The organism is Segetibacter koreensis DSM 18137 (genome assembly GCF_000374045.1).
Lineage (GTDB): Bacteria > Bacteroidota > Bacteroidia > Chitinophagales > Chitinophagaceae > Segetibacter > Segetibacter koreensis.
This window is the reverse complement of record NZ_KB893317.1, coordinates 1-57,671: the sequence shown is the minus strand read 5'-3', so window position 1 is coordinate 57,671 and position 57,671 is coordinate 1. Positions and strand designations below refer to the sequence as shown.

The window sequence follows — 57,671 nt, the reverse complement described above, 5'->3', positions numbered from 1 at the left end:
AATTCCTGTTTAAAAAAAGTGACTTCACCAAGTACAGCATTAATGTTATTAAAGAGGGTATTATATCCTTTGCTGAATTGAATTGGTTTCTCTAAAAAATTATTTCTGATATAGCGAATAGCAACAAAAGTTCTGTTCCGGCTTTTATTATCTTCTAAAAGCTTTTTCAATCCTATATTATAACCAGCCCAAACATCAAAAGATTCATTTTTGTAATTCCGAAACAGGCTGTCGCTTTCGCGATATAAATTTTCTGATTTATTTAATCGCAATTCCAATCCGCCTGCAAACCTTGAATAAGGTGAAAACAGTGGACGACTTAGCAGCAAATAAGCTGTCCTAACATTATCACGTCCCGTCCGCGCACTATTTATGCGGCTCTGACCTAAGGTTGCGGTTATAAAACTATGGAGGACGCTATTTTTTGAATACAGAAAATCATAACCGAATGTTGGTTGCCTTCTGGTGTCACGCAAAGTGGTCACCTGTATTTTCTGACCGGCTCCCGCAAGATTACTTTCCGCTGCTGTCAACTTTTGTCGGTCAGCCCCGCTAATATCTAATGAACCGGTTATGCTAAATAAATCTTTTGTTATTACAACAATATCAACAGAATCAGGATTTCCGCTTATCGGTTTTACTACAATGCGTGCGTCCTGTATAAACTCTAATGACCGAATATATCTTTCATTGTCAGAAAGTACATAAGGATTTAAAATCGTTCCTTTTTTTATGAAGAGATTGTCGCGAATAACCCAGTCATAGGTATCGGTATGTAAGGCGTTTAATATACGCGTACCATAATAATTTATTGGTTTAGAGGTATCGGTAAAAACTTTTTCAAATCCCAGTTCCTGTGTGGTTATGTTACGTATTACTTTACCCTCGTATTCACTAAAAGGAATTACACTTTTTGTATTTAAAATTGTAGCCTTTATTGTACTGTCTGGCTGGGAAACGGTAATGGAGCTTTTTATTTTTTTAAATATATTATTAAAAAAATGGTTTTTCTTTTTGAGATGACCTTCCTGTCCATGTACCTGCTGAAGAAATATTAAGAAGCAAAAACAAGAAAAGATTATATGGAAAAACTTTTTTTTCATCAATAATCAACCAATTTCTTTTAAACGAAATATAACAAATAATAATAGTGGTAAAATTCTTCTGCCTCTTTTTAATAAGATCATAAATCGCAAAAAGTATAATTACCTGAAGTTACAGCTATAACTGATATAATATTATGACGGGCAGGTTTAAGAATGGTTGGTTTGTAATTATCTTTTAAGCACTTTTTTTTGTTATCAGCATTATTTGTACAGTCTAATCAAAAAGCCTCAGGCAACTTTATCCCCGGTCCTCCATTTCCTTTTTAGTACCTCTCATTACACATATTCGCGTTGCTCCTAAAAATTCAAACGAGCAAAAAGTTTAATAACAATTTTTTGGAAAAAAAGTATCTGAAACAAAAAGCAGTTGCTTCAATTATCAGGACTATTGTAAAAAGTTATTTTTTGTTAGCCAGTTTTTCAATCTTTCTATCCATTCATCTGTCGTTGTTTTATTATGCAATCCAAAACCATGACCTCCGTTTTGATAAAGGTGCAGTTCGGCAGGTACTTTATTTCTAACGAGTGCTTCAACAAAAGAGATGCTATTTGCAACCGGAACAACATCATCATCAGCAGCATGTACTAAAAATGAAGGAGGGGTTTGAGATGTGACCTGTTCTTCGTTAGAAAAACGATGCATCAAAGCAGGTGAAGGATTTTTACCGATAAGATTATCTTTTGAACCTTTGTGAGTAATGCTGTCTTTAAAACTTATAACCGGGTAAAGCAGCACAGCAAAATCAGGACGAAGAGATGTATGATTAGGATTGCTAAGTACATCTTCGTTAAAATGAGTTGCTAACGAGGAAGCTAAATGCCCGCCGGCAGAAAAGCCGATAACACCTATTTTTGATGTATCAATTTTCCATTTAGCAGCATTTTCTCTTACTATTTTTAAGGCCTGTTGCGCATCCATCAATGGTACATTTTCTTTATTTACCATACAAGACGAATCGGGAATCCTATACTTTAGTACAAATGCTGCAATACCCATGGCATTAAATGTTTTCGCTATTTCAATTCCTTCATGATCTATAGCGAGGACAGAATAACCACCACCGGGACAAATAATAATACTGCTTGCAGCTTTATTTGGAACCTGGGGTAAAAATACTTGTAATGTAGGTCGTGTAACATGATCGACCCGACCGATACCAGAACCTTTTGTGTATGTTTCCTTTTCTGTACAAGGCTTCGAATTGGGAATATGAGTATATAAATCCATAATCATTTGGGCGTGAAGCCGGGAAGACATAATCAGCAATGACACCAGTAGAATAAAGTATAATTTCATGGTCTAAATGTACGGAAGTTTGCATGATGCATTAAAGCAAAAGAAGCTTATAGAGAATTGATTTTTTATGATCCACGATGGCCAGGCGTAATAATTATATATATAAATGAAATTCTAAACATTTAACAGTCGTTAGCTGTTCTTTTTCCATAATTATTTTGACTTTTGACCGCACAACCTTTACCAATGGATTTAGAAAAAGCTTATCTCCTTATTCAATCAAAATTATTATTCTGGCTACGTGAGTTTATAAGATTGCTACCTAACATTGTTATAGCCTCGCTGGTTTTGGTGCTTGGGATTTATGTTGCAAAGCTTGTTAGAAAACTATCTGCAAGATTGTTTCATCGATTTACCCAGCATGATACCCTGACCAACCTGTTTTCTTCTTTTGTTTACCTGGTAGCAATAGGCATTACTTTATTCGTAGCGCTAAGTGTTCTGCATCTTGGCAAAGCGGTCACTTCCTTACTGGCAGGAGCCGGTATAGCTGGTATAGCCCTGGCTTTTGCCTTCCAGGATATTGCAGCCAATTTTATGGCGGGTATATTATTATCTATCCGCAGGCCATTAAGCATAGGTGACCTGGTAAAGTCTCAGGAAATAATGGGTAAGGTAATAACTATAAACATGAGAGATACCATAATTCAGACTTTTTCAGGGCAAATGGTGATTGTTCCTAATAAAGATATTTTTCAAAACAGTCTTGAGAATTATACCCGTTCCGGCGTAAGACGATTTGAACTTTCAGTTGGTGTTTCATATGGGGATGACCTGGAAAAGGTAAAACAAGTTGCCATGCAGGCAGTAAAAAAAATAAGTGTTCTGGACCCCAATGAACCACCACGTTTGTTTTACGAATCTTTTGCCGACAGTTCCATCAACTTTATCCTGCAAATCTGGATTAACTCAACCGAACAACCTGTTTTCTTACAGGCCCGCAGCGAAACTATTATGCTTATAAAAAAAGCATTTGACGAAAATGATATCAGCATACCATATCCAATTCGTACACTTGATTTTGGTATCAAGGGAGGAGAAAACCTTGCGGAAGTACTGAAAAATAAAGAACTTGATTTAAAGGGAAATAGTTATTCTTAGAAAAATTTAAAACTTTTATTGCGGTAGCTTTTCAGTAGCTAACATTATTAATGTAAAGATTCCTCAATGATTTTATCATACATATTCCGCGCCTTATTGTAAGTGGCTTCTGCAGCAGCATGCTCTTCCTGCCTAATGTTGGATTGCTTCATTTTCCAACACTGGTCCACTGCTTGCCGGCACCATTCTGCACTTTTACGAACATGAACAGGCTTATCGTTAACAATAACGAAAACAGGATTGGTATGTGAACTTGGATAAATCCTAAGTGCCATCCAACTTGAATTACTAACCGGGTATGTAAAGCTCACGTCTTTCCAGTTTCCATCTGCGGCAATTTCTGTGGTATCTACCGGTTCACCATTTACAATAAGCTCTACACGAACCTTTCGTGTCGTTCCAATTCTCGCCCTCTCAAGATTCCAGTAAGGCTGTTCAGTCAATGCCCTTTGCGCAATAGCTGCACCAGCCTGGTCTTGTTGCTCCGAAAGATTAGCAGCAACTTTAGCAGTGATCTTTACTGTTTCTTTACCATTTAAAGAGACTCTGCTGTCATTTGTACCTGCTTCTACTCCGTTTACAGAAAAATCAATAATATGCGAACTTCCATCCGAAACATAACACCTGCCTTTTTTGAGGGCGGCTACATAGCCGTCATAATTAAGATTATTGTCAGTCTTAAAATAACTTCGCGCCAGCCCTACACGCTCATCAAAAATGCATGGAAAATCTGTTTCCCCACTTAGCCTTGTCGTAAAACCACAATTAAGGGAATGATACCACATATTCAGTTCCCATGGAGCGGGCGTATCACCAGCACTATAAAAGTCAACAACATTTTGGGTTACAGTAACAACATATTCATTTGCTCCTATGCCATCCATTTTTGGCGGTATATAATTTGGCAGATCTTTGGTTGATTGTGTCGGCTCAAGTCCCCAGCCTGAATGGGCATAACCAACAACAGCATTTTGAGACTTAGCCCAGGTTAAAACAGGCAACGTCCAGCTAGGCCACTCTTCAATTTTTGTAGTTCCAGGATAATCATCTTCCTTAAGCCTTAAAAGCACAATATGTCCTGCATGGGAAGAAGGAAAACCCGAAACTTCAACATCGTTACGCATAATGTTTGTAGAAGTAGAAAGAGGGTCGTCGTGCCCGGTAAAAAAAGTTTTTTGATGATACCAGCTTGGTCCCCATGCCAGCACAGCTGCTACATTTAAGTCTTCGCCCATGGCTTGTCGCCACATATCTTTTGGCTTTACGCCTTCTTCGGGGCTCTCGTAGTGACTGCAACCCGCAGCATGCACATGATGGTCGGCGCTAAACCAACCCAGTTTCGCCATATTCACCCACCTTTTTAATTTAAATGTTACACCAAAAGAATGTACACCCGAAGGGATAGTCATCTGCACCGTCTGTGGAATATATTCGGGTCCCTTGGTAAAAGTAACATTGTATTTGCCCGATGGAAGCTGCACATACTCTCCATCAGATCTGTAGACCTGCGGTTGAAAGAAAAAATCAGGATATTCATCGTAAGCAGCCACACGTCTTGATGGCAGTGGGTAAATGCCTGTCAGTTTAGCGGGAACTTTGTAACCCTTAGTCGAACCGTTAAGCCTGTATTCAAGCTGAGCAGCAGTTAAGCGAAAATCAGCTTTGGCTAAAGTGTTAATACTATCATCGAGGATCCGTTCTATACCATCGGTAATAAGAAATGAAGCCATTGCCGGGGAACCATCCTCATCTTTTACGTGAAAAATTACATTAACCGAAGGAAGTATATTGAACAAAATATTTATCGTATTGCGAAAGCCAATATCCTGTGTGCCTTGCCCGATATTAAAACCTATTTGCGCTTCACGCTGTCCTGCATCTTTGCTGTAGATCTGCAATACCGCATACTCAAGTTTTAAACCTGAAAGATTTGGCAGCAACGGACGGTTACGGTATAGCTGCATTTCTAAAAACTGATTGGCGACCTGCCCCGGTGTAAGAATGTTCTTCTCCTTTACATGAGGTTCAAAAGTGGATACATGCAAAGGCGCAGCTGCATTAGGACTTTCTACCTGAAGTGGTGCAGTAACACCTGCTTCGTTATTCACCTTTACTAAAAAGCTAACCCAACCATTTTGAGCCAATTTTGCTTTTGCAGACCCTCTCAAAACTTTTACCCGGGTTTCAGGATTGATATCTATGATTGCCAGGCAATACGGATCGAGAATGTTTTGAACGGCATTTACGATTTCAGGAGTAAGACGCTCGTGTTGCAACGCTATCAATTTTTTTTGATCCTCAGACGATAAAGAACTTCCTATAAAAGACAAAGCTTCATTTAGTCGAACTGCCTGGGCGAGCAAAGGCTGCGGCTCTACACCGGAAACAATATTATCAGGAGTTGATATATGGGTACCTGTATGCTGGGCAAAAATTATTACAGGAAATAAAAAGGAAAACAGGAAAAAGAGGCAGTGTTTTTTTATCATGCTAACCTTCAATTTGTTTTTATAAACACACAAATCGAAAATTACAAAATATTTCGCTGTACTCCTTCCAATTATTTCAGTTGCTTTCGGACTTATCAAAATAACATACGGACATTAGATGCCTCAAGGTTATTTATCAAACGCTTTACATAAATATTGTTATTTAATTCCTAACAAAAAAACAATTTAAACTTTCTGCCATAAAAAAGCTGTTGATAAATTTATTATCAACAGCTATATCAATAATGACAACTATCTTTTGTCAGCGCCAATTACTTATTCAAGGTTAGCCTCAAGGCTGATCTCTAAATTAAATGCTTTACTAACAGGGCAGTCTGTTTTTGCTTCCTGTGCGGCCTTGTCAAAATCCTCTTTGGTGATACCAGGCACGGTTGCCGTTACCTGTAAATGAGAAGTTGTGATAGCACCATTTTCTAAAGTGATAATACAATTTGTCTCTATTCTGTCTGGGGTGTAACCCGCTGCACCTAAAACAAAACTCAGCTTCATGGTAAAACAGCCTGCATGTGCCGCTGCCATCAACTCTTCAGGATTTGTGCCAATGCCTTCTTCAAAACGCGATTTATACGAGTACTGGCTGTTGTTTAAAACCGTACTTTGTGTGCTTAGTGTTCCGTTTCCTTCTTTTCCGGAACCATTCCAAACTGCAGTTGCCTGACGTTTCATACTTTTTGTTGTTTAATTTTGAAAATAAATATTTTTATGATTTCCTGGGAAGACTTTGAAAAAATAAACATCCAAACAGGAACAATTGTTGAAATTGATGAATTCCCAAAAGCAAGAAAACCTGCTTATAAACTTAAAATTGATTTTGGCGAATCAGGTATCAAGCAATCTTCTGCGCAAATTACAAAACATTATACCAAAGAGCAATTAATAGGTCAACAGGTAATTGCCGTAGTAAATTTTCCGCCAAAACAAATTGCAGGTTTTTTTAGCGAATGCCTTGTACTGGGTATATACGATGAAAATGGTGATGTAATTTTATTGCAGCCTGAAAGAAAAGTGTCTAACGGTCTTACAATAGGCTAACATGAACGAGGTAAATTATACATATTACAAATCTCCCATCGGAACGCTGAAAATTGGTGGAACTCTGCAGTACATAAACCAGGTGTCTTTTATAGATAGCCAGAATGAGTATGTACAACCTTCCGGCAATAACCCTTTGTTAAACGAATGTGTTGAAGAACTGATTGAATACTTTAACGGTAAAAGGCGATCATTTGATATTCCGATTTATCAAAAAGGCACAGATTTTCAAACAAAGGTATGGAGCGAATTACTGAATATTAATTTTGGCAAAACGATTAGTTATATGATGCTTGCCAAACGTTTGGGAGACCCGAATTGCATACGTGCGGCAGCATCGAGCAATGGTAAAAATAACATTTGTATTATTGTTCCATGCCACCGGGTTATAGGTTCTAACGGGCAACTGGTAGGTTATGCGGGAGGATTATGGAGAAAAAAATGGTTGCTCGAACATGAAAATAAAATTGCAAATGGTGTACAAACACTGTTTTAACTGACTAAAATACAAGTGCAAAAGGCGGTAGTGATCATTTACAAAAGTTTTTTGAAAATTTAAAGCAACTTCTTTGATAGAAGAAAAATCGATGGAACATTTACAATTAAGGATAAAAAATATAAGAACGGAAACCAGTAGCAGTAAATCATATTTTATAGAGGAAGTAAACGGTAAGAAGATCGAATACAAAGGGGGTCAATTTTTTACATTACTTGTAAACCTTCATGGCAAAGAAGTTCGTCGTTCATATTCTATAAGTTCAGCGCCCGGTGTTGATACCCAAATATATTTCACTATAAAAAGAATAGAAAATGGTGAACTCAGCCGTTACCTCTTAGACCATTTGCACATTGATGACGTTATTACAAGCCTGCCACCAACCGGAAGGTTTACTATTGATGTTCCCGAAAGTGAATTAGCTGTTTTTGTTTCTGCAGGAAGTGGTATTACACCTGTGTTTTCTTTAATTAAACATCTTTTATATCAATTTTCTGATACCAATGTTTTACTGATATATCAAAATCATAATGAGGAAGAAAGTATTTTTCGGGAGGAATTATTATTGCTTCAAAAGAAGTTTAGTGGCCGTTTTTTAATAAAAGAAATTTTCAGTCATCCAATTGACCACACCAGGCCTTCACAGCGTTTAAATAATAATTTGCTTGAAAGAATATTACTACAAACTGTTCATACGAATTCTGTTCGTTTTTATCTCTGTGGGCCGGAAGCATTTATGCGCATGGCGCTGTTTACATTAAAAGTTATGGGCTATAGCCAGGATACAATCAGAAGAGAAAACTTTTTCGCAACAGCTCCTCCCCCACCTTTCATGACTGATACAAATCCGCATAATGTCACAATTAATTATCATAATAAAAAATACCATATAAAAGTTGCATATCCGCATAACATACTGGAGGTGGCATTGAAACACAATATCCACCTTCCATACAGCTGCCGAGGCGGAAGATGCAGTTCGTGTACCTCTATATGTACAACCGGTAGGGTCAGGATGACTATAAATGATGTGCTTACCCCTAAAGACCTGGAAAACGGTTTAATTCTTACCTGTGTTTCTTATCCTGAAACAGACGTTGAACTCACATTTGATGCAACTGATGTAAACAGGGTTATTGACAATAATGTAAACCTTTAAACCATCAACTCGTATAACACCTTTTTTCTTTGGTTATCTTTTTGTGGCTAAAACAACAGAAAATTTTAGAAAGGAAATTCGATTTGAAAATGATAAGGTTATCTTCCTATGTAATTAAAAATTATTTTTTGTTTTTCTAGCTCCACGTTTGGGGGCTGTATTTCAACTCTCTTTGGGCTCTTTCATAGTCTTCAGGCACCCCTATGTCAATAAAATATTCATCTTGTACCACCCCAAACATCCTTCTTTTTTTATAAAATACTTCCAAATAATCTTTTTCAAATGAAAACTTTTCCGGCAAATTTTCTTCAAGAAATTTATGTCGGTGAATTGCATAAACACCACCGTTTATCAGACCGCTTTCGTAAAATTGCTTTTCTTTAAAACTCTTTATTAAGCTACATTCATCAATCTCAACAACACCATAACGGTCAAAGTTTTTCATCGGTTTCAAACTAAGTGTGCAACAAGCACCGCTTAATGAATGAATACTGGCTAATAACTCTGCATCTATATTGTAAAGAGTGTCGCCATTTGCAATTATAACAGAGTTTTCTTTGGCAAGGGCCAGTGCCTTTTTTACAGCTCCCCCTGTGCCTAAAGGTTCCTCTTCAACTGAGGTTTTAAATAATAATGTTGGAAAATCCTTCTCCAGATAAGCTTCAACCACTTCACTTTTATAACCCAATGCAAAAATGAAATGAGTAATTCCTTCAGTTTTTAAATGATTGATTACATAGGTTAAAAAAGGTTTCTCATTTATCGGTGCCATACACTTTGGCAAGTCAGGCACCGCGGAACGTAGCCTGGTTCCCAGCCCTCCGGCAAGAATGATCGCTTCTTTAATAACCATGTTAGAAAGTTACAAAAAATTATAGTTTTATGGAAAAAGATTTTCTTCTACAAACTGGCAAATAATATGACCAAGCATTATATGACTTTCCTGTATTCTTGGTGTATCAAAAGAAGGAACATTTAATAATATATCACTCGATTCTTTCATGATGCCGCCAGTCGCCCCGGTAAAACCAATTGTTAGCATTCCTTTGCTTTTGGCAGTTTCAAAAGCCTTAACAATATTTGCTGAATTGCCCGAAGTGCTTAGGCCAAAAAGAACATCACCTTTATGGCCCATCCCTTCAATAATTCTTGAGTAAATAACATCGTAACTATAGTCGTTTGCAACAGCAGTCAGGTAAGAAGTATTGCAATGCAAGGCATCAGCAGGCAATGCAGTTCTGTCTTTATAAAACCTTCCTGAAAACTCTGCGGCCAGGTGTTGTGCATCTGCTGCGCTGCCACCGTTTCCGCAAAATAAAACCTTGTTACCATTTTTAAAGGCTTCAGTTACTACCTCTACAGCTTGTTGCACTTTCAAAAGAAAACTTTCATCGGCCAGTATTTGTTCCTTTACTTCTATAGATTTTTTTATTATTTCTTTTATATTGTTCATTATTGCAGGTACTCTTTATGTGTTGATATTTTTTAATGGGTCAGCATTCTATCGTTATTCGTCATCGTTGCGTCGCACTCTTGTACAAAAGTATTTTTATTCAACAAGAAATAAAAAGATGCTTTATCTACCAGATAGGGTATAAGAGGAAAACAAAGAATACTTATTACATTTTTGAAAGCGATTAAATCGTCCATGTATTTAACCCGCTTTTTGTAAATTGGTAGGGCCTGGTTTGTCCGCCAAATTTTTCAAGGGTCTCAATTACTTTATAGCGACAGTTGCCGGGACAGTAAAATATCATAAATCCACCACCACCTGCACCACTTATTTTTCCGCCTGTTGCCCCTGCTTTTTTAGCAGCATAATATATCTCTTCAATGCTGCTGTTGCTTATGTTTGCTGCCATTCTCCTTTTTTGCTCAAAGCCAAAATCAAGTATTTCACCAAATTCGTGTAATCGTCCTTTCAGCAACGCTTCCTTCATCATTTTTGCCTGCTCTTTTAACTGGTGCATCGCCTCAATTGATCTCTCATTTTTCTGGTTTACATTTTTTACCTGCTCTTTTATTATTTCCGCACTTTCACGACTGGTAGATGTAAAATATAACACGAGATTATTTTCAAGTTCGTTTAAATATTGCTGTCTTATACGTAATGGATTTACAATAACCCGGTCACCTTCGTAAAACTCCATAAAATTTACACCGCCAAAAGTTGCCGCATACTGATCCTGCTTACCCCCGGCTAATTGTAAATCACTCCTTTCAATATCATAAGCGTAATGAGCAATATCGTACTCACCCAAAGGCAGGCGAAGCATTTCATAAAAAGCACCAATAACAGCAACGACCAAAGTAGAAGAAGTACCAAGCCCGCTGCCCGCGGGTGCATCTACATAAGTTGATAATCTAAAACCGGTAAGCGGCACACCATAATCGCGCTGAATGCGGTTGTAAACCCCTTTGAGCAAATCAAGTTTTCCATTTATCGGCAACTCATTGTTCCACTCAAATCTTTGTTCTTCATGCCTGTCAAGCGCCTGCACTATGATAGCGTTCTCTTCAATTGGCTCTATGCTTGCATTAGCAAATAAAGAAATGGTTGCATTTAAAATAGCGCCTCCATACAAATCACTGTACGGACTAACATCTGTGCCTCCGCCGGCAAGACCAATTCTTAAAGGTGCTCTGCTGCGATAAATCATTATTTTACAATAGAATTAGGTTAAAGACAACTCCTTTATACAACCTGTCAAATTATGCCAGCTATACTTCTTTTTTTCTTCGCGAAGTTGTGGTAAAAAGTAGGTTTCACCTAATTCGTACAACTTAAGAATGTTAAAAGCGATTGAATCTGGAGTGGGTTCGCATATTAAACCCACTTTCCCCTCAGGAACAAGGTCGGGCAGTCCTCCAACATTAGTGACTAGCATAGGTTTTTCAAAATGATAAGCAAGCGGGGTTACTCCGCTTTGAGTGGCATTGCGATAAGGCTGAATAACAAAATCGGCAGCACTTAAATAATATCGCACAATACTATCAGGAATAAAATCAGTTTTTAGAATAAGTTGTGATAAAATATTGTTTTTAGCAATCAACTCATCGTATGGTTTTCGGTCATCATAAAATTCTCCCGCTATCAATAATTTTATTCCCGATTGTTTAATGGAAGGAGATGCCATTGCCTGCAGCAGCAAATCCAGACCTTTATATTTTCTGATAAAGCCAAAAAAAAGTATGATTTTTTCATTTTCCGGCAAACCCAGTTGTTTCCTTGCTTCCGCCTTGGATACTGGTTCCCCAAAATTGTCGTACAGTGGATGTACGACTTGTTGTGCAGGTTTTGCTGTCATGCTTTTCAAGTCTGTCATCACTTTTTGACTCATAGTTATAAATGCATCAACAGCCCCTATAAAATACCTGGTAAAAGCAGTATCTCCCAATCTTTTTTCATGGGGTTTTATATTATCAGCAATACAAATCACTTTGGTGTGTCGGTTTTGTTTTGCTATCCTTGAAATAGTTCCGAGGCAAGGCCCCATAAAGGGAAGCCAATAACGAACAACGAGTATGTCTGGTCTCAGGCTTTTTAGTTCATTTCCAACTATTAACCAGTTTAAAGGATTTATAGAGTTAATCCGAACTTTTATATCAATGTCTTTTGGTGCAGGCTCTGTTGAATACTGAGTAGTTCCGGGAAATAAAAATGATGGATATTGCAATGAAAAAGTATAAATCATTACTTCATTTCCTTCCTGTTTAAATTGTCTTGCAAGCCTTTCATCAAATGATGCTAAACCTCCGCGAAGCGGATGAGCAGGACCAATAATAACCACTTTACTCATGATGCAAATATGCAAAGTAATTTTTGAACCATAGAGTTAAGAAGTTTTTACGGTGTCTTTTTAAAAAATGAACATACGTTATGATGCTTATTGTAGCTGATTTTTTAAAGAAAAATATGTGAAACAGTTAAGGCGTAACAACGATGACGGATGGAAGAAACCTTCTCAACAATCATACAATTAAATTCTTACTCTCTAATAACAAAAAAACCTGCCAAATATAAAATATGGCAGGTTTGTACAGTTAAAGTCGAGTATCTAATTTACTGCGCCCATTTTTTGCAATAACTTCCTGTTTTCCCTTTTATGAATAAACTGGTGAACCAGTGAATAAATAATCGGAAGTATCAGCAGGGTGAGAATTGTTGAGGTTACCAATCCGCCTATTACTACCACGGCAAGTGGTTTTTGGGTTTCACTTCCTATACCGGTACTTACAGCAGCAGGCATAAGACCAATAGCCGCCATAAGCGCTGTCATGACAACCGGGCGTACTCTTGATACAACGCCATTAAAAATAGCTTTGCGCAACGGCTGGTGCTCTTCAAGATTTTTTCTGAAAACACTGATTAATATTACCCCATTTTGAATACAAACCCCAAATAAGGCAATAAAACCAATACCGGCACTTATACTGAAATTAATACCAGTCAGATGAAGTGCAAGAATGCCACCAATTAGTGCAAAAGGCACATTAAGAATGGTAAGAATAGCATCTTTTACATTGCCGTAGGTGATAAATAAGATCAGAAATATCGCCAACAGGCAAAGCGGTACCACATGAGACAAAGTATTAGTTGCCCTGGTCTGGTTTTCAAATTCTCCATTCCAGGTCGTTGAGTAGCCTTTTGGCAGTTTCACCATTTGCTGCACTTTTTGCTGCGCTTCTGCAATTGTGCTTCCCAGGTCTCTTTCCCGCACAGAAAACTTAACTGCAATGTGGCGCATATTGTTATCACGATAAATAAAGGCGGGGCCTGTCAAAGTTTTAACGGTTGCAATTTCACTTATTGGAATTTTACTTCCATCCTGTGTCGGAACCATCAAGCCTTCAATTTTCTCTCTTGTGTCCCTAAAATCTTTTCTATACCGGATTCTCACATCAAATCTTCTCTCCCCCTGGTATAGTTGAGTCGCAGCCTTGCCACCAACTGCCATTTCAATAACCGCTTGCGCATCTGCTGTGTTTATGCCATACAACGCCATTTTTTGCTGATCAAGCTCTATACGGAATTCCGGTTGTCCAAGGTTGCGCAACACTCCCAGGTCTTCGATACCTCTTACACCTGTCAGTGCTTTTTTTACAGCATCCGCAAGACTATCAAGCGTATTAAAATCAGGCCCAAATATTTTAACCGCCATAGCAGCATTTACGCCGGCTACAGCTTCCTCCACATTATCACGAATAGGTTGAGAGTAATTGTAAGTAACTCCGGGAATTTTTACAAGCTGTGCATTCATACTGTCAATCAACGCTTCTTCCTTAACACCTTTTCTCCATTGGTCTCTTGGTTTCAGATCTACCTGTATCTGCACGTTGAAAAACCCTTTAGGGTCTGTACCATCGTTTGTTCTGCCCATTTGAGACAGCGTTTGCTTTACCTCGGGGAATTTTCGAATAATTGCAATCATTTTATTTGAAATCTCTACTGCCTGGGGCAAACTGGCACTCATTGGCAATTCACTTTCAACCCATAAAGCTCCTTCATCAAGCTCGGGTAAAAACTCCGTGCCCAAAAACTTTGCAGAAAAGAACGTTAATACCATTACCAACACTGCAATCAACAAACTGGTTTTTGGATACTTGTATGTTTTTCTGAACATTTTGGCAATGCCCTTTTCAAAGAAAAGCACTATAGGGTTATGCTTTTCCCTTACGTTCTTTCTCAGTAAGATACTTGATAATGCGGGTACTAAAGTAAGCGTGAAAATTAATGCTCCCAGCAGGGCAAAACCTAATGTATAGGCAAGAGGAGAAAACATCTTTCCTTCCACCTTCTGAAAAGCAAAAATGGGAATAAGACAGGTTAAAATGATGATTTTGGAAAAGAAAATGGCTTTACCCATTTCGCTTCCCACCTGTTTAAACAGACCTAGCTTAGCAAGCTTATTAAACCTTTCCATTCCGACCTCTCTTGCCCTCTCATCTAAGGCAACAAAAAGTCCTTCTACCATTACCACGGCACCATCTATGATAATACCAAAGTCAACTGCCCCCATGCTCAGCAGGTTAGCTGTCATGCCCTTAAGGCGCATACACATAAATGCAAACAGCAGGGATAGGGGAATAATAATACTAACAGTTAAAGTGGTACGCCAGTCCGCCATAAATAAAAACACTATAACCGTCACCAACACTATCCCCTCAATCAAATTGTGTATCACTGTTTCCTGGGCAAAATCCATGAGATTGGTACGGTCATAGAACGTGTCTATTTTTACATCCCGTGGTAAAATGTTTTCATTCAGGTCTTTTACTTTGTCTCTTATCTTTTGAAGCACCTCACTGGGATTTTCACCTTTTCGCATTACAATAATTCCCTCGACAACATCTTCCTGATTATCTCTCGAGACCTTTCCAAGTCGTGGTTTTCCGGTCTCAATGACTTCGCCTACATTTTTTACCAGTATAGGCACCCCATTCACTTTCGTAACAATAATGTCTTTAATATCATCTATGTTATTCAAAAGACCAATTCCTCTTACCACATAAGCCTGTCCATTTTTTTCTATTACATCGCCCCCAACGTTTACGTTACTTTTTGCCACAGCATTGTACACGTCTAGTGATGTAAGCCCATATTTAACCAGGTTCTCAGGATTTGCACTTATTTCAAAGCTTTTTTCTTCACCGCCGAAACTGTTTACATCAGCCACACCCGGCACAGACTTGAACTGCCGGTCGAGCACCCATTGCTGAATGGTGCTTAGTTCACGGATGTCTTTTGATTTGCTTTTTAATGTATACCGGTAAATCTCGCCCGTTGGACCGTATGGTGGCTGCACTTCCGGTTTTATTCCTTCAGGTAGATCAGCACTTCCCAGCCGGCTTAATACCTGTTGCCGGGCAAATGCATCGTCCACATCATCATCGAAAATGATACGGATATAACAAAGTCCAAAAGCAGATGTACTGCGAAGATTAGATTTTTTTTGTACGCTGTTAAGCACTGTTTCAAGTGGTATTGATATAAATTTTTCCACTTCTTCGGCACTTCTTCCGGGCCATTGTGCTATAATAATGATCTGTGTATTCGTTACATCGGGAAAGGTCTCAATAGGTGTATTTTGATAACTTACAAAACCGATAACTGCAAGCACGGCTGTAAGAAAGAAAACGAGGTAGCGGTGCCTTAGTGAAAAATGTATGATGCTTTTAATGAGTTTATTCATATCTGTGTTCGCTAACTTTTGATTGTTTGCGAAGTTTTATTAGTTTAAAAAGAGAATTCCGTTCACAAATGAGTAAAACTGTTTTCAGACAAGCAACGCTTCCGATATTCATCGTAATATCTCTTGCCAAATGTTACACAGTAATTCATAAGTTAATTTTTCAGCCGTTTTAACTGTAAGCAGTTTAATTTTTTCGATACCAGCTTTTGTTCTGCCTGCATCATCATTGCGTCGCATTTCGTTCATCTGCATATCATTCTGCATCTTTTAGCTTTAGGACAAACGCATATTAAAAATTTAAGGCAGCTTCTTATTTAAAAGATCAGGAATTGGTCCGATAAAACTAACTGCTACTCATTGTCAGTAAACTGATCATAAAGCAGCAGTGCATTTCTACCAATAAGTCTCTGACCGGGAGTTACACCTGCATTGATAAATGTTTTATCACCCACTTCTTTCATTACGTCTATTTCCTGCACCTTCAGATCACACGGGCCGTTATAAACAATTACATAAGTTTTTCCGCTTTCTTCTACTACTGCAGATGACGGAATGCATGTTGCTTTATTGCTTTCCTGGTTTGTTACAATTACTCTTGTAAACATTTCGGGCTTTAATAGTAAACCTGCATTTTCAAGTTTAACCCGCACTTTTAAAGCCTTGTTTTCGGGGTCAAGTACTTCACTCACTTTATCTACATGCCCGTTAAAAACTTTATCAGGATAAGCAAGTGTTGTCACTTTTACCGGGTATCCTTCTTTCACTTTAGGAATGTCTGCTTCAAAAACATTAGCAAGCACCCAAACATCTTTAAGGTCACTGATAGTAAAAAGGTTGTCGCCCATATCGGGGCGTATAAAACTTCCGGTATTTACTTTTTTCTCTACAATGTAGCCGCTAATGGGAGAGGTAAGAACATAAGTACCGCCGGCACTTGTTTTACTACCACCATTTATATTTAACATCGATTGAATTTTTGATCTCGCATTCAAAGCTTTCTGATAATTTTCTTTAGCTTCCGTGTATTCCCTCTCACTTGCAATACCGTTTTTAAAAAGGCTTTCTTCATTATCCATTTGCCTTTTTGCAATGGCTATATCAGCCTGGGTAGAGCTTAAGTCACTATAGCTGCCGGCAACATCAGCGCTTCTTATAACTGCAAGCACCTGCCCTTGTTGCACCCTGTCACCAAAAGAAACCTTACATTCTGTAACCTGCCCGCTGCTACGCGGAAAAATTTTAACGACTTTATTTTCATCGAAACTTACTTCGCCGCTCAAGGTGATTTCATTGGTGATATTATTCAGTGTTGCACTGTCTATTGTTATCATTTTTGCCATTGTATCGCTGATACAAAATCTTTTCGGCCCTTCATTAGCAGTTTCTTTCCTTTTACAGGAAGCAATTAAACTGCCCGTGGCGATAACAAATAAAAAAAGATATCTAAGTCTCATTTATTTAAAAATTTATTGAATGTTTAATTATTTTAAAATGTCAGTTCCTGCCTGGAAATTCAATTCTTCTTTCGCCAGTTGCAGGTTTAGTTGCTGTTGACGCAATCTTATGTTTGCTTCTTTATAAGTATCAAAAAAGTCTATAAATTCCAGAAGACTAAGCTGGCGTTGCCTGTAGCTCAGCATCATGTTTGTAAACATTTTCTGATAGCTGTTATAAAAATCGTTTTGTGTACTATTATTCTGCTGTTGAGTAAAGGTTAATTTACTGTATGCATTTATAATGTTGTTGCTCAGCTCCGTTTCAAGTTGCTGTGCTGATACTTGTTGCTGTTGAATTGAAAACTCTGCCGCCTTTATATTTCCCTTGTTTTTATTAAAAACAGGCAAGGGAAGAGATAAGGTGAGACCAACATAGTTAGGTGCGTAGTTACTTGCCTTGTCATACTCAGGGCCAACAGTTATATCAGGAGATTTCAACGCTTTTTGATATTGCAGATTTTGTTGTTGGTATAAAACCAGTTTTTGTTGTAAAAGGTAGGCCGCATTGTTAGACTTTGCTGCCGCTACAAGTGTATCTAGTGACGGTGTTGTAAAGGTGGGAAATGCAAGCGAATCGGCAGGCTTGATAAATGTATTTCCGGTAACCTGTAAAAGCGTCTTTAATTCCGCCTCACTATTACTTAAGTTGCGGTTATTCTCTGTAATATCCTGTTGCAAAGAGATAACGAGCGCCTGCACACGTAAATATTCTCTTTGCGCAATATTTCCGGCTTTCAACTGCGCTTCCATACCTGTTACCAAATGTTTCATTTCCTCCAACTCCTGGTTGTAAATCTGTTGCACGGAAAACAACTGTGAAATTGTATAATAATCTGACCGCAGCTGGTATTTCAGGTTACGTAAAACATCCTGCAACTGCAGTTCGCTCATTTCCGATGTTGTTACAGCAAGGTCTATTTGTCTGGCTCTTTTCCCGGCGGTTCTTATAAGTTGTTGTACCTGTATAAAAATTTGTCCTCTTGATTCGCCAGACAAATCTTTACCATGACTAAAAAAACTTTTTCCGTCGGCGTATATATTCTGATCTGTAATTAAAACCGGGTTATCCCAAACCTTGGCCTGGTCAATTAAAGCCCTATTTGCATTTACATTGTAGTGACCTGCAAGTAAAGTAAGATTCTTTTGTAAAAATTGTTGTTCGGCCTGGGCAAGAGTATATGATAATGTATCCTGAGCAGTTACTTGTGCAGAGATACTACCAAATAAAAAAAATGCACAGCCTATAGCCATAAACCCGCGTAACACAGCAGGCTTACATGTAGTAAGCTTAAACATGAATTTGTTTTAAGTTCTGAGAAAAAGAATAGAAATAAATTAACTAGCGCAAAGCAACACTATCTGAATTAATAGTGTGATTATAGGAAGGCTAAGCTTTGGGTGGTGGTGGATTAATCTCTTTACAAAACTGGTAATAGTAGCTTTCGGTAAGAGGATAATGAATTTTAGAACTAAATTTCAGGTGAGGTACTGCTATAAAAGGTTTTCGAAGCTCAATTAGTTTAACCGTAAAATGTTTGTGAACCTGCAAATCTTTATTAGCCTTGTTATTATTTTCAGGCACAGCATTTACCTTGTTAAGCATGACTTCAGACACATACTCTACAACTGTGTTTATAACATTCTGATCTGATATAGTAGACGAAGAGTTCAGGGTGTCAAAATCCTGTACAAAAAGGCCCATATTTAGTATCTGCAAGGCTACTAAAAAAGTAAAAGAATGGGCGATATATGAATACAGTTTATTCAAAAGTTTTTGCTTCTGCAAAGATGCATCTTACACAAATCTAATTTTGTTAATTCTTAAAAAAACTCATTTTTGTCCGAAACGATTAGTATTTACTTTACCAAAAGAAATACTAACGAGGAAAGAATAATATTGTCAACAAGATGAACCAGAACAAAAAACGGCCGCATGAGTTCATGCGGCCGTTTTAATATATTCCAACAAAACTCTACAATGCTCTCGCTCTTGCAGGTGATGCTGATGTTTTTGCTTCAATTGAATCAGCTTTACCCAACGGTCTGTCTTTTACAAAATCCATGAGAATGGGTGCGGCAACAAAGATAGATGAGTAGGTACCCGTAACAACACCAATCAGCATAGCAAATGCAAATCCACGTGTTACTTCTCCTCCAAATATAAATAAAGACAGAATAGTAAGGAACACCGTCAGAGAAGTCATGATTGTACGGCTTAATGTTTCATTAATCGCCTTATTAATAATGGTTCCTTTATCGGTATTCTTCATCTGGCGGCTGTCTTCACGAATACGGTCAAAAACAATTACCGTATCATTCATTGAGAAACCAATTACCGTTAGAATAGCTGCGATAAAGTGCTGATCTATTTCCAACGGAAAGGGAACAACGCCTTTTAAGAAGCTAAAAACAGCAAGAGTTACAAATACGTCATGTAACAAAGCCACTATCGTTCCCAGGGAGTATCTCCAATCGCGGAAACGAATGAATATATACAAACAAATAGCTAACAAAGAAACAATAGTCGCAGTCTTAGCACCTGTTTTCAAATCATCTGAAATGGTTGGTAAAACCGTTTGAGAACTTTGTTTGAAGCGCGTGTCAAACTCTCTATAACTCAGCCCCTGCGGCAGATAACTTTTTAAACCATTAAATAATTTAAATTCTACCAGTGAATCAATGTTATTACCTGTTTCTTTGATCTTATAAGAAGTAGTAATATTCCATTGACTGTTTGAGCCTATACTTTTTACAACAGGATATTCACCATATTCCTGTTTTAATGAGTTCATAATGTCGTCGTGTTTGACAGGCTTGTCAAATTTAACAGTGTAGCTTCTTCCACCACTAAACTCAACTCCTTCATCAAAACCATGAAAGAATGAACCTATGCCGAGCAACAATACAACTACAGAAATACCATAAGCGATCTTGCGGTATTCAATAAACTTGAAGGCTGCGTGTTTAAATATTTTGCGGCTGATACCGGTGAAATATTCAAAGTGCCGGTTTTTCTTAGTGTACCAGTCAGAAATCAATCTCGATATAAGAATACCACAAAACAACGACAAAAGAATACCAAGAATTTGAGTAGTGGCAAAACCCAAAACCGGGCCCAGACCAAAATAAAAAAGGATAAGTGCGGTAAGCATGGTTGTAACGTGCGCATCTAAGACAGGTGCATAAGAGCGCTTGTAACCATCATTCACCGCTAACTGGTAGTTTTTACCCCTTGACAGTTCTTCTTTTATTCTTTCGAAAATAATTACATTGGTATCTACAGCTAAACCAATTGTCAATACAAGACCGGCAATACCGGCAGCAGTTAATGAAGCTCCGAGTGCGGCTAAAATACCAATGGTAAATAAAAGGTTTAAAATCAATGCAATATTAGCAACCCAACCTGCCGTATTGAAGTAAATAAGCATGAGGGCGAAAATGATAATAAATGCCACAGCAAAAGCCATTGTACCACCATGAACAGCATCCTGGCCTAATGTAGGTCCAACTACCTGCTCCTGTACAATTCTTGCGGGTGCCGGTAATTTACCACTCTTAAGAATATCTGCTAAATCCTGGGCTTCTGTAAGCGAAAAGCTTCCGGTAATCTCTGAACTTCCGTTAGGAATAACGCCGTTTACAAAAGGTGCACTATACACAATATTATCCATAACAATGGCTATAGGCTTTCCTATATTGTCTCCGGTCATCTTTGCCCAGATTCTTTCACCCACCTTATCCATAGTCATCTTAATAGCCACCCGCCCTCTTTCATCGTAGTCCTGGCGCGAGTCACTCACATGCTCACCCTCAAGCTTTGCCATCGTGCCGTTACCTTCAACAGTTTTTACAGCATACACGGGCAGTATACCTGACGCTTTCGGATCTTCAGACTCCGGCTTACCAAACATAAAAACAAGGTTGGATGGAAACTTGCTTTTAACAACGTCCATCTGCATGTAATTACTAAAAGTGCTGGTATCTTTTGTCTGGATATAACCTATTGCTGCAGGAAACTGCATTTGACCGTCTTTACCTTGCTGCGGCTGAATAAGCTGCATAATAGAACTGATAGGATTCTCATTTTTTACAGTTGCGGCAGTGGCAGTAGGAGTTTTAGCAGTTTTGCTGTCAAAAGAACTTATAGTAGCCGTTTTACTAGTATCTGCGCCAGCAGCTTTGGCTACAGCAGCAGTGTCTTGTTTATTTGCCGCAGAATCACTTTTATTAGAAAGAGAGTCTTTTACCGGGGTACCATTTAAATAAGCTGCCAAAGATTTTTCAGCAGCCTGGTAAGATGCATAAATTTCACCAAGATTATAAACTTCAAAAAATTGCAGATTTGCTGTTGACTGCAAATATTTCCGAACTCTCTCCGGGTCGGTAACACCTGGTAATTCAACTGTTATAATTCCTTTATTTTCATCAAGATTAATATTGGATTGAGTAACCCCAAACTTGTCAATACGCGTACGAAGGATATTGAAAGTATTCTTAACTGCACCTTTAGCCTCACTGCGTATATAGTCTAGTACCTGCGCATCGCTGCTTTGATAAGTTATACGACGATTACTTGCGGCCGCAAAAATAGAAGCAAGGTTTCCGCTGGGATTAAGCTTTTTATATTCTTCAGAAAACAAAGTAATATAATCTGCGCCACTATTTGCCTTCCTTTGATTAGCCGAAGCAAGTGCCTTATTGAAGTTAACGTCCCGATTGTAACCTGATAAAGATTTTATCAGACCGTCAAGCCCAACTTCCATAGTCACGTTCATACCGCCCTGCAGATCGAGGCCATAGGTCAATTCCTGGTTTTTCGCATACTGATAACTAGCTAAGCCTAAAAAAATTTTATCATTTTTAGTACTGTCAAGCAATCTTTGTACACGTGATCTTTTAAGGTTGCCAAGCGTATCAGTATATAACGCCTGCAGATCTTTGTTGCCGGGATATTTTTGCTCCGGTGTTTGAAAATTAGCTTTTAGCCATTTTTCCGCTCTTTCTTCCATGTTTTTTTCATGGCCGCGGACAAACCATGTAAAACTAAGCTGGTACAAGCAAATCAGGATTAATGCAATAGCAAAAATCTTCACCAAACCTTTCAGTTGCATACTAGTAAGGGTTTACAAATTTTTTTTAGAGCGGCAAAGATAGGGGTTTGAAACTGAAAATTTACGGAAAACAACTATATGAGTGATTGAACTTAACCAACTGAAAATCAAACTATTTTGCTAATTTTATTATTTGAATATATTCTGTTTGTGATTTTTTTTATTAATTAATAGTTAAATTAGGCAAAAAAGATTGGTGAATCCAGTTTACTTTCAAAGGACTCTCATTCTTTTTACGGCAATTTTTTCTTTGTCTGTCTTGCACCTAAAAAGTAGCTTTCATTTTGTAAACCCGCATCTTATTTATTTTACTTCCCACAATCGAAGTACAGGTATTATTTAGAAATTAATATTTGCACGTTTTCTTGTTATATTAGTGTAATAATGAGCATTTCTTTCAGTAAAAGCTTTTTCCCATAAACGGTTCTATGAGGATTTCTTTTTTAAATAATATCATAATCGGTTTTTTTTTGATTTGCGTTAGTGTTATTCTTCTAGCCGATGCATCCTATAGAAACAGTCTCAAATACACGGAAACGGTTGAAGCAATTGAGCATACCCAACAAGTTCTGCTTACCTCGGAGGAAATATTGGCTCTTAGCCAGTATATAGAAACGAGCATGCAATCTTTTGTGCTTACAAACAAGAAACAATTTGTACTTCCCTTTTACGAAGCTAAAAAAACGATACTGCTTAAACATGAAACGCTAAAAAAACTAATAAAAGATAACCCGCCACAGAGGATACGCGTCATTCAATTATTTTACCTCTTAAAAGAAAAAATCGGATTTTCAGAATTAGTAATAAAAAAAAGAAGAGAAGCCGGAATGGAGGTTGCTGAAAGCTTAATAGCAAAAGGGTTTGATTTGAATACGATGGAGCAGATACGATCGTTAGTAGAGCAAATACAAACGGAAGAAAAGGGCTTGTTGAAAATAAGAAAAGATGCCTATAATAAAAATATTACAGCCTTTAGTAAAACTTTTAGGTTACAACTGCTTGCCATTACTATAGCAATCCTTTTATCATCAGTTTTAATTTTTTTCAACTTAAAAGACAGAAAAGAAGCACAGGATTTACTCCTAGAAAGTAAGCAACTACTTCAATCAATAATTGATAACACAACTTCTCTTATATATGTTAAAGATCTGAAAGGAAAATTTGCACTTGTAAATAAAAGCTTTGAAAGGCTTGTAGGGCTGGGTAAAGATGATATAATTGGGAAAACTAATTTTGAACTTTTTCCAAATGAGATAGCTAAAGCATTCCAGGAAACGGACGACATGGTATTTGCTCAGCAACGAACAGTAGAAGTCGAGGAGAAAGGAGAATTTGATGGCAAAAAGCAATATTACATATCTATAAAGTCTCCTTTATATCATACTGACAACAAAGTTTATGCACTTTGTGGCATATCAACCAACATTACAGAATTAAAGAAACAGGCCGACTTAATACACGACTTATACGACAATGCGCCCTGCGGTTACTATTCTTTAAATTTAGACGGAAACTTTGTAAATATTAATAAAACGACTCTAGATTGGTTAGGCTATACAAAGGAAGAATTAATGGGCAAATCATTTAAAAGCATTCTTACAGAAGATAGCATTGATAATTTTGAAAGAAATTTTCCGCTTTTTAAACTAAATGGCATCTTAAAGGATAAAGAATTAACTTTTGTCAGAAAGGACAAGACAAAACTTTTTGTTATCATTAATTCTTCCGCGGTGTTGGATGAGAACCAAAATTTTCAATATAGCCGATCTACAGTTTTTGATATCACTGAAAGAAAAAAACTTGAAACAGACTTAAAGAAAGCAAATCTTGAATTGGAAAGCATTGAGTGGTTTAAGCTTGCAGGCAAGGCAACAGCAGATGCTATGTGGGATTGGGACCTACATTCGGGAAGACTGATGTGGGGAGAAGGCTTTGAAACCTTATTTGGTTACCAGTTGAGTAACGTGAAGCCTGACATAGATTCATGGATCAATAATATTCATCCTGATGATAAAGAAAAGGTAGTGAAACACCTTTACCAGGTTATAAACAGCGAAAGTGAAACCAGGTGGTCTGAGGAGTTCAGGTATATAAAGGCCGACAACACTTATGCAAATGTGTTAGACAAAGGCCTCTTACTTCGTGATAAAAATAACAAGCCCTACAGAATGGTGGGTGCTATGCAAGACGTGACTGTTTTTAAGAAAAATATTGAAGATCTGCAGCAGTTTTCGTTTATAACATCTCATAACTTTCGTGCACCTCTCGCCAACTTACTCGGCATTTTAGATGTGATGCACTACTCAACTCTCGACGATTATAACAAGCAATTAATTGAGATGATCAGAACTTCCACTTCACAGTTAAAAGAAACGATCGATCACCTTTCGCAGGTTTTGGTTATAAAAAATAAAAATGTTGAATTGCAGGATGTGGATATAAATAAAGTGATTAAAAAAGTAGAAAATGATCTGCACGATGACATCGAAAAAATAAAACCTGAAATTAGCTTACGATTAAACGTGTCTGTCGTAAAGTCAAACAAATATTATTTAGAAAGCATTATTCAAAACCTGCTTACCAATTCCTTCAAATACCGCTCACCAGACCGCAAATTACATATTGAAATAACAACAGAAAAAACCTTAAGAGACAGAACATTACTTACTTTTTCAGACAATGGCTCAGGCATAGAGAAAAGGCATATGAATAAACTTTTCGGAATGTATCAACGCTTTCACAACTCTGCTGAAGGAAAGGGATTAGGCCTTTTTTTAATTAAATCTCAAATAACAGCTCTGGGCGGCTCGATAGAAGTACAAAGTGAAGTTGATAAAGGAACTACGTTTTTAATAACCTTATAAGAACAAGTAAGTGACCCGGTACACATTATACAGTACGGCAAAACAACAAACTTTTTCTGCATCTTAAATTAATTTCAAAATGCAGAAAAAGTGATAATTTTTTTATTAATTGTTTGAAACGGTTGTATTTCCTTTATTAAGAGGTTTAAGATATTTATCAAACCAGGCAAAATATCTTTCAAAGCGGTCTTTTATAAAACTTGGTTGAGTAAAGCCATGATACTGACCTGGATAAATTAATAACTCTGTTGGAATATCAAGAGAGCGCAACGCCTGGTACATTTGCTCACTGCCAACCGCAGGTACATTAAAATCTTTTTCACCCACCATAAATTGCGTCGGTGTTTTTATCCTGTCCGCGTGCAAAAAAGGATAAGATAACTTCAGATATTTCTCAATATTATTGTCTTTCCATGGCAAGCCGATTTCATTTACATACTGGTTAATGTATTGATCAACACCATATAAAGATAGCGGAGCTGCTACCCCTGCGCCGCTGCTGGCAACTTTAAAGCGTGTATCTGAGGCTATGGTATAATCAGTTAATATGCCGCCGTAACTCCAACCTGAAATGCCCATTCTCGCAGAGTCTGCGACTCCTTTGGCAACAAGATAATCTGCTGCGCCGAGTATATCCATCACTTCTTTATTTCCCCAGTTGCCAGATATGGTCCTTGAAAATTCGATACCGCGCCCAAGGCTTCCCCGGTAATTGACTGCAGCTACGGCGTAACCGTGTGCTGCAAACATTTGCCTTGTTAAATCAAAAGTGAATTCGTCTTGAGCTGCAGGTCCGCCATGAATATAAAAAATTAAAGGCATCTTTTCTTTTGACATGCCGGGAGGATAATAAATAAGACCCGATACCAATGTTCCATCTTTACTTTTTGAAGTAAATTTTTCGACTGTCGCCAGTGCTATAGAGTCTATAAATTCATTTTGCTCAGTAGTAAGTCTCCTAACGTTTGAGCCTTCAATTGCAAATAACTCCGAAGGTAATTGAGGTTCAGACATAAAAGCTACCCAATTGCCTTTCGGCGCTGCCTCAATAGAACTGAAGCTTCTGTCTCCGCGTGCAATTGTTTTCAAGGTTCCTTTAGCCACATCGTAAGATGACACATATCGTTGCATGTTATCAGCAACCAAAAACGCAATACTTTTTCCGTCCCTTGACCATCTTGGATTAGTAACCGGGCGGTCTAACGTCAAAGTTACTGGCTTAGGTTCACCTCCATTAGCATTTATGATATAAAGAGAGGTTTGATCGTACATTTCAAAAGTGGCATCAGAGGTAGTTCTGACATAAGCTATTGTTTTACCGTCAGGACTCCATTGCGGATCAGAGTCGCCTCCGTTCCAGGTAGTGAGCTTTTTAGCGACTGCCCCCTTCGTTATATCCATTATCCAGATATCAGTATTTTCATTTCTATCAGGATCTTCTGTACGGTTGCTCACGAAAGATATTTTGGTTCCATCAGGGCTCCAGGTAGGGTCAGTCTCACTATAAATACCACTAGTGAGTTGTTGTGTTATTTTTTTTGAAGCTACATCAAACAAGTACAAATGCGTTCTGCTGGTATCAGATTGATAACCGGTTATGTCCTGTTTAAAGCGGAACTTATTTATTATATATGGCTCAGGAGGTTTTGTTTTAGATGTATCCTTTGGATCTTTCATTACCAACGCAAGCTTTTTGCCGTCAGGGCTCCAGCTGTAGCTATTTAAATCACCCTTTGCATTAGTCAATTGAACGCCTTCACCTCCGCGCCTGTCAAGTAACCATACCTGTGAACCACCTGAAGGTCTCGCTGCAGTAAAAGAAATGTATTTTCCATCCGGGCTCCACCGCGGGTTACTTTCATTATCGGGGCTGCTGGTTAGTTGAACTGTTTGTTTACCATCCAGACTAACCATCCAGATATCTGTGTTCCGCTTGTCCTTAGCTGAATCAATGGAGCTGACTGTATAAGCAATCCACTGGCCATCAGGTGAAATGTTAGCATCACTGAGGGTTTGTATTCGATAAACATCTCCCGGAACTAAATGGCGCCTGGTTGCCTGGGAAAACGAATTAGATGACAAAATCACCAAAAGGCTAAATAGGAATGAAGTTCTTTTCATAAGTAATATAACCTCGTAAAAATAAGGGAAAAAATTCTTCTGCCTAAACAATATAATCTAAGAAAATCAGTTATAGTTATAGACTTATGGATAATAAATTATTAATAATCACATGTAAGAAAAAGACGGCAATAATTGTAAAAACGGAAAAAATAGGTTATATTTATTATGAATTGCTTAGCCTCAATACACTTTTTAACCCTCATAAATCAATAAAATGGCAACTATTACAAGCATTGCCAATGAAATGGCTAAGAGATTCATTGGTGCAAAAGACAAAAAATACGAACTGAACACGATAATATATGATATGAATTATCTTGTTTATTCAAACACTAAGGAGCCGCTAGGATATAAGGCAAAGTCGGCTATGTTTACACACATTTTTGATGTAGTAGCAGGCCGAGAAACATTACAACAAAATGAAGGCGAGGTATTGGTTCCTGATTTTAATGACATTGTTATATTCTTTGAAAAAAGAGATTCTATCTTAAAGCGTCTAAAAGCAGGTATTCACCAACAATGTGAACTTAACTAACCAGAAGTTGATTGTGCCATTGCTACCCCAATTATACTGCAAGGACAGAAAGTTCTAACCCTACCTCGGAAACTTATAGATATATTATCTGGTTGTAGAAGTAGCATCGCTTGTAAAGCGGCATCAAGCAAAAACGTTTATTGCGTTAAACTCTAAGAATCCAAAACACCTGTTACCTTCATTTTTGCAATTAGATCCGGGTTATTTTAAACAGATTCCTTAATGCTGGTTTTTTCCAGATATTTTTTCAACGACTCGCCGATGATATATGTCCATCCTGCAACAAAACTTTCTTTTGCAAAATCCTTGTTGTCTCCTGGGAACGTTTCCAGGCCTTCGTGAGTAAGCTTTAGTCTCGTTTTGTCGCCTTCCGGAAATAGTTCAAACGTTACAAACGACTTTCCCTCGTAACCCTCATATTGCCAGCTGTGGCTCAGCTTTTTACCCGCTACAACTTCCGTTATCGTGCATTTATGCAGGTAGCGCCTATTTTCACTTCCTCCTTCAAACTCGAACTCAAAACCAACTTCGGGCTTAAATTCTGAAATATCAAAATACCACTGCTTCATCTGATCTCTGTCTGTAATGGCTTTCCAGACATTTTCAATGGATGCATTGAAAGTACGTTCGATAACAAATGGTTCATTTTTCATTTTTATACATTTTTATGTTGAAGATCATTTATAGGTATAAACATAGTTTCAGCTATTTTCCAGTTTCCTTGTTTTGAGATTCTTATTTACCTTTTTAATAATTAAATTAAAGTCTCTCTTAAAAGTAGTACACAGACAGTTTGTTTTAAAAAGATCTTTATCAACCTGTTCAATTATTTTTTTGATGTTTTTATAGGTTTGCGTTTGTTTGCTGAAGCAGTTTCTTTAGCTAAAAAACTTTCAAGAGCGTCTAATTTCTTTGTCCAGAAAACTTTGTATTGTTCAACCCACGCAGACACTTCATTCAATTTTTGAAGTTTTGCTTCACAATATCGTTCTCTGCCTTTTTGTTTAATAACTATTAGCCCGCATTCGGAAAGTATTTTTATATGTTTTGAAATAGCTGGCCTGCTGATTTCAAATTTTTCTGCTACAGCATTCAGATTTAATGATTGATTTGCAATCATACTCAAGATTTCTCTTCTTGTAGGGTCGGCGATCGCCTGAAATACATCTCTCCGCATTTGTAAAAAAATTGTGTAACTGATCGGTTACAAATATATAAGAAACCTTTCGGTTACACAATTTTTTTTAATCATAATCAGTGCTTTCCAATTCCTGAATATATATGCTAACGATGTTGGAAACAAAATTGTGGCGTGCTATGATGAAAGAAGCAGGGCATAAAAATTTAAATGCATTAGGTGTCTCTAAACAATAAATGGTTTTTCAAGCCAAATAACTTTACGCAAAACCAGATACGCCTGAAATTCAACAGTTACCCCTGTCTTCAGAGCCATTAACTTATTTTAATGTGAGGCGATAGTATCCTGCTTTTCATACAGAAAAGCATTAAAATCATTTAGAAGCAGTTTAGTAAACTTTTGAGCTCCATCAGTATTCAAATGATGAAAATCTGTATAATCATTAGTCCAAGAAAGTGAAAGCTTTCTGTTTTCATTATAGTCGATAAAAACAATGTTGTTTTTATTAGCAATATCAGAAATTGCATTTGTGTATTCCTTATAATTATTCAATTTATTCTTAAACTCCTTTGTAACCGGAACTAATATAAACATAAGTTTTGCGTTACTTGCTTTACATAAAGCAATAATTTTATTTATATATTCTAATTGAATATGTGCCGGTGGTTGTATTTTAGAATTTACATGTCCAAACTCCTGTTTGTACTTTTCTGTATCATTATATCCTGAGGCAACAAAGCCCCCTAGGTTATAAATGTCAGCATGAAGACTTTCTTGTTTTACTTCAATTGTTTTTAATGGCTTGAATAAGCGGGATAAAGAGACGGCGACTAAGTTGCGAATTGTTACCATGTTATGTGTTCTTACTGCCATTTTAATTATAGTAGATGTTAATTCGTGATTAGATATAAGATCAATTGTAGACTCTGTGCCATCTCCATAACTTACACCCCAAAATAAATCTAATACAACATACTTAGGTTTGACAACTGACATATATTCCTTTAATAAGAAATAAGAATTATATGGACTTTGTGAAGAAGTTCCAAAATTAAAAGCCTTAATACCACTTCTTTCAAAAAGCCTTGTATCAACTCCGCGATAAACATGAGAAGAGCCTAAGAAGAGGACGTCAATACTAGAATATTTTTTTATTTCCCGTGTTTTTAAAAGAGTAAATCCTTCCCCCGATAAAATTTTGTTGTCTGGAAACCAGCCATTTATATGTAAGGCAAGGGCAATGCAAATTACAGCAGCATAGCTAATTATACTTGTAAATAATAAAATAAGAATTGTCTTTATTAATTTTTTCATGTCAAAACTGAAAATATATAAATTTTACTTTTGCAAAGCTTCCTAAAAGCAAAATAGATATTATTACTAAATTATATATGGCAATTCGAACAGGAAAAGAATATTGTTTAATCCGAATTAAAAAGCTTACCTCATTTTGCAAATACTCTAAAAGTACTAGCAAGGAAAGTAAAACAAACGCAAGAGAAATCATTGGAAGGCTTTGGCCCAGCAAAAGAGGGTTAGTACGAACAAAAGCATTATTTTTAACAGGGCTCAGGCCATCAAATAATCCAGTAAACATATGACTACTAATGTAAAAAGCATCTGTTATAGAATTGGCCCTAAAGAAAATCCAGGCAAAAGTGACCAATCCGAATGTTGTTCCAATTTGTACTAACAAATAAAAAACGGGAAACCTAGTTAATCCAATTCGCCTAACTAAGATGTTACGGCAGGTTTCAGTAGTTTGCCCGAATACTTGGTAAAAACCATGAAGGCAGCCCCATATAATGAAAGTCCAATTAGCACCGTGCCAAAGTCCGCTTATTAAAAATACAATGAAAATATTATAATACCAATGCCATTTACCAACTCGGTTTCCACCCAATGGAATATAAAGGTAATCCCGGAACCAAGTAGATAAGGAGATATGCCAACGGCCCCAAAACTCCTTAACACTTTTGGCAAAGTACGGCTGTTTGAAATTCTTCATCAAGTTGAAACCCATTACTTTTGCTGAGCCAATGGCTATATCAGAATAACCTGAAAAATCACAATATATCTGGAAAGCGAAAAATACAGTGGCTATTATTAATGGCAAACCATGATATTGAGTAGGATTATTATAGACGGAGTCTACCGCCAGCATTAATCTATCGGCAATTACTACTTTTTTAAATAATCCCCACGCCATTAATTTAAGTCCATCTGATGCCATTTGATAATTAAAATAATGTTTTTCATGAAACTGATGCAATACATTTTGAGGTCTTTCAATTGGTCCAGCTACTAGTTGAGGATAAAACATTACATACAGGGCATAAATACCAAGATGATGCTCAGCTTTTTGGTGCCCCCTGTAAACTTCAATAGTGTAACTCATTGCTTGAAAAGTATGAAAAGAAAGGCCAATGGGCAGTAGAATCGTGAGGTAAGGAATAGGATTCTTATACCCAAAAAGCTCACTAAGAGAACTAAGGCTATCATTGAAAAAGTTGAAATATTTAAAAAAAACTAAAACGCCTACATTAGCTATTAAGCTCAATAATAAGTACAACTTTCTTTGTTTCTGAGATTTACTGTTTTCAATTAGTAAACCTGCAGCATAATCGATTCCGATAGTAAAAAATAATATAAGAATGTAAATAGGTTTGAAAAACATATAAAATACACAGCTGGCAAATAGTAACAGTGCCCAGCGGAATTTATGGGGTAATAGAAAGTACAAGATTGTTACTATTGGAAAAAAAATCAGGAACTCAAACGAATTAAACAGCATTTGTATATTTAATTTGGATAATAAAGAATGATAATATAATGTATTAGATAACTTTAAGATTATTATTTCCCAAATAATGCCCACTCAAAAACTAAACAAACAGCAGGGATTAAAAAAACAGTGGATAAGCTTACAGAAGTAATGACAGTTGTTGTGTGACCTAAAAGCCTTACAATAATTAAACATAATTATTTTGCCTTTTCATTATTAAGAAAAATTACAATGTAAAATACTATTTTTTCTTGCTTTTTTAATTTTTTATTTCTTGATGTCATACACGATATTCTTGATCAAATAAAATATTTTCTCATTGCATGTTTTACTTGTTTATCATAATTTGTTTAAATCATTCTTACAAATTCTTAATATTCTTTTACTAACTCCGTCTCTATAAAGTAGTAGTAATTAAACCAAATAGTAGAAAGGCTCAAATTGATTGTAGAAAAATACCCTTCACTATAAAATTCCCCTGTTTAACAACGACTTTACACTTTTCTACAGATTCCCCTCAAAAGCGGGTCGTAAAGTTGTATTGTAATAAAAAATTATTAAACTCAATTTTAGAAAGTCATGAAATTAAAACAATTGGCAACAGTAATGTTAGTAAGTGCAGGCACTGCCATGGGTAGTATATGGGGATATGGCGAGTATATGCAACATCAACAAGTCGGTTCTGCCATTCCCTCATCCTCCATTTTTAAAAATACAAGTTATGATGAAAATGCAGTAAGCGGCCCAATGGTAGATTTTGAAAAAGCAGCCACTAAAGCGGCTCCGGCCGTAGTACATATTAAAACGCTTACCAAATCTAAACAGGTTTCTGCAGATCCGGATATGCAACAGGATAATCCCTTTAAAGACTTTTTTGGAGATGGCTTTGGTGATATGTTTGGAGGAAGAGGTGGCAATCGTCTATCTCCCGAGCAGAGAGCTTCAGGTTCAGGAGTTACCATAAGTGCAGATGGCTATATAGTAACCAATAACCACGTAGTTGACGGAGCTGATGAATTAGTAGTTACCTTAAATAACAAAAAAGATTATAAAGCAAAAGTAATAGGTAAGGATCCGAGCAGTGACTTAGCAGTAATAAAAATTGAAGCTAATAATCTTCCCTATCTTTCATTTGCCAACTCAGACGACGTACATCTCGGCCAATGGGTATTAGCAATAGGTTATCCTTTAAACCTTGAGACTACAGTAACATCAGGTATTGTTAGTGCAAAATCAAGAAGTCTTGGTATAAACAGCCGTCAAAGCAGTTCACCTGTTGAGTCTTTTATTCAGACAGATGCTGCTGTAAACCCTGGAAACAGCGGCGGTGCTTTAGTAAATACAAATGGTGAAGTAATTGGCATTAACAGTGCTATTGCGTCCCCTACCGGCTCATACGCAGGCTATTCATATGCTATACCTTCTAATCTTGTAAAAAAAGTCGTGAATGATATCATGAAATACGGCAGCACCAAAAGAGCCTACCTGGGGGTAATGTTTGGCAGCGATCAAATGAGTGAAGAAGATAAGAAAAAGAATAACGTAAAAGATGGTGATGGTGTGTTTGTGATGGATGTAGCAAAAGGCAGCGCTGCTGAGGAAGCCGGAGTACAGAAAGGTGATTTTATAACTAAGGTAAACGGTGCTGAAGTAAGTACAGGCACTGAAATGGTAGAAAAAGTTGCCGCCCTTCATCCTGGTGATAAAATCAATATTACTTACCAGCATAACGGAACTGAAAAAACAGCTACTGTTGCTCTAAAAGGTACTTCAGGCGCTTATGCAAGTGTAAAAGAACAGGTAATTGAGCAGCTAGGAGCCACTTTCCAAAACCTTGATAAAGACAAAGCTGAGCAATTACATTTACAATCAGGTGTTGTAGTCAAAACATTAGGCCAGGGAATTTTAACCGACCAGACAAGAATTAAAGAAGGTTTTATTATAACCAAAGTAAATAATACAAAAGTAAACACAGTAGATGAACTGAAAGATGCAATAAAAAACGCAGGAAACAGTGCAATAATAACTGGAGTTTATCCTAACCAGCCTCAAACAGAATATCAATATGCTTTAAACGATTTGCAATAAGTTGTGGCAATGATAGTGTGAGTGATAGTTTTAGTGTTGTCGTTTTAGTTTCACCCCGCCTGGTCTAGGCGGGGTTTTTTGTGTTTATACATTCTACCAATACAAGAACTTAATTTTTTTTTCATACTACGTACTTAGCTACTCCTATTAACTAAATAAATATAAATTAACCAGATACCCATATAACATATTAATAATTATAACAAAAAAAGAATGTAAAAAGGGTCTTTGTCCGCTAAAGACAATTGAATAGCTGAATTGGTCATCATTGGATTCTTGCTACAATAATCTATTTCTTAAAACGCTTATATCACTGTAATCCAATATTTGATCTTTAGTAATATATCCAATTCAGATTTTATGAAAAACCTTTTTACATTATTATTTGTCTTCTTCTTACACTCTGCATGGGCAACTAATTATTATTTTTCGACAGTTTCCGGTGATGATTCCAGAACTGCAGCACAGGCGCAAAATCCTTCCACTCCATGGAAGACAATAGGCAGACTAAATAGTTATTTCAGCAGCCTTCAACCAGGTGATGCTGTATTATTAAAGCGCGGTGAAACCTTTTACGGGTCAATTACTGTAAATAAATCAGGAACTGCAAGCTCACCAATTGTTATTGGTGCTTATGGTACCGGTGACAAACCGGTTATAACTGGCTTAACTACCCTGACTAATTGGGTTTCTGTCGGTCATGGTATTTACGAAAGCTACAATACCTCTTTAGGTTCAAATCTTGGGATTTTACTCCTAAATGATGAGCAACAGCCAATGGGCCGTTATCCTAATACCGGTTATTTAACCCTTGAATCTCATTCAGGCAAAACATCTATAACCGATAATCAACTATCGTCTTCTCCAAACTGGACAAGCGCTGAGTTGGTGACACGTCCTGCGCATTGGTTACTCAACAGGTCTAAAATTACATCTCACTCAGGAAACACTCTATATTATTCAGGTATTTCAGAACCTAACAATAACTTCGGTTATTTTATTCAAAACAGTATTAAAACCCTCGATCAGCTTGGTGAGTGGTATTATGACAAAGCCGCTAAAAAAGTAAGTGTTTATTTTGGAGAAAAATCTCCTTCATCTTTCAGAGTTACAGCTAGCGCTCTCGACTACGCTATATCTGCCTTAAATAAAAGTTATGTTGTGTTTGACAATTTAACTTTAAAAGGAGTAAACAATAGTGCAATCAGCTTTAACAAGGGAAGAAATTTAACTGTTAAAAACTGTGACGTTCAATTTTCAGGAATAGATGGTGTTAAGGTTTCAAATCATGCATATTTCACGATTGAAAACTGTGCTGTTTCAAATTCTTATAACAATGGCATATCAGTGGGTACTTCCAACACTTATGCTATAATTAGAAATAATATTATAAGGAACTCATATGCTGTACCGGGTATGGGTCAAAGCGGCGAGGGACAGGGTGCAGGCATCAGGGTTAATAAAAGCTCAATCGCAGAATATAACCAGGTTATTAATTCCGGTTTCATTGGCATACAAATGGGTGGCGATTCTTGCATAGTTAAGAATAACTATATCGATAACTTTTGTTTTGTAAAAGATGATGGAGGCGGAATTTATACCTATAATAACTCTGATGTTACAAATTATGGAAGAAAAGTAACAGGTAACATAATATTGAATGGCATAGGAGCAGCTGCGGGCACAAATACAACCAATTCTTCCGCCGAGGGTATTTATATGGATGGGTTGGTAAATGGAGTGGAAATTGCCGGTAATACTATTGCTAATTCCAATAAGGGACTTTTTCTTAATAATGCAAGGGATGTTATTGTAAAAAACAACACTTTATTTAATAATGGGCACGGACAGCTTCATATGCAGCACAATATCTCCGGCGGCTTCAGAAACAATACAATTACTAACAATATATTCTTTTCAAAGACTATAACACAGCCGGTTTCTGTTATTGCAAGTAAGTTTGATAACAGTGATATAAATAATATAGGAAGACTAGATAGTAATTACTATGCAAGACCAATTGACGATAGAAATGTACTTTTAAATACAATCTATCTAAACTCTGCACAAGAACACCAGGTAAAACGTGATCTGGAAGGATGGAAACTACAATACAATTTAGATCCTCAGTCAAAAACCAGCGCTAAACAAATAACCTCATTTAAAATTAATGGCATTGTAGGCTCAAATAAGTACGCGTTTGGAAGTTTTAATTCCAGTAAAGACGTTAAGCTTTGGGGCAACAATTGTACAACATCATGGGCAAATTCAGGTGTTCTAGACGGTGGTTATGTTAAGGTCGTTCCTTCAGCCAAAAGTTCTTCTATTGTGATAGGTATAGGAGCCCTTTCTTCTGACAAAAAGTATATCTTAAAATACAGTATAAAAGGTTCTTCTCGTATGAGCATCAGTGCGTACTTAAGAAGTTCTCAATATAAACCTATTACATCTGCAGAATCTCAACCGGTAACTACAACAAGAAGTGAAAATGAAATGTTATTCACGCCATCACAAAATGAGGCAAGCGGTTCTGTAGTCTTATTTGTTGACGCGCAAAGCACCTATTATCTTGATAACATACAACTATACGAAGCGGAAGCAACTGCCACCAATCCTGATGACTCAATAAGGTTTGTATTTAACCCAAGCCAAGTAATAAAAACAGTAAGTTTAGATGGCAATTATGTAGACGTAAAAAACAATAAATATTCAAACAGTATCCAACTGCAACCTTACCAATCTGCAGTTTTAATAAAAGATGGCCAGGAGCAAAAAACTCTTCAAAATGCAGCACCCGCTGTTAGCATTACAAGTCCTACTATAAATACGGGTTATAAAGCTTTATCAACAATCAATATCAGTGCTAATGCAAGCGATGCAGATGGAAAAATAACAAAAGTTGAATTTTATGATGGCTCAGCTTTACTTCATACCGAGTTCTACATACCTTATACTTACTCCTGGAACAATGTACCTGCAGGAACTCATACTCTTACCGCTAAAGCCACAGATAACAATGGCAATGTAACCATCTCTAAAACTGTAACAGTATCAGTTGTAGCAGGCAATGTAGCTCCCAACGTAACTATTACAAGCCCTAAGGTAAATGCAACGTATTATAAAGCAGCAGCAACGGTTAATATAAGCGCTAACGCTAGCGATGCGGATGGAAAAATAACAAAAGTTCAGTTTTATAATGGCACCACTTTATTGCATACAGAATTAAACGCTCCTTATAGCTGGGACTGGAAAAATGTAAGAGCAGGAAATTATACAATAACTGCTGTAGCTATAGATGATAAAGGTACGGCTACCAAATCTGCCAGTGCCACCATACTAGTAGAAGCACAAACTGCGAGCCGCAGTCTTGCTGATACAACACAACTCACTAACAACGAGCATTCTCTTAATTTAAGAAGCGCACTTGCAGGTAAAGTTGAAAATGCAGTATATAACGTAAAAGTATTTCCAAACCCTGCCATCAACAAAATACAAATAAACGTCGATGGATTACAGTTAAATAATCAACAAGCACAATTGTCTATAACAAACCTTTCAGGAATTTTAATTAAAAAAATGCCGGTGGCTTTATCAGGTAAAACTATTGAAGCAGATGTGACTTCTTTAAGTGCAGGTATGTACATCGTAAGTATAGTAAGCGATAACATAATGATTAGCAAGAAATTTGTGAAGAATTAATTGTAAACTTTACAACGGGTTCTTTAAAAGCTGTTACACTTGTAGCAGCTTTTTTGTTTTATAAAATACTGATTGCATAAACATGCTCTCATTATTTCAATATTGTTTACCAATTCAATCAAACAAAACGCTGCTTTTATTAATTTTATAGAAATGAAAGTTTTAATAATAGAAGACGAGTCAGGATTACAGCAGTCTATAAAAAAATACCTGGAGCACCAGGGATTTGTTTGTGAAGTGGTAGGCGATTTTGTGACAGGAATGGAAAAAGTATATAATTATAATTACGATTGCGTAGTGGTCGATATCGGCTTACCCTATGGAAGCGGTTTAGACATTGTAAAACAATTAAAGAAAATAGAATCTAAGGCAGGTATCATTATTATTTCTGCAAAAAATGCCTTAGAAGATAAACTAAAGGGGCTTGAATTAGGTTCAGACGATTATCTCACAAAACCGTTTCATTTATCAGAGCTAAATGCCCGCATCAATGCTATTATAAGGCGCAGGAATTTTGGTGGCAGCAAGACGATATTATTCAATGAAATAAGACTTGATCCTGAAGCTTTGCGGGTTACTGTTAACGAAAAAACGGTTGAACTAACTGATAAAGAATATCAATTGCTTGAATATTTTATTGCGAACCAGCGCAGGGTACTTACAAAAGCGGCCATCGCAGAGCATATATGGGGCGACGAGTATGAACAGGTCAGCAATTATGATTTTATTTATACACACATAAAAAACCTGAGAAAAAAATTAATAGATGCAGGGTGCGAAGACTATATTAAAACAGTATATGGAACAGGATACCGATTTACCGATATTTAATTTTGTGTACCCGGCATTTGCAATTCTATTAAACTTCCGTTGCGTCGCACTCTTGTACATTATAATTAGCCGGAACATGAATAATTCAAAAAATTAAAAAACACTTTCATTTCCTTATTATCAATTAACCTAAAACATAAAATCCTATTTATACAAGCTATTAAAAAAAAAGTAAAAATCGCAGGTCAGATAAAAAACGGATTATGAAGCTGCTTACAAAAACCACATTATATTTTTTAATCGCAATGGTTCCCCTGCTTGTAGTGGCAGGAATTTATTTATTCATGCAATTTAGCAAAGAACTAGATCACAGAATGGATGAGGAACTGGTAGCTGAAGAAGTGCAATGGATAAGATACCTGCAAAATGAATCTGATAACGGTACAACCTTTATTTTAAGAACTCCTGAACTGTTAATTTACCCTGTAAATGCCCCCGTTGCTACATACCCTACGATACAGGACATTTATGATACAAAAGCCAATAATAAAATTCCTTTTCGGCAATTATCACACATAGTTCCCGTAAACGGCGTTCCTTACCAAATAATCATTCGCAAATCGCAGGAGCAAAAATCCGCACTTGAAGTAAATATTACACGAATAATGTTCTTTGTATTCATAGGGCTGTTTGCTACAACTATACTTTTCAACTGGTTTATAAGTACAAGGCTTTGGAAACCCTTTAGAAATTCTCTTGAAAAAATAAGAAATGCAGAACTGCAAAAGATGGAAGCGATACGATTTGAAAAAACGGCAATCGAAGAATTTAATGAATTAAATGCATCTCTTAATTCAATGACTACAAAAATTCATAATGACTACGTAAATATGAAAGAGTTTACCGAAAATGCTGCCCACGAAATGCAAACTCCTCTTGCAGTCGTGCAAAGCAAAATGGAGTTACTGCTGCAGGACAGCAACCTCACCGACAACCAGGTACAATCTATCATGGATGCTAGCATGGCCTTGAGTCGTTTAAGCAAATTAAACCAGTCATTGCTGTTATTGGCCAAAATTGAGAACAACCAGTATGAAACAAATGAAACGAACAACCTGACGGACATTACAAAAAAATATCTGAAATTATTTGACGAGCTTATTAAAGACAAACAAATTATAACAAAAACAAATTTTGAGAAAGACTTTATATTAAACCTGCATCCATTTCTTGCAGACTCCCTGATAAGTAACCTACTAGGAAATGCTGTTAAGTATAATTACTCTGGAGGAAAAATTATAATTTCAGTACATAATAATAGATATCAAATCAGCAATACAAGTAATCTGCCGCCTATAGATTCGCAGCAATTATTTAAACGCTTTAATAAATCAAAAAATAGTGCAGACACCTCAAATGGTCTTGGGCTTGCTATAGTTAAAAGAATATGTGACACGCACAACTTATCCATTACTTATTCTGTAGAAAACGGCCTTCATCAGTTTAATATTCAAAAGAAATAGCAGTTTTTCTCTATCATACGGAAACATTTCCCTGCCGTTTTACAATAAAATTTATCAGCTCATCCATTGATATTGCTGCGCGGTTCAATGCGTCATTTATTTCATCTCTTGATACGCTGGCTGCAAAAGCTTTTTCCTTTACACGTTTTTTTACACCTTTTACATCCATTCCTTCATATCCATTTGGGCGCATAAGAGAGTAGGCATGTATCAGGCCGCTTAACTCATCAAAGGCATACAACATTTTATCCATTTTAGTTTCAGGCTGTACTCCAAAATGTGCCGGCCCATGCGATGCTATTGCCCTTATAATTTCAGGATCTACCTGTCTTGTTTCCAGTTCTTCTATTATTTTTCTGCAATGCTCTTCGGGCCATTGATCCCAGTCTGCATCATGCAGCAAGCCTGCCAGTTCCCATCTCCATTGATCATCTTCACTCAACTGCTCTTTTTCTTTTGCCCAGCATTTCATAAGAAAACCCACCTGCTTCATGTGCAATTTCAAACGGTCGTTCAAAACCCATTTGTTCAATAACGCTTCCGCTTCCTGCGGGGTTAAAACATTTCCATTGTCAGCCGGATTACCAAAAGAAATTCGATTTAGTTGTAAATTCATGGTTACAAACCTAAGGCATTAACTGAAATTTTCAGAAGATGAGACCGTCGAAAGATTACCGTAAATAATACATTCCATAGTAAAAAAGCTGTTGCAATTTTTTGATTACAACAGCTTTGAAGGGAATACACGGAATAACTTATTGTGTCGAATCGACCCTAAAAGAAATCTGGCAATCAACTCCAAACGTAGTGACTTTTCCATCTTTTACATGTGCTTTTATCTCCTTAACATAAACAGAGTCTATATTATGGATGGTCTTAGAAGTTTGCGTTACCGCATTGTGTATTGCATCTTCAATTCCTTTATCTGAAATTGAAATGATTTCAATAACCTTTACTATTTGCATAATAAACAATTTAAAAGATTAACAATTATCAAATTTAACTTTTTTTCTATATATTTTTAATTGTTTAAAAGCAATGTGTATATTTTTATTATTTACTGTAAAATCAATTGTACTGTTGGAGTTTATCTGAGTTTCTTTCGTCAGCCTCTAATAGTTATTTTGTTTTTCAATGTTTTAATTCATTCTTGTAAACTGTTCCATCTTTCATAACAAACTTTACATGTTCTAAAACCGTTATGTCATTTAAAGGATTGTTTTCAACAGCTATCAAATCAGCCCATTTACCTTTAGTTATTGATCCTGCTTTTTCTTTCCAACCGAGCAAGTCGGCCGCATTGATTGTTGATGACTGGATAGCTTGCATAGGAGTTAAACCAAATTTTACCATATAAAAAAATTGTTTCGCATTCCAGCCATGCGGGTATACGCCCGCATCTGTTCCGAATGCTATTTTCACTCCTGCTTTTACCGCCTTTTCAAAGTTTTCCCTTTGCAGTTTTCCTACCATTTTTTCTTTATTAATTATTTTTTCGGGATAGCCGAGTTTGGAATATTCACTTAAAATATAATCGTCATCATAAATATCGGAAACGAGGTATGTACCATTTTGCTTCATTAATTTAATGCCTTCATCATCAACAAGACTACCATGTTCAATAGATGCGACACCCGCCTTTACAGCCATTTTAATAGCCTCAGCTCCATGAGCATGAGCACAGGCTTTTCTTCCCCACATTTTGGCTTCACTAACTATTGCATTCATCTCCTCCTGCGAAAACTGCGGCCCGCCTACACTTTCTTCTTCAGACAAAACGCCTGCGCTCGCTCCAAACTTAATCACATCTGCGCCATATTTTATATTGTACCTTACCTGTTTTCTTAGTTCATCTACACCATTAGCAACACCACTCATTTGCTTTGGCATTTGCCAATCGAGAAATGGCGAAAAACCATTTAAATCTCCATGGCTCCCTGTAGAACCAATAAACAGTGTGGCAACTTCCATATGAGGACCTTCTACTTCGCCGTTGTTAATAGCATTTCTTAATGCAACATCTACAAAAGCCGGTGCTCCTACATCACGGCAACTGGTAAAACCTGCCTCAAGAGTACGCTTTGCGTAAATGTGTGCAGTAACAGCAATATCAATAGGTGATTTGCGAAAAATATCGCCATAATAATCTCCACTCGGCTGACTGGTAAGATGTGTGTGACAATCGATAAGACCAGGCAATACAACTGCGTTACTGAGGTCAATAACTTCAGCATTGGCAGGTATAGATAACGCAGAACCTATGTCGGTGATCATGTTGCTGTCAATTAAGATTACCTGGTTTGTAAGAACTGTTCCATTAACAACATCTATTACTTTACCTGCCTTTATCGCTTTTAGTTTGCCTTGGGCGACTGTAAAATTGTTTATTGTAAGAAAGGCCAGAATAGCAAATAAAAATCTTCTCATAAATAACATTAAAGAGGTTAAAATTTTAAAAAAAAATGCAGGACACGCTGCCCAAAGATAGGCAGGGGAAGGTTTTGATACCTGTGTAAAGGAGGTCGGTAATGTTTAAAAGCTGAAATAGCTTTTAAACATTTATAATGCAAATTTTTATTTTTATTATAGCGAAGAAATAAAGCGACAAAAGCGCAGTTTATTATACAAATATTTCTTCCGCTAATCTCAAAGATTCATGCATAGCTTCTTCATTGATGGAAGGAAGTAAATTGTAATTTTTAAAATAATCAATCATCCATTCTGTATTCATATTTCCGACAAGGTCGTCAGAGGCCATAGGGCAACCGCCAATACCTCTTAGAGCGCCATCAAATCTTTTACATCCTGCGGCTACAGCAGCTTCCAGTTTTTGTAACCAGTTAGCAGTGGTTGAATGCAGGTGCACTCCAAATGTAGCTTGTGGATATGTTGGTATTAATGTATTTAATGCAAAATCAATCTGGCCGGGAGTTGCCACTCCTACCGTATCCGCAAGTGATATAATCCCAATATCTCTTTTTACCATTTCATCAGCCCAATACAATAATATTTCATCATTGTACTCATCCCCGTAGGGATTGCCGAAGCCCATGCTGAGGTAAACAACCAACTGCTTATTATTTTTAAAGCAAAGGTTTTGTATGTCATCTACTCTTTGTACACTTTCTTCAATCGTGCTGTTTGCATTTCGTAATTGAAAGGTTGGGGAGATAGAAAAAGGGAAACCGAGGTAAGTTATATTATCATATGTAACCGCTTCCTGGGCGCCACGAAGATTAGCAACAATTACAAGCAATTTTGTTTTTATGCCTTCTAAAGACAATTGGCTTATTACTTCCTTTGTATCAGCCATTTGAGGAATTGCTTTTGGAGATACAAAACTGCCACAATCAAGCGTATGAAACCCAACCTTTAACAAGCTGGTTAAATATTGAACCTTTTTTTTAGTTGGAATAAAAGATTTCCAGCCCTGCATTGCATCACGTGGGCATTCTATCAAGTCAATTTTTTTACTATAATTTTCTATCATTCACCCAGCGTTTGACAATATTACCCAACCAGCTGCTTTTTATTATCCTACCGTAACCTTTTTTGTAGAGGCAGGCGTATCTACCAATCCCCTAAAATCAACGGGTACCAGCTTACTTACGCCCGGCTCCTGCATAGTCACACCGTAAATTACATCTACCGTACTCATTGTCTGTTTATTATGAGTGACAATAATGAACTGTGAGTTCTCACTAAACTGCTGTATCATTTTAGTGAACTTGCCCACATTTGCATCATCCAATGGCGCATCTACTTCATCGAGGATACAAAAAGGAGCAGGTTTAATCAGGTAGATAGAAAACAACAGCGCGGTTGCCGTTAAAGTCTTTTCTCCCCCACTCAACTGACCAATGCTGCTTGGCCGTTTGCCTTTGGGTTTTGCAATAATATCAATGCCACTTTCAGCAATATTAGATGGGTCAACAAGAATCAAATCACCCTGATCTTCTTCTGTAAACAGCGATTTGAATACCTTCTGAAAATTCTCCCTTACCTGGTTAAATGTATCTAAAAACTTTTGGTTGGCTGTAGTTTCTACTTCCTGGATTGTCTGTAATAAGCTGTCTTTTGCATTCACAAGGTCGTTCTTCTGCTCGACGATAAAGTCATACCGTTTCTTCATTTCCTGGAAGGCTTCAATGGCCGTCGGGTTCACCTCTCCCATATTTTCAAGCCTCTTCTTCATTCTCTCCGAGGCAGCCTCCAAATCAGGAACAGGGGTTTCGGTCGAACGAGGCTGATCAATAATTTGATCGAGGTTTATCTTAAACTCTACGTTCAGCCTTTCCTTCATACCAGCAAGCTGAAGCTTTAATTCGTTGAGCTTGTCTTTTATTTCGGTAAGAATATGGTCAATTATTTCCTTGCTTTTTACTTTATGACGTAACTCACTTTCCTTACCACCGAGCGCATTCCGCAGGTTGTAATAAGCCTGGTCTGCCTCATTCAGCTTTTTCTCTTCATCATCTTTCATTCTCATTAAATTGACAAGAAATTCATCATTATCATTTAATGTTGCTTCATTTTCAGCTATGTTGTTTGTTGCCTCTTTTAATTGAATCTCATTATTCCCAATTTGCTGGTTTAAATCATTTAACTGGTTGCGCTTGAATTGGAGCTCTGTTTTTAAAGCAGATATTTTACTTTGCTGACGGGTAAACTGAAGATTGCTTTCATTGAACTGCCTGTTCACTTCGCTATAATCCTGTTCGGCTAGCTTATAATCCTGTTCTTGCAGCTTCATGTCATTGGCAGAACTCTGCAACTGCTCATTCAGGTTAGTAAGTTGCTCTCTCACATCAGCAATGGAATCCTGGTTAACCTCAAGGTTTTCTTCCAGTTCATCCAGCTTTTTCTTACTACTGTTTTGCATCGCATTAAAATTTTCAATCTTATTCTGCAATGCAAACAATTGGTTAGTAAGGTTGTTTATTTCCTGTTGAGTTTGTTTGATAACATTCTCTTTTAACTGGTCGTTGTAAACAATCACTTCATTGTGCCGGGCCTGTATATCAGCTTTTAAACCATTAACAACCGCTTCCTGTGCAACTATTTGTTCATGTAATTTTTCCAGGTTTTTAGCACGACCTATTTTCTTTCCTTCAAACAAGCCTACACTTCCACCGCTTAATGAAAACTTTCCTTTTACAAACTTGCCGTGCTTTTCAAGAACGATACTGCCGTTGCTGTCCTGCAATGCGTCTTCTCCTTCGGCAATGTAAACATTGCACAAAAGGTATTCAGCAAGGTGCTTATATTTATCTTCTACCTCAATGAGGTCAAGCGCACGTATAGTATTTGCAGGTTGATGCTCTTCGACTTTTTTATAATTATTAACGCTATCTAACAAAAAGAAATTTGCTTTGCCTTTTTGATTCGCATCTAAAAGATAAACGGCCTGCATACCTTCTTCGAGGTCATTTACTACGTAATAATTAAGATAAGGCTCAAGAACATTTTCAACTGCCGCACGATATTCTTCTTTTACGTAGATAATATCCGACAGAATAGGCGAGGTATGATTCCATTTTGGGTTTTTGTGCAGAAACTTTACACTCTCCGGGTAGCCTTCCATTTTGTCAATCAAACTCTTCAGTAAAGCGTGTTCGTTGCGTTTTGCATCCAGCTTGCGGTTTTCCTCAGCAAGTTTGTTACGTAACCCTTCCATCTTTTGCTGTGTCTCAAGGATCTGCTGCTTTGTAGCTTCATGCTGCTCCTGCAATTGGCGGAGATCTACCCTCTTATCCTCCAATTCATGCTCTTTATCAATGCGTTGTTCTTCCAATTGTTTCAACTGGCCTTCACGCTGTTGCCTTTCATCATTCAATTGCGTCAACCCCCTTTGAAGGTTTTGAATAGATGCATCAGCAACCGCCACTTTCTTTTCTGCATCAAACTGTTTCCGTTGAATCTCCTGGTATTGTCGGCGCAACTGGTCGATCGTGACACGTTTGTCATCAAACACCTGGCGTTTAACCGCTACATCCATTTTCATCTCATCCAACTGCTGCTGAAGGTTACCGAGCTTTCCTTCCTCGTCACTTAACTGTTGTACAGTAAACTCAATTGATTCATCAATACCAATTAACTGACCTTGCGCTCTTTCAAGAAACGCTTTAATACTGCTTTCCTTTTCCTTAAGGTATTGCAGCTTTTGCGTCGCAAGTTTCTTTTCATTTTCATGCGTTCTGAGCTTCTGCACCAGGTCGTTAAACTCGTGCTGCAAACTTTGCAACGCTCTTTCTTTCTCAATAAAACCTACTTTTTCCTGTTCAATTACTGCTTCTTCAGTAGCAATCTCTGCCTCAAGACGTATTTTTTTGTCTGTCTCAGTTTCCTGTTGTTCGTTTAGTTCCCGGTAAGTATCATTAAAACCTTCCAGCGAAGCCTTTGCCAACTCGACAGAGATCTCTTTATAATCCTTCTTTATCTCGTAGTACTTCTCCGCCTTTTTCGCCTGGTTCTCAAGAGTTTTTAACTGATTATTGATTTCAAACAATAAATCCTCTATACGATTAAGGTCTCCCTCGGTGGCATCCAATTTTGCCTTCGCCTCTTTTTTACGGGTTTTGTAAATGGTAATACCGGCCGCCTGCTCTAGCATACGCCGGCGGCTGTTTTCCTTATCACGAATGATATCGTCGACCATCCCCAATTCTATAATAGCATAACTGTCGGTACTTACACCCGTATCCATAAAAAGGTTATGAATATCTTTCATACGACAACTAACATCGTTCAAGCGATACTCACTGTCGCCATTTTTATAAAATTTACGAGTTACAGTTACGGTGCTGAATTCTGTTGGCAGAAGGTTTTTTGTATTCTCAAAAGTCAGGCTTACCTCAGCAAGACCGCTTGCACTACGTGTTCGGCTGCCGTTAAAAACCAACGCCTCAAGGTTTTCGCTTCGCAACGCACTAATCTTTTGCTCGCCAATAACCCACCTGATACTGTCAATAATATTGCTCTTGCCGCAACCGTTCGGTCCAATGATTCCGGTAATACCCTCGTCAAAGTTCACCACCGTTTTATCGGCAAAACTCTTAAACCCCTTGATTTCTAATGACTTTAATCTCACTTCACACAATTTATAACTGCGAACTTAGTTCAAATGCCTTGGGAATCGAAATATGAAAAAAAGAGTGTGAAAAGGTTGTGGATAGAAAGGCTGAACTTAATATTTCTACAGTTGCTCCTGAATTTTACATTTCTCTTTAAGATGAATAGTTGTCCTTTTATACTAAAAAAATTATAAACTAATCTTTTTAGCCCTCCTTAGATACATTATTTTTAAGAAGCAGGTTCTGACTTTACAGCAACCATGACTTATAGAAACAAAATTAGGCAAGAATATTTATAAATGCAGATGCATTAATATTGGGATAAGATAAGAATATATTTCAATTAGTACGTTTTATAAATAATGATCAAGTGAAAAGAACATAATTTTTTTACACTCATCGCACTTTATATAAACTAATTACATACCTATTCCAAACGTTTTTTGTATCCAACCTGTATAATAACCAATAGCTATTAAAACAATAATAATAATAAGTATTATCAGCAAAATAGTACCGATCGGGGTTTTTCGCTGTTTTGAATATACAGTTCTGTTTTGGTTAACTTCTGTTGAATTTAATGCTCTTGCTTTAATCACTTTACCTGAGTAGCGGGTTGAAAAGGTTTCCACTTCTGCCTGGCTGTTAACCACTTGTTCAGCCACAAAAAACTCTTTATTGTCAGTAATTTCGAAAGCCTGAACAACAACAGGAAACTGGTCTTTACTTAGTTCCATATTAGTATGATTAAAAATTAATTAAAAGCAATAATTTTGAAATGTAAGATGCAATAATATTGCCATGGGGCAGTGCCATTATTTGTGTGGCAGGCGAGATACCTAAGACATAGAAGGTCTTGCATCAAAGGTTATTTGAGTTTGCTATATCTTTTTCTATATTTGCAGCTTCTGCAGTTTTAGAATAAAAAGACTGCCCAAGTGGCGAAATTGGTAGACGCACTGTGTTCAGGTCGCAGCGTTCGAAAGGATGTGCTGGTTCGAATCCAGTCTTGGGCACTTGATAACCCTTGTACTTCTTTGAATATCATTGATTTACAAGGGTTTTTTGTTTCCCGTTCGTCATTTTTTACCGCTTTTTTTCGCTTTCTACCTCCTATTATGGCGAACAAACGGCGAACAGGTTGGCGAACACTTTTTTATATTTGTAATATGAATATAAATATTTCGTCCAAGCCGTCGAGAGACAATAAAAAGCTTTGGTACTATTTAGAATGGGGTAAGTCCACCGGGCAACGGAAAGCTACTGGAATTTTTAGTTGGATAAAGCCAAGGAATCAGGTAGAGAAAAACCATAATAAAGAAGCGCTTATAATTCTGGATACGAAGAGGTCGCAGATGGTGCTCGACCAGCAATCAATAAATTCTTCATACGTTCCGCAGCATAAACTCAAAGCAAACTTCCTGGATTACTATTCTGATTATATCAAGGCGAACCGAAAGGCTGGAAACCGACATTTAGAAACGAGCCTTACGGCGTTCAAGAACTTTCTTAAGAAAGATTTTATTTCTGCCATTGATATTACCGAAAATTTGTGCGAAGGATTTCGAAACTATTTGCTAATAAAATATAATGGGGAAACTCCCGCTAACTACTTTATGCGCTTTAAACGCGTGTTAAAAGCTGCAAAAAAAGATGGATATTTCAGAATCAATCCATCAGAAGATGTAGTTGCCAAGTCAAATAAAAACAAACACCTAAAAGAGATCCTCACAGAAGACGATTATATTAGATTGATGAACACCCCATGCACCAATTACGAAGTAAAAAAAGGCTTTGTTTTTTCTCTGTATACAGGATTGCGATGGGCAGACGTCAAGCCTTTAAAGTGGGAAAATGTTAAGGAACATTCTATTGTACTCGTACAAGTTAAAACGGGTGTACGGCTTGAAGTACCGTTACATGAAATAGCCTTACAAATAGCGGGTGAAAGAAAAGAAGGTTTCGTTTTTCATTTGCCGACTCAGGACGGTGCAAACAAAGTTTTGGGTAAATGGGCATTGGATGCTAAACTGGACAAGCACATTACCTGGCACTGTGCTCGCCACAGTTTTTCTGTTTTACTTCAACAAAAAGGTATTGATCTGGCAACCGTTGCAGGTATGCTTGGTCATACGACAACAAAATATGTTCAACAAACTTATAAAAGGTACTTGCAGGATAGTGCTAAAGAAGCTATTAAGAAGCTTCCTACTTTATAGTTTAAGCTTCTTCGCAGCGTCATCGTATTTTGTAGGAGCGGCTGATAATATAAGATCAAGGTCTTCTTTTTTATAATATCCGTTGTTATTTTTAAATATGCCATATTCCTCACATTTCTTCGCAAGCTGAGTGCGGCCAAGGTTACAATAAATCATAGCTTCTTCCGGTTTTAGGTACGGTTTGTAACATATTGCAACAGCCTTCATTACTGCTTTGTCACTATACTTCATCATAACTCGCTCACTTTAAGATTTTGTGATAAATCATGCCTAATACCTTTAGGATTGGGCCGAAGCGACTTCAAATTTACTTCGTGCTTTTATATATTTCCTGTTCAAAATATAGACAGGAATAACTCCTTCGCAAAACAATTGCTCAGTCATCGTGGCGATGTTAGTACTGGTTGGTCTATGGCGTGGAAGATAAACTGGTGGGCACGGTTGCACGATGGTGAACATGCTTATAAAATTCTAAGTTCAGCTTTCACCTATATCGACCCTAACGAAAAGCGTGAGGTGATGGGCGGTAGTGGCACTTATCCCAACCTTTTTGATGCACATCCGCCTTTTCAAATTGATGGAAACTTTGGTGCAACAGCCGGCATTACCGAAATGCTTTTGCAAAGTCACGACGGACAAATTTCATTGCTACCAGCGTTGCCTGCTGCTTGGCAAACAGGTTCTATAAAAGGCATTAAGGCAAGAGGCAATTTTACAATTGATATTAACTGGAAAGATGGCAGGCTTGTTCAAAGCAAGATATATGCTGCTTTAGGTGGCAACTGTCGTTTACGAGCAACTGGTCCCGTCAAAGTGGTTGAAACTAAATCTACCCCTGCAACCGGCGACAATCCCAATCCATTAAATACCGCTTACGGCAAATCCGCTTACATAAAAAATCCAAGCGCAAAGTTGCAGCAGATTAACACCGACAAAGGCTACGTAATTGATTTTAAAACCCAGAAAGGAAAGACCTATACAATAGTGCCGGTATAACAATACAATGTCAGATTGAGCCTGTCGAAACCGAGCTTGTCGAAGTGTTGCTCATCATACTAACGCTGTTCATCAAGGCTTCATCAAGCTCAGCCTGACATGCTTGTTACTTGCCTGTTATTTGTCACTCTGATTTTATTATGTGTCACACTGAGCTCGCTTGTTTGTCACACTGAGCCTGTTACTTGTCACACTGAGCCTGTCGAAGTGTTTATGTTACCAGCATAAGTAACATTACTCATCATCGTTGTGGAAGAGCACTTGTACGTTCGCCTATCCTTCGTCATTGTGAGGAGGAACGAAGCAATCTACTTTCTTTAAGCAGATTGCTTCGTTCCTCCTCGCAATGACATTTGTTTTTCTTTGTAACACTGACCTGTACCCGTTTATCACACTAAGCTTGTCGAAGTGTTGTTTATGTTACCAGCATAAGTAACATTACTCATCATCGTTGTGTCACTCACTGTACGTCCGCCTATGCTTCGTCATTGCGTACAGCAGGGAAGGATTTTTTTATATTTGCATTAAAAATAACAGAAATGGCGGATCAAACTGAAGTGGAAAAACTTAAGGAAAATGTACATCAATTGGAAAGGTCTGTGGCCCTTTTAAAAGACAGAACAGGACACTTGCAAAGCGAACTGGCACGAATTTCGGACTTGTTAACTCAAAAAGTATCTGATCTAGAGAGGAAGATCGAAAATCTTTCTTCCACCTAAGGCTTCGCGACAAAATGATAGAACTTCGATAGCTAACGACAGCAATAGCTATCGAAGTTTTGTGACAAAAGCAATTTTTTAAATTTGTTCATCAACTTCTTCACCTATACTTTTTAAGTACGCGTTCAAATTGATTGCAGGAATTGTTCCTATTGCCTGTTGTAGATATCTTGTCAACTGCATAAAAAATGTGACCATAGAATGTTCCGGTTTGCTAAACTCAACAGAACTAAATTTCCTCTTTTGGTAGAACTCTAAGTAAGCATCTTGCCCAACCTTTTCGATTTCTTCATTTGGCTTATAGTCAACATAAAAACTTCCGTAATCTGCAATGCAACCCAAGTCGATAGTTTTTAAGTTTTGCAAAGATTGAATATGACCCACCAGAGTGTTATTGTTTTTATGTGAAAAAGAATTTGTGCTAGTTAAAATGCCTCCTACAATTTTCGTTAATGGCCGCGCATCAAATTTTTTTCCTCCGTTTATAAAACTTGCTGCTTCCCGTTTTAATACCCTAACACTTTCAATTTTATCCCCTGCATATTCGATATAGTTTTGTTTATCTACATTACCTTGTATGTCTGGCTTAACTTCAAATACAGCATATACTCCTTCAGCGGGTATATAATAAAAACCGTTTTGAGAAAAAATGAATGGAGTAAACCAATTATCATATATCACGATGTCCATTTGGTGGCTAATGCTACCCTCGTGATCTATTACAATGGCTTTATCAACTGAATATCTATTTGGCAAATATTTTCTCAACCATTCGATCCAAGCGTTTTCTAACGAATCACCCTTTGAACCGGGATGTTCAATAAATTCTCTGTTAGTATTAAGTTGTGCGGACATTTGTTTCTGCAATCCATTAAATAGTTGTTTTAGTTCAATCTTGTTTGGCATACTGGATTAATTTGTTTTCAAATAATATATAAAACTGCTCGTTATAATTCTTTCCGTCGTAGGCTACTATAAGCATCAATGGTGTTTGTATCCTTACATTTTCGCTTTGAGCAATTCTGATCATCGAACCTAAGTCTTTTTTGCTGGGATAAGGAGGGGCGTCACAATGAGAGTGCCATTCCCCTAAATACATTACCTCTCCATTATTTCTTTTGAAAACGTTGGATAGCCAATTGTTTAGAAAAGCAGATATACGGTAAAACCAGAACCGATTACTTTTAAACTTTTCTGGCATCATAATTTCAACAATCAGTACGGAGTTGTTATCTAATAGTTTGCCGACAAATATTCCACCGCATTCAACCGGATAAAATTTCGCTACCTGTACTTTTATTTCTTCAAATATTTGGTAGGGCAGCATTATGACCAAGCCGTCGCTATTAATGTATCTTCTATACATTATAGTCAATTGAGTAAGTAGCAGGATGGCTTTCTACTTGTGATTTCTTCACAAAAAAGCTATTTATCGGTATATCTTTTTTAAATCGATTGTTCATTTCAGCTAAAGCAAGCATTAATAATGTGTTTATATCGACAAAGGATGCTCTAAAAGTCGGGCTCCAGCATCCGGTGCCTACGAAGAACTGTTCGGTCTTACCTGTTGAAATCCTATTAAATAATGCATTTTTTATCAAATGAATATTACCATACCCCGTGACTACAGCTAAATCTTTTGCTTCGTCCGTGATTGAAAGATTAATAATTTGTCCAGGAATTCCCATCTCATCCAACATTATCGAAAGATATTTGTCCGTACTGCAATCAAAAATAAAATCGTAATTGCTTAATTTGGCTTTTAATTCTTGGTAAAGTTTATGCTCTTTACGAACTGGCTCAATATTGTTCAACATTTCTATTTCAGTGAAGGGAGAGATTTCGATACCCTGTTTGTACAAGTGGAATACTTTTGAAGCGTAGCAGTTTGTAAAGTCAAGTGCCGCACGGCAAACATTTCCCGGTTCAACAAGGTCTCCGTCACTTATTGTAATATTTCGACAGCCACCCCGAATAAGAGCTTTAAAGAAACAACTTCCAATAGCTCCCACTCCAATTATGAGTATTTTTTTGTCTGTCAGTTGTTTTCCAAGCTTCCCCCTTCCAAACATTCTCTCGTAGCTAGCATTTGAGGTTTGACACCACTGAATCGTCTTCTCGGCGCCCAGGCGTAGATGAAATTTTTGATTTATTACTTCAACGGGAAAGCTTTCATATTTTACGTATATAGTCTCCCAATGAACCTCGGTATCATTATTTATCGGAACATCATAACCAACCGCCAGAATAAAACCATCACTAAAAGCAGAAATTTTTTTAAAATTGAGAGAGGCTTCATAAAGGGCGGTCATCTGCGAGGCATTGAATAAGTTGAGGAGGTCGACCCATTCCTCTATTGTTTGCCGTCTCGAAATAACGGGTGGCTGGTTTAATTTAACCCACAGTCCTGCATATGTACCTTTGATAGCATTCTTTTTAAAACTTTCCGACCACCTGCTTTCTCTATTGCCGAGATTTCGAACAATGTAGGATGCAGAAGTGGTCCCATTGTTTTGATACTCTTGGAGTATACCATAGGTAAAACTTCCATAATCACGAACGATGGGCGACTTAAATCTATCCTCGTCGAAAATAAAGGGAATTGGCTGAGGGTTATTAAATGTCAGGTATTCATAGTGTTCATCGGATTCTTCATTAATGTAATATTTTTCCACCCATCTTTGAAGCTTTTCTAATTCTAGTGTCAATCTATCTGCAATTGTTGCGGCTGGGGCTGCAACTAGACAAAGATTGCCGTTATGCATCTGGTGATTATAACCTGAAATATTTGTACATACAAACATTAACCCTTGCAAGGGAAAGTCCGGCGAGATTAACACATTAACAATTAGCGTTTCTTTTGAAGTTGGGATATGAAACTCCGCAACACCTACACCCGACTCTAGTCTGGCAACCTCTTTCGTTACCTTAATCCACGAGGTTGCCTGCAAAATCTGGTTGATTAAAAGCAGATCATCATTATCCAAAGTCTTCGTCGTTTAATTGATCAGGTTTTTTGCTGGCGCCAATAATATACGCGCTTTTATTTTCTTCCTTACAGGGGTATTCAGTATTTACAGGAAAATACCGTTCAATAGATTTCTCATTTTTCTCCAAGTCTTCCAACATCCACTTGCTGGTTTCAGAAATGGAGTTTTTTTGAAAATCTTCAAGGGAGTCGCTTACAATATTATTAGTGTTTCCCGGATCAACTAAACGGACAGTCTTAATGTTGTCTCTAATGTAGGTAAGCACATGCTTTAATTTTGACCATCTATCCGATGCACCTGCATATCCTTCAAGTGCTTTAATTACAATAAGCTCTATAACAAAAGATTTTATTTGTCCATTATTGCGGCGCTTCCAAATTTTAAAAAGCTTTATTGTTTCTCGTGCTACAGAGTTATTCCTAATATTATCAATCTGTTTTTCAATATTAGTCTTAAGTGTCGTAGCCTTACTGTTCCCGTTGCGCCTGTCGTTCACAAACAAATTAAGATCCCCATCTTTTTCATAATCATTTATTTCTCTTCCTGGAACTATATCCAGATCGAGTAGTTTTCCATCCACAAAAAAAGTTAGTCCTATAGCTACCTTTTGCGCTTTTACTTCTAATAGCGACGTGTCTTTTTTTCTGTATTCCGTATCGTAGTATTTATACAAATCATTATAGATCTTCTCTAGAGCATCGGCTTCATCTTTTGAAAAGGGAACTACAAGATCCATATCGAATTTAATATTTACGGCAGTAAATTTCTTGTAAGAGCCGGAATGGAGAATCTGATATATCTCGCCTTCAAACTTCTTTTTTAAATCTTCCCGCACCTTACCTCTTTTATTACGATAAGCGGTCATCAAATCCTCATTGTTCTCAATATTATGGGACTTTAAAACACAATCAAGATGTCTGTTTCGATATTCCGACATATTACTAATTTTAAGGGTTTTATAACACAAAAAGTATGCTGCCAACAGCCTCTCTGCCAGATTAACATATTCGAATAGTGGTAGTTACAAGAAGCTACTCGAAAGGTATTCGCTGCAGGGGCTACCATCAGTACAAGTGAGTGACACAACGATGTCGCCATAAAAAACTACTGCTGGTCCCCAAAAATTACTTCTGCAAATACAGCCCGACCTTTTTCAAGGCTACGTATCCACTTGCTTTGGTAATGGTAATCTTTACTTTCCACACGGTTTCTGTTGGAAATTTGTCAACCTTACGAGCACCTACGGTTGTGCCTTGAGATAATAGTTTCCAGTCGCTGTTTACCTGGCCTTCTACTTTATAGGCTTGTATGCGTGGACCGAGTTCCATCACCTCTGCGAGCTCTACGGCGTTAACATCAACAGGGTTTTCCATGTCGAGTTCGAAGGTTGCAGTGGTTACTTTATCGTTGGTAGCCCAATAAGTTTTAGGGTTTCCATCTAATGCGCGTTCGGGTATAAACTGGGTTGTGTTTCCGCGGGTGTTGCTTGCTGAAACTGGTCGGTGCAATGCAAGGTTTTCTCCCATCACGGGGTCTGTATCTTTAGGCAACGGAGGCAAAGGTTTTAATGACTTATTTGTAAACATGCTTGCGGTATTTGAAGCATAGCCAATATTATTTAAAGCGGGCTGACCTAAACGTTCGTGCAACTGTGCGAGGTAGAGCTTTTTGAGGAGCAACCGGCGTACCATGCGAATCGAAATAACCTTCTTCTAATATGGGAGCGGAATCGAATAGTCGTGCAGTTTTTAGTCGCGAACCAATATTACCAATTGCCCAGTTAGCTGCGCCGGGAGGATTTTGAATGATGTAAGTTTTAGCAATGTTGGGGGCAACACCCCAACCCATTGTCCATCCATCTCCCGAGCCTGCAACGCCGCGGTTTAAAAAGTCCATACCGCCTTCGAGCAAAGTGCAGTTATCGAACAACAGCCCGGTAGCCCAACGTTGATGCGGCTGCAAACTGCTTCCCCATCGTTTGGACCTGCGATAAGACTGCTTGTCACACGAAATAAGTATTTCCACCTGTGGCATCGCATACTGTGTAAAATTGGTGGAAAGAGCCCGATGTTAAAAAGGTCGTTGGACAAAGAGAAAGAGTAACTATACGAAGTGAATTTTATCCGCTTCTCCTAATATTTATTACTAAACAGTTTAACCATTTCGCGTTTCCATGTGAATAGGATAGGTTAGGGAAACAGCGCTTTCTGATTTGGTTATTTACAACCGAATTATGCAATAAAATTCAGGATCAGGAATAGCGATATAGGGATGTATCCAATAATTAGAAAATACATTGCGAAGAACAAGAGACAACAGGGAAATTCATCAGACCGTTTGGGGCAGTTAATACAGTAGATAACGTTTGAAAGTTCCGTTATTCTTTATCAAAGATTAGAGTTGTGGGCTACCGGTATTTATCCCCCTTGCTAGTGAAAAAACCCCTCATTTAAAGCAATGGGAAGGTGAATGGCTGGGTATGACTATGGGATTAGAAAAGTTGAAATTTTGATTAATTCTCTATCCCGTATTTCAACAGCTACGCAGGAGATTTTCTGCAGAATTAAACGTGCTTTTTTCTTTCACCCGCCAGTCTAAATTAACCCTAAAAGAACTAACGAAAACAGGTAAAACAGATTTCAATTTTTATAAAAAAATCTTTCATCGTTCGCCCTTGAACCTTCAACGGGTGACGAATTTCCAGGAGACTTGCGAAAGTACATTTTAAAAAAACACGGTCTAAATTGAATGGTAAGAAATATTAAAAATGATGCGGGAGGTTATCAATTAGCAACTAATACAGCAAAGCAGTTAGTAGTATTCCGAAAGACATCAGATCATTCAATATTGCAGCAAAGGAAGCTATGGTTCTTGAAGGATTTTTTGACATCCTTTCTTTCATTATAATGCAAAAAATTCTCTCGACGTTGAGGCAAATTAAGTTGTTTTAGGCCCTTTGTGTTTGCTCGAAAAAGCGGTGATTTTATGAAAAATATGAACAGATTAAACTGTATTCAGACCATGATAAAACTGGACAAAATTTCAGATGGTATACATTATCCCTGTGCAAGAAATAAAAAGTTGAAAAGCAACTATATAAAAATTTCAAAGACTTCAATAATTGAAAATGAAAACTTGAAAAGTCCAAAGAAAAGGTGGAAAATGCTATGTTCTGTCAGTTTCTGACTTCCTGCGCCTACGTTACTAATTTAAAAACAGAACAGACTTTATCGAGTCATAAATAAAATAGAGACTGAGTAATGCGAATCGAAGAAAGATAGAGCTAAAACTAGAAGATTGCCACGTACCGGCAATCGGCCAGATGTACGGTTGTATCACAACCGCGTCAGCCGCCCTTACTCCGAAGTCGTGGTCGATGCCGATGAAATATCCATGAGCGGCGCTCACTTTACTGAATGAAAATTGTGAGGCTGTTTATAATCATTTTAATTTTATTTAAAAGTTTATTATTATGAGAAGCGATGTTATCAAAGCTTGCGGGCTTGATGTGCATCAGGCCTCTGTTACAGCCTGTATTATGCGTCAAGGGGTTGAGCGACAAATCAAGACTTTTGGTGCTACTACAGTTGAACTTTTGTCTTTAAAGGCATGGCTACAGCAACAAGACATTACTCATGTTGCCTTA

44 protein-coding genes and 1 tRNA gene (1 of these 45 running past the window's edge) are annotated in these 57,671 nt (G+C 37.3%); 14 read left to right on the top strand and 31 right to left on the bottom strand.

Going from position 1 to position 57,671, the window contains the following annotated elements; genetic code table 11:
* Positions 1 to 1,103, bottom strand: partial view of a BamA/TamA family outer membrane protein gene (locus tag B154_RS27780; protein ID WP_018612399.1) — the 5' portion only. Its footprint begins 751 nt before the window's first position; 1,103 of the gene's 1,854 nt are visible here — the first part of the coding sequence; its start codon is at positions 1,101 to 1,103; its stop codon lies beyond the left edge, outside the window.
* 388 nt (positions 1,104 to 1,491) lie between these two features.
* Positions 1,492 to 2,403 (bottom strand): alpha/beta hydrolase, encoded by a 912-nt coding sequence (locus tag B154_RS0105535; protein ID WP_018612397.1) that lies wholly within the window; start codon positions 2,401 to 2,403, stop codon positions 1,492 to 1,494.
* A 186-nt stretch (positions 2,404 to 2,589) separates the two neighbouring features.
* On the opposite strand from B154_RS0105535, the gene B154_RS0105530 reads away from it, so the two are divergent.
* Positions 2,590 to 3,504, top strand: a complete 915-nt coding sequence (locus tag B154_RS0105530) for a mechanosensitive ion channel family protein (protein ID WP_018612394.1) — start codon at positions 2,590 to 2,592, stop codon at positions 3,502 to 3,504.
* 47 nt (positions 3,505 to 3,551) lie between these two features.
* Here the strand turns inward: B154_RS0105530 and B154_RS0105525 are convergent, their stop codons facing one another.
* Both B154_RS0105525 and B154_RS0105520 read right to left on the bottom strand, forming a co-directional pair.
* Positions 3,552 to 5,993: a CehA/McbA family metallohydrolase gene (locus tag B154_RS0105525; protein ID WP_018612392.1), complete on the bottom strand. Its 2,442-nt coding sequence runs from the start codon at positions 5,991 to 5,993 to the stop codon at positions 3,552 to 3,554.
* 276 nt (positions 5,994 to 6,269) lie between these two features.
* Complete coding sequence (locus B154_RS0105520; RefSeq protein WP_018612391.1) at positions 6,270 to 6,680, bottom strand: OsmC family protein; 411 nt, start codon at positions 6,678 to 6,680, stop codon at positions 6,270 to 6,272.
* A 36-nt stretch (positions 6,681 to 6,716) separates the two neighbouring features.
* Between B154_RS0105520 and B154_RS0105515 the strand changes: the two genes are divergently transcribed.
* The 3 genes from B154_RS0105515 to B154_RS27775 all read left to right on the top strand — a co-directional run bounded on the left by B154_RS0105515 (position 6,717) and on the right by B154_RS27775 (position 8,701).
* The gene (locus B154_RS0105515) at positions 6,717 to 7,046 is read left to right on the top strand and encodes a tRNA-binding protein (protein ID WP_018612390.1); all 330 of its coding nucleotides are present in this window, start codon (positions 6,717 to 6,719) and stop codon (positions 7,044 to 7,046) included.
* Position 7,047: 1 nt separating this feature from the next.
* Positions 7,048 to 7,542, top strand: coding sequence for a methylated-DNA--[protein]-cysteine S-methyltransferase (locus B154_RS0105510; protein WP_018612388.1), 495 nt, complete (start codon positions 7,048 to 7,050; stop codon positions 7,540 to 7,542).
* Between the two features lie 91 nt (positions 7,543 to 7,633).
* The gene (locus B154_RS27775) at positions 7,634 to 8,701 is read left to right on the top strand and encodes an iron-sulfur cluster-binding domain-containing protein (RefSeq protein ID WP_018612386.1); all 1,068 of its coding nucleotides are present in this window, start codon (positions 7,634 to 7,636) and stop codon (positions 8,699 to 8,701) included.
* Positions 8,702 to 8,837: 136 nt separating this feature from the next.
* On the opposite strand, the gene B154_RS0105500 is transcribed toward B154_RS27775, so the two are convergent.
* From B154_RS0105500 to secDF, 9 genes are all read right to left on the bottom strand, one after another.
* The gene (locus B154_RS0105500; protein ID WP_018612384.1) at positions 8,838 to 9,554 is read right to left on the bottom strand and encodes a nucleotidyltransferase family protein; all 717 of its coding nucleotides are present in this window, start codon (positions 9,552 to 9,554) and stop codon (positions 8,838 to 8,840) included.
* A gap of 27 nt (positions 9,555 to 9,581) precedes the next feature.
* Positions 9,582 to 10,154 (bottom strand): D-sedoheptulose 7-phosphate isomerase, encoded by a 573-nt coding sequence (gene gmhA, locus B154_RS0105495; RefSeq protein ID WP_018612382.1) that lies wholly within the window; start codon positions 10,152 to 10,154, stop codon positions 9,582 to 9,584.
* A 184-nt stretch (positions 10,155 to 10,338) separates the two neighbouring features.
* A complete protein-coding gene (locus B154_RS0105490; RefSeq protein ID WP_018612380.1) occupies positions 10,339 to 11,361 on the bottom strand; it encodes a GHMP family kinase ATP-binding protein in 1,023 nt (340 codons plus the stop codon).
* A gap of 15 nt (positions 11,362 to 11,376) precedes the next feature.
* Positions 11,377 to 12,501 carry a glycosyltransferase gene (locus B154_RS0105485; RefSeq protein ID WP_018612379.1) on the bottom strand — a complete coding sequence of 375 codons (1,125 nt, stop codon included), beginning with the start codon at positions 12,499 to 12,501 and terminating at the stop codon, positions 11,377 to 11,379.
* A 258-nt stretch (positions 12,502 to 12,759) separates the two neighbouring features.
* Entirely contained in the window at positions 12,760 to 15,894 is a 3,135-nt protein-coding gene (locus tag B154_RS0105480) for an efflux RND transporter permease subunit (RefSeq protein ID WP_018612378.1), read from the bottom strand.
* Between the two features lie 350 nt (positions 15,895 to 16,244).
* Positions 16,245 to 17,348, bottom strand: coding sequence for an efflux RND transporter periplasmic adaptor subunit (locus B154_RS0105470; protein WP_018612376.1), 1,104 nt, complete (start codon positions 17,346 to 17,348; stop codon positions 16,245 to 16,247).
* Positions 17,349 to 17,375: 27 nt separating this feature from the next.
* A complete protein-coding gene (locus tag B154_RS0105465) occupies positions 17,376 to 18,686 on the bottom strand; it encodes a TolC family protein (protein ID WP_018612375.1) in 1,311 nt (436 codons plus the stop codon).
* A gap of 91 nt (positions 18,687 to 18,777) precedes the next feature.
* On the bottom strand, positions 18,778 to 19,158 hold the full coding sequence (locus B154_RS0105460) for a hypothetical protein (RefSeq protein ID WP_157580489.1): 381 nt from the start codon (positions 19,156 to 19,158) through the stop codon (positions 18,778 to 18,780).
* A 205-nt stretch (positions 19,159 to 19,363) separates the two neighbouring features.
* A complete protein-coding gene (gene secDF / locus B154_RS0105455; RefSeq protein WP_018612371.1) occupies positions 19,364 to 22,501 on the bottom strand; it encodes a protein translocase subunit SecDF in 3,138 nt (1,045 codons plus the stop codon).
* A gap of 428 nt (positions 22,502 to 22,929) precedes the next feature.
* Between secDF and B154_RS0105450 the strand changes: the two genes are divergently transcribed.
* The gene (locus B154_RS0105450) at positions 22,930 to 25,365 is read left to right on the top strand and encodes a PAS domain S-box protein (RefSeq protein ID WP_018612369.1); all 2,436 of its coding nucleotides are present in this window, start codon (positions 22,930 to 22,932) and stop codon (positions 25,363 to 25,365) included.
* A 105-nt stretch (positions 25,366 to 25,470) separates the two neighbouring features.
* Here B154_RS0105450 and B154_RS27770 read toward each other — a convergent pair whose 3' ends face one another.
* Entirely contained in the window at positions 25,471 to 27,486 is a 2,016-nt protein-coding gene (locus B154_RS27770) for a S9 family peptidase (protein WP_018612367.1), read from the bottom strand.
* A 217-nt stretch (positions 27,487 to 27,703) separates the two neighbouring features.
* Here B154_RS27770 and B154_RS0105440 point away from each other — a divergent pair, with 217 nt between their 5' ends.
* On the top strand, positions 27,704 to 28,024 hold the full coding sequence (locus B154_RS0105440) for a hypothetical protein (RefSeq protein WP_018612364.1): 321 nt from the start codon (positions 27,704 to 27,706) through the stop codon (positions 28,022 to 28,024).
* A gap of 206 nt (positions 28,025 to 28,230) precedes the next feature.
* Here B154_RS0105440 and B154_RS0105435 read toward each other — a convergent pair whose 3' ends face one another.
* From B154_RS0105435 to B154_RS0105415, 4 genes are all read right to left on the bottom strand, one after another.
* The gene (locus tag B154_RS0105435; protein WP_018612363.1) at positions 28,231 to 28,677 is read right to left on the bottom strand and encodes an SRPBCC family protein; all 447 of its coding nucleotides are present in this window, start codon (positions 28,675 to 28,677) and stop codon (positions 28,231 to 28,233) included.
* A gap of 173 nt (positions 28,678 to 28,850) precedes the next feature.
* Complete coding sequence (locus B154_RS0105430; protein WP_018612362.1) at positions 28,851 to 29,201, bottom strand: ArsR/SmtB family transcription factor; 351 nt, start codon at positions 29,199 to 29,201, stop codon at positions 28,851 to 28,853.
* A gap of 285 nt (positions 29,202 to 29,486) precedes the next feature.
* Positions 29,487 to 30,476, bottom strand: a complete 990-nt coding sequence (locus tag B154_RS0105420; protein ID WP_018612358.1) for a DUF1574 family protein — start codon at positions 30,474 to 30,476, stop codon at positions 29,487 to 29,489.
* 1 nt (position 30,477) lies between these two features.
* The gene (locus B154_RS0105415) at positions 30,478 to 32,040 is read right to left on the bottom strand and encodes an MBOAT family O-acyltransferase (RefSeq protein WP_211217461.1); all 1,563 of its coding nucleotides are present in this window, start codon (positions 32,038 to 32,040) and stop codon (positions 30,478 to 30,480) included.
* Between the two features lie 486 nt (positions 32,041 to 32,526).
* On the opposite strand from B154_RS0105415, the gene B154_RS0105405 reads away from it, so the two are divergent.
* The 4 genes from B154_RS0105405 (at position 32,527) to B154_RS0105390 (ending at position 40,028) form a co-directional block, all read left to right on the top strand.
* Entirely contained in the window at positions 32,527 to 34,035 is a 1,509-nt protein-coding gene (locus B154_RS0105405) for a Do family serine endopeptidase (protein WP_018612354.1), read from the top strand.
* Between the two features lie 360 nt (positions 34,036 to 34,395).
* The gene (locus B154_RS30565) at positions 34,396 to 37,734 is read left to right on the top strand and encodes an Ig-like domain-containing protein (RefSeq protein WP_018612352.1); all 3,339 of its coding nucleotides are present in this window, start codon (positions 34,396 to 34,398) and stop codon (positions 37,732 to 37,734) included.
* Positions 37,735 to 37,887: 153 nt separating this feature from the next.
* On the top strand, positions 37,888 to 38,565 hold the full coding sequence (locus B154_RS0105395) for a response regulator transcription factor (protein WP_026259988.1): 678 nt from the start codon (positions 37,888 to 37,890) through the stop codon (positions 38,563 to 38,565).
* Between the two features lie 203 nt (positions 38,566 to 38,768).
* Positions 38,769 to 40,028 carry a sensor histidine kinase gene (locus B154_RS0105390; RefSeq protein WP_018612348.1) on the top strand — a complete coding sequence of 420 codons (1,260 nt, stop codon included), beginning with the start codon at positions 38,769 to 38,771 and terminating at the stop codon, positions 40,026 to 40,028.
* A gap of 13 nt (positions 40,029 to 40,041) precedes the next feature.
* Here B154_RS0105390 and B154_RS0105385 read toward each other — a convergent pair whose 3' ends face one another.
* The 6 genes from B154_RS0105385 to B154_RS0105360 all read right to left on the bottom strand — a co-directional run bounded on the left by B154_RS0105385 (position 40,042) and on the right by B154_RS0105360 (position 47,838).
* Positions 40,042 to 40,644: a hypothetical protein gene (locus tag B154_RS0105385; protein ID WP_018612346.1), complete on the bottom strand. Its 603-nt coding sequence runs from the start codon at positions 40,642 to 40,644 to the stop codon at positions 40,042 to 40,044.
* 139 nt (positions 40,645 to 40,783) lie between these two features.
* Positions 40,784 to 40,993 carry a dodecin family protein gene (locus tag B154_RS0105380; protein WP_018612344.1) on the bottom strand — a complete coding sequence of 70 codons (210 nt, stop codon included), beginning with the start codon at positions 40,991 to 40,993 and terminating at the stop codon, positions 40,784 to 40,786.
* A gap of 166 nt (positions 40,994 to 41,159) precedes the next feature.
* The gene (locus tag B154_RS0105375) at positions 41,160 to 42,455 is read right to left on the bottom strand and encodes a Xaa-Pro dipeptidase (protein WP_071595260.1); all 1,296 of its coding nucleotides are present in this window, start codon (positions 42,453 to 42,455) and stop codon (positions 41,160 to 41,162) included.
* Positions 42,456 to 42,648: 193 nt separating this feature from the next.
* Positions 42,649 to 43,518 (bottom strand): beta/alpha barrel domain-containing protein, encoded by an 870-nt coding sequence (locus B154_RS0105370; protein WP_018612341.1) that lies wholly within the window; start codon positions 43,516 to 43,518, stop codon positions 42,649 to 42,651.
* A gap of 42 nt (positions 43,519 to 43,560) precedes the next feature.
* Positions 43,561 to 47,118 carry a chromosome segregation protein SMC gene (gene smc / locus B154_RS0105365; protein ID WP_026259987.1) on the bottom strand — a complete coding sequence of 1,186 codons (3,558 nt, stop codon included), beginning with the start codon at positions 47,116 to 47,118 and terminating at the stop codon, positions 43,561 to 43,563.
* Positions 47,119 to 47,520: 402 nt separating this feature from the next.
* Entirely contained in the window at positions 47,521 to 47,838 is a 318-nt protein-coding gene (locus B154_RS0105360) for a hypothetical protein (protein ID WP_018612337.1), read from the bottom strand.
* Between the two features lie 195 nt (positions 47,839 to 48,033).
* On the opposite strand from B154_RS0105360, the gene B154_RS0105355 reads away from it, so the two are divergent.
* Positions 48,034 to 48,117 (top strand) — tRNA-Leu (locus B154_RS0105355).
* Between the two features lie 153 nt (positions 48,118 to 48,270).
* A complete protein-coding gene (locus tag B154_RS31275; RefSeq protein ID WP_026259986.1) occupies positions 48,271 to 49,320 on the top strand; it encodes a site-specific integrase in 1,050 nt (349 codons plus the stop codon).
* Here the strand turns inward: B154_RS31275 and B154_RS0105345 are convergent.
* On the bottom strand, positions 49,315 to 49,554 hold the full coding sequence (locus tag B154_RS0105345) for a hypothetical protein (protein ID WP_018612334.1): 240 nt from the start codon (positions 49,552 to 49,554) through the stop codon (positions 49,315 to 49,317). The two genes, B154_RS31275 and B154_RS0105345, sit on opposite strands and share 6 nt — an antisense overlap.
* Before the next feature lie 51 nt (positions 49,555 to 49,605).
* Between B154_RS0105345 and B154_RS0105340 the strand changes: the two genes are divergently transcribed.
* The gene (locus B154_RS0105340; protein WP_157580483.1) at positions 49,606 to 50,316 is read left to right on the top strand and encodes a glycosyl hydrolase family 95 catalytic domain-containing protein; all 711 of its coding nucleotides are present in this window, start codon (positions 49,606 to 49,608) and stop codon (positions 50,314 to 50,316) included.
* A gap of 539 nt (positions 50,317 to 50,855) precedes the next feature.
* Positions 50,856 to 51,035, top strand: a complete 180-nt coding sequence (locus B154_RS0105335; RefSeq protein WP_018612330.1) for a hypothetical protein — start codon at positions 50,856 to 50,858, stop codon at positions 51,033 to 51,035.
* A gap of 78 nt (positions 51,036 to 51,113) precedes the next feature.
* On the opposite strand, the gene B154_RS0105330 is transcribed toward B154_RS0105335, so the two are convergent.
* The 6 genes from B154_RS0105330 to B154_RS32170 all read right to left on the bottom strand — a co-directional run bounded on the left by B154_RS0105330 (position 51,114) and on the right by B154_RS32170 (position 56,059).
* Positions 51,114 to 51,941, bottom strand: a complete 828-nt coding sequence (locus B154_RS0105330) for a DUF6602 domain-containing protein (protein WP_018612328.1) — start codon at positions 51,939 to 51,941, stop codon at positions 51,114 to 51,116.
* Entirely contained in the window at positions 51,925 to 52,401 is a 477-nt protein-coding gene (locus B154_RS0105325) for a M67 family metallopeptidase (protein WP_018612327.1), read from the bottom strand. Before B154_RS0105325 ends, B154_RS0105330 begins: the two co-directional genes overlap by 17 nt.
* The gene (locus tag B154_RS0105320; protein ID WP_018612325.1) at positions 52,394 to 54,022 is read right to left on the bottom strand and encodes a ThiF family adenylyltransferase; all 1,629 of its coding nucleotides are present in this window, start codon (positions 54,020 to 54,022) and stop codon (positions 52,394 to 52,396) included. The genes B154_RS0105325 and B154_RS0105320 overlap by 8 nt, the downstream gene beginning before the upstream one ends.
* The gene (locus B154_RS0105315) at positions 54,015 to 54,962 is read right to left on the bottom strand and encodes a nucleotidyltransferase family protein (protein WP_018612324.1); all 948 of its coding nucleotides are present in this window, start codon (positions 54,960 to 54,962) and stop codon (positions 54,015 to 54,017) included. The genes B154_RS0105320 and B154_RS0105315 overlap by 8 nt, the downstream gene beginning before the upstream one ends.
* A 187-nt stretch (positions 54,963 to 55,149) precedes the next feature.
* A complete protein-coding gene (locus tag B154_RS0105310; protein WP_018612321.1) occupies positions 55,150 to 55,674 on the bottom strand; it encodes a discoidin domain-containing protein in 525 nt (174 codons plus the stop codon).
* On the bottom strand, positions 55,640 to 56,059 hold the full coding sequence (locus B154_RS32170; RefSeq protein WP_026259983.1) for a hypothetical protein: 420 nt from the start codon (positions 56,057 to 56,059) through the stop codon (positions 55,640 to 55,642). The genes B154_RS0105310 and B154_RS32170 overlap by 35 nt, the downstream gene beginning before the upstream one ends.
* Positions 56,060 to 57,671 lie beyond the last annotated feature (1,612 nt).

What these genes read in the sequence shown, in the direction of transcription:
- B154_RS0105535 (WP_018612397.1), bottom strand. Translation starts at nt 2,403, where the DNA reads ATGAAATTATACTTTATTCTACTGGTGTCATTGCTGATTATGTCTTCC.
- B154_RS0105530 (WP_018612394.1), top strand. Translation starts at nt 2,590, where the DNA reads ATGGATTTAGAAAAAGCTTATCTCCTTATTCAATCAAAATTATTATTC.
- B154_RS0105525 (WP_018612392.1), bottom strand. Translation starts at nt 5,993, where the DNA reads ATGATAAAAAAACACTGCCTCTTTTTCCTGTTTTCCTTTTTATTTCCT.
- B154_RS0105520 (WP_018612391.1), bottom strand. Translation starts at nt 6,680, where the DNA reads ATGAAACGTCAGGCAACTGCAGTTTGGAATGGTTCCGGAAAAGAAGGA.
- B154_RS0105515 (WP_018612390.1), top strand. Translation starts at nt 6,717, where the DNA reads ATGATTTCCTGGGAAGACTTTGAAAAAATAAACATCCAAACAGGAACA.
- B154_RS0105510 (WP_018612388.1), top strand. Translation starts at nt 7,048, where the DNA reads ATGAACGAGGTAAATTATACATATTACAAATCTCCCATCGGAACGCTG.
- B154_RS27775 (WP_018612386.1), top strand. Translation starts at nt 7,634, where the DNA reads ATGGAACATTTACAATTAAGGATAAAAAATATAAGAACGGAAACCAGT.
- B154_RS0105500 (WP_018612384.1), bottom strand. Translation starts at nt 9,554, where the DNA reads ATGGTTATTAAAGAAGCGATCATTCTTGCCGGAGGGCTGGGAACCAGG.
- gmhA (WP_018612382.1), bottom strand. Translation starts at nt 10,154, where the DNA reads ATGAACAATATAAAAGAAATAATAAAAAAATCTATAGAAGTAAAGGAA.
- B154_RS0105490 (WP_018612380.1), bottom strand. Translation starts at nt 11,361, where the DNA reads ATGATTTATCGCAGCAGAGCACCTTTAAGAATTGGTCTTGCCGGCGGA.
- B154_RS0105485 (WP_018612379.1), bottom strand. Translation starts at nt 12,501, where the DNA reads ATGAGTAAAGTGGTTATTATTGGTCCTGCTCATCCGCTTCGCGGAGGT.
- B154_RS0105480 (WP_018612378.1), bottom strand. Translation starts at nt 15,894, where the DNA reads ATGAATAAACTCATTAAAAGCATCATACATTTTTCACTAAGGCACCGC.
- B154_RS0105470 (WP_018612376.1), bottom strand. Translation starts at nt 17,348, where the DNA reads ATGAGACTTAGATATCTTTTTTTATTTGTTATCGCCACGGGCAGTTTA.
- B154_RS0105465 (WP_018612375.1), bottom strand. Translation starts at nt 18,686, where the DNA reads ATGTTTAAGCTTACTACATGTAAGCCTGCTGTGTTACGCGGGTTTATG.
- secDF (WP_018612371.1), bottom strand. Translation starts at nt 22,501, where the DNA reads ATGCAACTGAAAGGTTTGGTGAAGATTTTTGCTATTGCATTAATCCTG.
- B154_RS0105450 (WP_018612369.1), top strand. Translation starts at nt 22,930, where the DNA reads ATGAGGATTTCTTTTTTAAATAATATCATAATCGGTTTTTTTTTGATT.
- B154_RS27770 (WP_018612367.1), bottom strand. Translation starts at nt 27,486, where the DNA reads ATGAAAAGAACTTCATTCCTATTTAGCCTTTTGGTGATTTTGTCATCT.
- B154_RS0105440 (WP_018612364.1), top strand. Translation starts at nt 27,704, where the DNA reads ATGGCAACTATTACAAGCATTGCCAATGAAATGGCTAAGAGATTCATT.
- B154_RS0105435 (WP_018612363.1), bottom strand. Translation starts at nt 28,677, where the DNA reads ATGAAAAATGAACCATTTGTTATCGAACGTACTTTCAATGCATCCATT.
- B154_RS0105430 (WP_018612362.1), bottom strand. Translation starts at nt 29,201, where the DNA reads ATGCGGAGAGATGTATTTCAGGCGATCGCCGACCCTACAAGAAGAGAA.
- B154_RS0105420 (WP_018612358.1), bottom strand. Translation starts at nt 30,476, where the DNA reads ATGAAAAAATTAATAAAGACAATTCTTATTTTATTATTTACAAGTATA.
- B154_RS0105405 (WP_018612354.1), top strand. Translation starts at nt 32,527, where the DNA reads ATGAAATTAAAACAATTGGCAACAGTAATGTTAGTAAGTGCAGGCACT.
- B154_RS30565 (WP_018612352.1), top strand. Translation starts at nt 34,396, where the DNA reads ATGAAAAACCTTTTTACATTATTATTTGTCTTCTTCTTACACTCTGCA.
- B154_RS0105395 (WP_026259988.1), top strand. Translation starts at nt 37,888, where the DNA reads ATGAAAGTTTTAATAATAGAAGACGAGTCAGGATTACAGCAGTCTATA.
- B154_RS0105390 (WP_018612348.1), top strand. Translation starts at nt 38,769, where the DNA reads ATGAAGCTGCTTACAAAAACCACATTATATTTTTTAATCGCAATGGTT.
- B154_RS0105385 (WP_018612346.1), bottom strand. Translation starts at nt 40,644, where the DNA reads ATGAATTTACAACTAAATCGAATTTCTTTTGGTAATCCGGCTGACAAT.
- B154_RS0105380 (WP_018612344.1), bottom strand. Translation starts at nt 40,993, where the DNA reads ATGCAAATAGTAAAGGTTATTGAAATCATTTCAATTTCAGATAAAGGA.
- B154_RS0105375 (WP_071595260.1), bottom strand. Translation starts at nt 42,455, where the DNA reads ATGAGAAGATTTTTATTTGCTATTCTGGCCTTTCTTACAATAAACAAT.
- B154_RS0105370 (WP_018612341.1), bottom strand. Translation starts at nt 43,518, where the DNA reads ATGATAGAAAATTATAGTAAAAAAATTGACTTGATAGAATGCCCACGT.
- B154_RS0105360 (WP_018612337.1), bottom strand. Translation starts at nt 47,838, where the DNA reads ATGGAACTAAGTAAAGACCAGTTTCCTGTTGTTGTTCAGGCTTTCGAA.
- B154_RS31275 (WP_026259986.1), top strand. Translation starts at nt 48,271, where the DNA reads ATGAATATAAATATTTCGTCCAAGCCGTCGAGAGACAATAAAAAGCTT.
- B154_RS0105345 (WP_018612334.1), bottom strand. Translation starts at nt 49,554, where the DNA reads ATGATGAAGTATAGTGACAAAGCAGTAATGAAGGCTGTTGCAATATGT.
- B154_RS0105335 (WP_018612330.1), top strand. Translation starts at nt 50,856, where the DNA reads ATGGCGGATCAAACTGAAGTGGAAAAACTTAAGGAAAATGTACATCAA.
- B154_RS0105330 (WP_018612328.1), bottom strand. Translation starts at nt 51,941, where the DNA reads ATGCCAAACAAGATTGAACTAAAACAACTATTTAATGGATTGCAGAAA.
- B154_RS0105325 (WP_018612327.1), bottom strand. Translation starts at nt 52,401, where the DNA reads ATGTATAGAAGATACATTAATAGCGACGGCTTGGTCATAATGCTGCCC.
- B154_RS0105315 (WP_018612324.1), bottom strand. Translation starts at nt 54,962, where the DNA reads ATGTCGGAATATCGAAACAGACATCTTGATTGTGTTTTAAAGTCCCAT.
- B154_RS32170 (WP_026259983.1), bottom strand. Translation starts at nt 56,059, where the DNA reads ATGCCACAGGTGGAAATACTTATTTCGTGTGACAAGCAGTCTTATCGC.